50 protein-coding genes (1 of these 50 only partly in view) are annotated in these 56,101 nt (G+C 73.6%); 23 read left to right on the top strand and 27 right to left on the bottom strand.

The window, feature by feature from the left end:
• Positions 1-417: 417 nt before the first annotated feature.
• Positions 418-2,235 carry an NHL domain-containing thioredoxin family protein gene (locus ABZ457_RS00520; RefSeq protein ID WP_359152282.1) on the top strand — a complete coding sequence of 606 codons (1,818 nt, stop codon included), beginning with the start codon at positions 418-420 and terminating at the stop codon, positions 2,233-2,235.
• Positions 2,236-2,315: 80 nt separating this feature from the next.
• On the opposite strand, the gene ABZ457_RS00515 is transcribed toward ABZ457_RS00520, so the two are convergent.
• The 3 genes from ABZ457_RS00515 to ABZ457_RS00505 all read right to left on the bottom strand — a co-directional run bounded on the left by ABZ457_RS00515 (position 2,316) and on the right by ABZ457_RS00505 (position 6,248).
• On the bottom strand, positions 2,316-3,635 hold the full coding sequence (locus tag ABZ457_RS00515; protein WP_359152280.1) for a M18 family aminopeptidase: 1,320 nt from the start codon (positions 3,633-3,635) through the stop codon (positions 2,316-2,318).
• Between the two features lie 178 nt (positions 3,636-3,813).
• Positions 3,814-5,640 (bottom strand): acyl-CoA dehydrogenase, encoded by a 1,827-nt coding sequence (locus ABZ457_RS00510; RefSeq protein WP_359152278.1) that lies wholly within the window; start codon positions 5,638-5,640, stop codon positions 3,814-3,816.
• 104 nt (positions 5,641-5,744) lie between these two features.
• Positions 5,745-6,248, bottom strand: a complete 504-nt coding sequence (locus ABZ457_RS00505; RefSeq protein ID WP_359152277.1) for a hypothetical protein — start codon at positions 6,246-6,248, stop codon at positions 5,745-5,747.
• 87 nt (positions 6,249-6,335) lie between these two features.
• Between ABZ457_RS00505 and ABZ457_RS00500 the strand changes: the two genes are divergently transcribed.
• From ABZ457_RS00500 to ABZ457_RS00485, 4 genes are all read left to right on the top strand, one after another.
• Positions 6,336-6,785: an SseB family protein gene (locus ABZ457_RS00500; RefSeq protein WP_018846016.1), complete on the top strand. Its 450-nt coding sequence runs from the start codon at positions 6,336-6,338 to the stop codon at positions 6,783-6,785.
• A gap of 146 nt (positions 6,786-6,931) precedes the next feature.
• Positions 6,932-7,915 carry a pirin family protein gene (locus ABZ457_RS00495; protein ID WP_359152276.1) on the top strand — a complete coding sequence of 328 codons (984 nt, stop codon included), beginning with the start codon at positions 6,932-6,934 and terminating at the stop codon, positions 7,913-7,915.
• 209 nt (positions 7,916-8,124) lie between these two features.
• The gene (locus ABZ457_RS00490; RefSeq protein ID WP_359152274.1) at positions 8,125-8,775 is read left to right on the top strand and encodes an ABC transporter permease; all 651 of its coding nucleotides are present in this window, start codon (positions 8,125-8,127) and stop codon (positions 8,773-8,775) included.
• A gap of 109 nt (positions 8,776-8,884) precedes the next feature.
• Entirely contained in the window at positions 8,885-9,985 is a 1,101-nt protein-coding gene (locus ABZ457_RS00485) for an AI-2E family transporter (RefSeq protein WP_359152273.1), read from the top strand.
• Here ABZ457_RS00485 and ABZ457_RS00480 read toward each other — a convergent pair.
• Positions 9,919-12,078 carry a SpoIIE family protein phosphatase gene (locus ABZ457_RS00480; RefSeq protein ID WP_359152272.1) on the bottom strand — a complete coding sequence of 720 codons (2,160 nt, stop codon included), beginning with the start codon at positions 12,076-12,078 and terminating at the stop codon, positions 9,919-9,921. The genes ABZ457_RS00485 and ABZ457_RS00480 overlap by 67 nt on opposite strands.
• Before the next feature lie 128 nt (positions 12,079-12,206).
• On the opposite strand from ABZ457_RS00480, the gene aspS reads away from it, so the two are divergent.
• Together aspS and ABZ457_RS00470 are read left to right on the top strand one after the other, a co-directional pair.
• Complete coding sequence (gene aspS, locus ABZ457_RS00475) at positions 12,207-13,979, top strand: aspartate--tRNA ligase (RefSeq protein WP_359152269.1); 1,773 nt, start codon at positions 12,207-12,209, stop codon at positions 13,977-13,979.
• Between the two features lie 294 nt (positions 13,980-14,273).
• Entirely contained in the window at positions 14,274-15,053 is a 780-nt protein-coding gene (locus ABZ457_RS00470; RefSeq protein ID WP_359152267.1) for a L,D-transpeptidase family protein, read from the top strand.
• A gap of 174 nt (positions 15,054-15,227) precedes the next feature.
• Here ABZ457_RS00470 and metG read toward each other — a convergent pair whose 3' ends face one another.
• On the bottom strand, positions 15,228-16,835 hold the full coding sequence (metG, locus tag ABZ457_RS00465) for a methionine--tRNA ligase (protein WP_359152265.1): 1,608 nt from the start codon (positions 16,833-16,835) through the stop codon (positions 15,228-15,230).
• A 186-nt stretch (positions 16,836-17,021) separates the two neighbouring features.
• Positions 17,022-18,926 carry a VWA domain-containing protein gene (locus ABZ457_RS00460; RefSeq protein WP_359152263.1) on the bottom strand — a complete coding sequence of 635 codons (1,905 nt, stop codon included), beginning with the start codon at positions 18,924-18,926 and terminating at the stop codon, positions 17,022-17,024.
• A 317-nt stretch (positions 18,927-19,243) separates the two neighbouring features.
• Between ABZ457_RS00460 and ABZ457_RS00455 the strand changes: the two genes are divergently transcribed.
• The gene (locus ABZ457_RS00455) at positions 19,244-21,328 is read left to right on the top strand and encodes a PhoX family protein (RefSeq protein ID WP_359152261.1); all 2,085 of its coding nucleotides are present in this window, start codon (positions 19,244-19,246) and stop codon (positions 21,326-21,328) included.
• Between the two features lie 152 nt (positions 21,329-21,480).
• On the opposite strand, the gene ABZ457_RS00450 is transcribed toward ABZ457_RS00455, so the two are convergent.
• Both ABZ457_RS00450 and ABZ457_RS00445 read right to left on the bottom strand, forming a co-directional pair.
• A complete protein-coding gene (locus ABZ457_RS00450; protein ID WP_359152259.1) occupies positions 21,481-22,461 on the bottom strand; it encodes a hypothetical protein in 981 nt (326 codons plus the stop codon).
• Between the two features lie 153 nt (positions 22,462-22,614).
• Positions 22,615-24,108, bottom strand: a complete 1,494-nt coding sequence (locus ABZ457_RS00445) for an APC family permease (protein WP_359152257.1) — start codon at positions 24,106-24,108, stop codon at positions 22,615-22,617.
• Between the two features lie 207 nt (positions 24,109-24,315).
• On the opposite strand from ABZ457_RS00445, the gene ABZ457_RS00440 reads away from it, so the two are divergent.
• A complete protein-coding gene (locus tag ABZ457_RS00440; RefSeq protein WP_359152255.1) occupies positions 24,316-24,711 on the top strand; it encodes an RNA-binding S4 domain-containing protein in 396 nt (131 codons plus the stop codon).
• An 88-nt stretch (positions 24,712-24,799) separates the two neighbouring features.
• Here ABZ457_RS00440 and ABZ457_RS00435 read toward each other — a convergent pair whose 3' ends face one another.
• The 4 genes from ABZ457_RS00435 to ABZ457_RS00420 all read right to left on the bottom strand — a co-directional run bounded on the left by ABZ457_RS00435 (position 24,800) and on the right by ABZ457_RS00420 (position 29,443).
• Positions 24,800-26,890, bottom strand: coding sequence for an FUSC family protein (locus ABZ457_RS00435; protein ID WP_359152253.1), 2,091 nt, complete (start codon positions 26,888-26,890; stop codon positions 24,800-24,802).
• A 133-nt stretch (positions 26,891-27,023) separates the two neighbouring features.
• Positions 27,024-27,269, bottom strand: a complete 246-nt coding sequence (locus ABZ457_RS00430; RefSeq protein ID WP_359152251.1) for a DUF2630 family protein — start codon at positions 27,267-27,269, stop codon at positions 27,024-27,026.
• A gap of 74 nt (positions 27,270-27,343) precedes the next feature.
• Positions 27,344-28,348, bottom strand: coding sequence for an NADP-dependent oxidoreductase (locus ABZ457_RS00425; RefSeq protein ID WP_359152249.1), 1,005 nt, complete (start codon positions 28,346-28,348; stop codon positions 27,344-27,346).
• A gap of 84 nt (positions 28,349-28,432) precedes the next feature.
• Positions 28,433-29,443: an endonuclease/exonuclease/phosphatase family protein gene (locus ABZ457_RS00420; protein WP_359152672.1), complete on the bottom strand. Its 1,011-nt coding sequence runs from the start codon at positions 29,441-29,443 to the stop codon at positions 28,433-28,435.
• Positions 29,444-29,690: 247 nt separating this feature from the next.
• On the opposite strand from ABZ457_RS00420, the gene ABZ457_RS00415 reads away from it, so the two are divergent.
• From ABZ457_RS00415 to ABZ457_RS00400, 4 genes are all read left to right on the top strand, one after another.
• Positions 29,691-30,098, top strand: coding sequence for a hypothetical protein (locus ABZ457_RS00415; RefSeq protein ID WP_359152247.1), 408 nt, complete (start codon positions 29,691-29,693; stop codon positions 30,096-30,098).
• A gap of 300 nt (positions 30,099-30,398) precedes the next feature.
• The gene (locus tag ABZ457_RS00410) at positions 30,399-30,929 is read left to right on the top strand and encodes an NAD(P)H-dependent oxidoreductase (protein WP_359152670.1); all 531 of its coding nucleotides are present in this window, start codon (positions 30,399-30,401) and stop codon (positions 30,927-30,929) included.
• Positions 30,930-31,027: 98 nt separating this feature from the next.
• Positions 31,028-31,996, top strand: coding sequence for an ATP-binding cassette domain-containing protein (locus ABZ457_RS00405; RefSeq protein WP_359152245.1), 969 nt, complete (start codon positions 31,028-31,030; stop codon positions 31,994-31,996).
• The gene (locus ABZ457_RS00400; RefSeq protein ID WP_359152243.1) at positions 31,993-32,850 is read left to right on the top strand and encodes an ABC transporter permease; all 858 of its coding nucleotides are present in this window, start codon (positions 31,993-31,995) and stop codon (positions 32,848-32,850) included. Before ABZ457_RS00405 ends, ABZ457_RS00400 begins: the two co-directional genes overlap by 4 nt.
• A gap of 87 nt (positions 32,851-32,937) precedes the next feature.
• Here the strand turns inward: ABZ457_RS00400 and ABZ457_RS00395 are convergent, their stop codons facing one another.
• The 8 genes from ABZ457_RS00395 to ABZ457_RS00360 form a co-directional block, all read right to left on the bottom strand.
• The gene (locus tag ABZ457_RS00395) at positions 32,938-33,906 is read right to left on the bottom strand and encodes a hypothetical protein (protein WP_359152241.1); all 969 of its coding nucleotides are present in this window, start codon (positions 33,904-33,906) and stop codon (positions 32,938-32,940) included.
• A gap of 72 nt (positions 33,907-33,978) precedes the next feature.
• Entirely contained in the window at positions 33,979-34,389 is a 411-nt protein-coding gene (locus ABZ457_RS00390) for a hypothetical protein (RefSeq protein ID WP_359152239.1), read from the bottom strand.
• Positions 34,390-34,607: 218 nt separating this feature from the next.
• Positions 34,608-37,877 (bottom strand): AAA family ATPase, encoded by a 3,270-nt coding sequence (locus ABZ457_RS00385; RefSeq protein WP_359152237.1) that lies wholly within the window; start codon positions 37,875-37,877, stop codon positions 34,608-34,610.
• Positions 37,878-38,130: 253 nt separating this feature from the next.
• Positions 38,131-38,577, bottom strand: a complete 447-nt coding sequence (locus ABZ457_RS00380) for a universal stress protein (protein WP_359152235.1) — start codon at positions 38,575-38,577, stop codon at positions 38,131-38,133.
• A 280-nt stretch (positions 38,578-38,857) separates the two neighbouring features.
• Positions 38,858-39,502: an FMN reductase gene (locus ABZ457_RS00375; RefSeq protein WP_359152233.1), complete on the bottom strand. Its 645-nt coding sequence runs from the start codon at positions 39,500-39,502 to the stop codon at positions 38,858-38,860.
• Between the two features lie 5 nt (positions 39,503-39,507).
• Positions 39,508-40,701 (bottom strand): LLM class flavin-dependent oxidoreductase, encoded by a 1,194-nt coding sequence (locus ABZ457_RS00370; protein WP_359152231.1) that lies wholly within the window; start codon positions 40,699-40,701, stop codon positions 39,508-39,510.
• Positions 40,702-40,861: 160 nt separating this feature from the next.
• Entirely contained in the window at positions 40,862-41,650 is a 789-nt protein-coding gene (locus ABZ457_RS00365) for a hypothetical protein (RefSeq protein WP_359152229.1), read from the bottom strand.
• Positions 41,651-41,696: 46 nt separating this feature from the next.
• Positions 41,697-41,852, bottom strand: coding sequence for a hypothetical protein (locus ABZ457_RS00360; RefSeq protein ID WP_199789989.1), 156 nt, complete (start codon positions 41,850-41,852; stop codon positions 41,697-41,699).
• 759 nt (positions 41,853-42,611) lie between these two features.
• Here ABZ457_RS00360 and ABZ457_RS00355 point away from each other — a divergent pair.
• The 3 genes from ABZ457_RS00355 to ABZ457_RS00345 are packed head-to-tail and all read left to right on the top strand — an operon-like array spanning position 42,612 to position 45,505.
• Positions 42,612-44,660: an NADPH-dependent 2,4-dienoyl-CoA reductase gene (locus ABZ457_RS00355; protein WP_359152226.1), complete on the top strand. Its 2,049-nt coding sequence runs from the start codon at positions 42,612-42,614 to the stop codon at positions 44,658-44,660.
• Positions 44,661-44,704: 44 nt separating this feature from the next.
• Positions 44,705-45,307: a PadR family transcriptional regulator gene (locus ABZ457_RS00350; RefSeq protein ID WP_359152224.1), complete on the top strand. Its 603-nt coding sequence runs from the start codon at positions 44,705-44,707 to the stop codon at positions 45,305-45,307.
• 12 nt (positions 45,308-45,319) lie between these two features.
• Complete coding sequence (locus ABZ457_RS00345) at positions 45,320-45,505, top strand: hypothetical protein (protein ID WP_359152222.1); 186 nt, start codon at positions 45,320-45,322, stop codon at positions 45,503-45,505.
• Positions 45,506-45,562: 57 nt separating this feature from the next.
• Here the strand turns inward: ABZ457_RS00345 and ABZ457_RS00340 are convergent, their stop codons facing one another.
• The gene (locus ABZ457_RS00340; RefSeq protein WP_359152219.1) at positions 45,563-46,138 is read right to left on the bottom strand and encodes a PadR family transcriptional regulator; all 576 of its coding nucleotides are present in this window, start codon (positions 46,136-46,138) and stop codon (positions 45,563-45,565) included.
• A 115-nt stretch (positions 46,139-46,253) separates the two neighbouring features.
• On the opposite strand from ABZ457_RS00340, the gene ABZ457_RS00335 reads away from it, so the two are divergent.
• Entirely contained in the window at positions 46,254-46,649 is a 396-nt protein-coding gene (locus ABZ457_RS00335; RefSeq protein ID WP_359152217.1) for a nuclear transport factor 2 family protein, read from the top strand.
• A gap of 668 nt (positions 46,650-47,317) precedes the next feature.
• Here ABZ457_RS00335 and ABZ457_RS00330 read toward each other — a convergent pair.
• Positions 47,318-47,893: a rhodanese-like domain-containing protein gene (locus ABZ457_RS00330; protein ID WP_359152215.1), complete on the bottom strand. Its 576-nt coding sequence runs from the start codon at positions 47,891-47,893 to the stop codon at positions 47,318-47,320.
• A gap of 292 nt (positions 47,894-48,185) precedes the next feature.
• On the opposite strand from ABZ457_RS00330, the gene ABZ457_RS00325 reads away from it, so the two are divergent.
• Complete coding sequence (locus ABZ457_RS00325) at positions 48,186-48,440, top strand: hypothetical protein (RefSeq protein WP_359152213.1); 255 nt, start codon at positions 48,186-48,188, stop codon at positions 48,438-48,440.
• Positions 48,441-48,458: 18 nt separating this feature from the next.
• Here the strand turns inward: ABZ457_RS00325 and ABZ457_RS00320 are convergent, their stop codons facing one another.
• Both ABZ457_RS00320 and ABZ457_RS00315 read right to left on the bottom strand, forming a co-directional pair.
• Positions 48,459-48,761 carry a twin-arginine translocase TatA/TatE family subunit gene (locus ABZ457_RS00320; RefSeq protein ID WP_359152211.1) on the bottom strand — a complete coding sequence of 101 codons (303 nt, stop codon included), beginning with the start codon at positions 48,759-48,761 and terminating at the stop codon, positions 48,459-48,461.
• 49 nt (positions 48,762-48,810) lie between these two features.
• Complete coding sequence (locus ABZ457_RS00315) at positions 48,811-49,386, bottom strand: TerD family protein (RefSeq protein ID WP_359152209.1); 576 nt, start codon at positions 49,384-49,386, stop codon at positions 48,811-48,813.
• Positions 49,387-49,599: 213 nt separating this feature from the next.
• Between ABZ457_RS00315 and ABZ457_RS00310 the strand changes: the two genes are divergently transcribed.
• Both ABZ457_RS00310 and ABZ457_RS00305 read left to right on the top strand, forming a co-directional pair.
• Positions 49,600-50,004, top strand: a complete 405-nt coding sequence (locus ABZ457_RS00310; RefSeq protein WP_359152207.1) for a BlaI/MecI/CopY family transcriptional regulator — start codon at positions 49,600-49,602, stop codon at positions 50,002-50,004.
• A 4-nt stretch (positions 50,005-50,008) separates the two neighbouring features.
• Positions 50,009-50,953, top strand: coding sequence for a M56 family metallopeptidase (locus ABZ457_RS00305; RefSeq protein ID WP_359152205.1), 945 nt, complete (start codon positions 50,009-50,011; stop codon positions 50,951-50,953).
• A gap of 151 nt (positions 50,954-51,104) precedes the next feature.
• Here ABZ457_RS00305 and ABZ457_RS00300 read toward each other — a convergent pair whose 3' ends face one another.
• The 3 genes from ABZ457_RS00300 to ABZ457_RS00290 form a co-directional block, all read right to left on the bottom strand.
• Positions 51,105-51,560 (bottom strand): TerB family tellurite resistance protein, encoded by a 456-nt coding sequence (locus tag ABZ457_RS00300; protein WP_359152203.1) that lies wholly within the window; start codon positions 51,558-51,560, stop codon positions 51,105-51,107.
• A 136-nt stretch (positions 51,561-51,696) separates the two neighbouring features.
• Positions 51,697-52,743 carry a sporulation protein gene (locus ABZ457_RS00295; protein WP_359152201.1) on the bottom strand — a complete coding sequence of 349 codons (1,047 nt, stop codon included), beginning with the start codon at positions 52,741-52,743 and terminating at the stop codon, positions 51,697-51,699.
• A 70-nt stretch (positions 52,744-52,813) separates the two neighbouring features.
• On the bottom strand, positions 52,814-53,032 hold the full coding sequence (locus tag ABZ457_RS00290) for a hypothetical protein (protein ID WP_359152199.1): 219 nt from the start codon (positions 53,030-53,032) through the stop codon (positions 52,814-52,816).
• Between the two features lie 375 nt (positions 53,033-53,407).
• On the opposite strand from ABZ457_RS00290, the gene ABZ457_RS00285 reads away from it, so the two are divergent.
• The 3 genes from ABZ457_RS00285 to ABZ457_RS00275 form a co-directional block, all read left to right on the top strand.
• Positions 53,408-54,742 carry a hemolysin family protein gene (locus ABZ457_RS00285; protein WP_359152197.1) on the top strand — a complete coding sequence of 445 codons (1,335 nt, stop codon included), beginning with the start codon at positions 53,408-53,410 and terminating at the stop codon, positions 54,740-54,742.
• Complete coding sequence (locus tag ABZ457_RS00280; RefSeq protein ID WP_359152195.1) at positions 54,739-55,761, top strand: hemolysin family protein; 1,023 nt, start codon at positions 54,739-54,741, stop codon at positions 55,759-55,761. The genes ABZ457_RS00285 and ABZ457_RS00280 overlap by 4 nt, the downstream gene beginning before the upstream one ends.
• A 209-nt stretch (positions 55,762-55,970) precedes the next feature.
• Positions 55,971-56,101 carry the beginning of a hemolysin family protein gene (locus tag ABZ457_RS00275; RefSeq protein ID WP_359152193.1) on the top strand. 1,198 nt of this gene lie beyond the right edge of the window, so 131 of the gene's 1,329 nt are visible here — the first part of the coding sequence; its start codon is at positions 55,971-55,973; its stop codon lies off the right edge, out of view.

Here is a 56,101-nt window from a genome sequence, read left to right as displayed (position 1 = left end):
CTGCGGAGTCTGCGCCGCTCTGGCCGCGCAGCGTCGGGAGGCCCGCCTCGCAGGCGACGGCTCCGTGGTCAGTGACTGCAACGTGGAGCTCCGGAACCACTCGCACACCGGGGAGCCGACGTGAGCGTGAAAGCCGTGCTGCGGTACGTGAGCTATGTCATGCGTCGCCACCCATCGGCCGAGACCACGGCAACCGCGCGGTGCCTTAACCCGGAATGCCAGTGGACCTCCGAGCCGACTGGGAACGCGGACGTGTGCACCGACATGTGCCTACAGCACGCGGGCCGGACCGGGCATATGACCTACCTCCGAGAATTCTCGGAGGTCGCTGTGGTGGAGCGGATCCCATAGCTGCGCGGGACAACGGCGTCGTACGGCCGTGATCCGGTGTTCATGGGCCAATGGCAAGCTTGAAACATGAACGATGCTGCCTCGGCGCCCACCCCTGCGCCCGCGCCCCGCAAGCGTGCCCGTGTCCGTGCCCCCGAGCTGATCGGCAAGGGCGGCTGGATCAACACCGGCGGGAAGGACCTGAAGCTCGCCGACTTCCGAGGTCGCACATTGATCCTTGATTTCTGGACCTTCTGCTGCATCAACTGCCTGCATGTCCTCGACGAGCTGCGCGAGCTGGAGGAGAAGCACCGCGACACCGTGGTGATCATCGGTGTGCACTCGCCCAAGTTCGTGCACGAGGCCGAGCACCAGGCCGTCGTGGACGCCGTCGAGCGCTACCAGGTCCACCACCCGGTCCTGGACGACCCCGAGCTGGCGACCTGGAAGCAGTACGCGGTCCGGGCCTGGCCCACGCTCGTGGTGATCGACCCCGAGGGGTATGTCGTCGCCCAGCACGCGGGCGAGGGGCATGCGCACGCCATCGCGCGGCTGGTCGGGGAGCTGGAGGCCGAGCACGAGGCCAAGGGGACGCTGCGGCGCGGCGACGGCCCGTATGTGCCGCCGGAGCCGGTCGCCACCGATCTGCGCTTCCCCGGCAAGGTGCTGCGGCTGCCCTCCGGGAACCTCCTGGTCTCGGACTCGACGCGGCACCAGCTCGTCGAACTGGCCCCGGACGGCGAGAGCGTGGTGCGCCGGATCGGGGACGGCGAGTTCAACGAGCCGCAGGGCCTCGCCCTGCTGCCGGACGGCCGGGTGGCCGTCGCGGACACCGTCAACCACGCGATCCGCGCGTACGACCCCGCGACCGGCGCGATCGAGCTGCTGGCCGGGACCGGGAAGCAGTGGTGGCAGGGCGAGCCGGTCTCCGGTCCGGCCCGTGAGGTGTCGCTCTCCTCGCCGTGGGACGTGGCCTGGTGGAACGACCGGCTCTGGATCGCGATGGCGGGCGTCCACCAGCTGTGGACGTACGACCCCGGGGCGGGGACGGTACAGGTGGCGGCCGGGACGACCAACGAGGGGCTGGTCGACGGGCCCGCCGCCGAGGCGTGGTTCGCCCAGCCCTCGGGCCTCGCGGCCGCCGGCGACCGGCTGTGGATCGCCGACTCCGAGACCTCGGCCGTGCGCTGGATCGACCGGGACCTCACCGTGCACACCGCCGTCGGCACCGGCCTTTTCGACTTCGGGCACCGGGACGGTGAGGCCGCGCAGGCGCTTCTCCAGCACCCGCTGGGCGTGACCGCGCTGCCCGACGGCTCGGTGGCCGTCAGCGACACCTACAACCACGCGCTGCGCCGCTACGACCCGGCGACCGGGCAGGTCACCACCCTCGCCACCGATCTGCGCGAGCCCAGCGGGGCGGTGCTGGACGGTGAGGAGATCGTGGTCGTGGAGTCGGCGCGGCACCGCCTGACCCGGCTGCGGCTGCCGGAGGAGGCGGTGCGGGTGGAGGCCGTCGCACACCGCACCCGGCGCGCGGCGACCGAGGTCGCGCCGGGGGCCCTCACCCTGGACGTGGTCTTCCAGGCCCCGGCCGGGCAGAAGCTGGACACCCGCTACGGGCCGTCCACCCGGCTGCTGGTCTCCGCCACCCCGCCGGAACTGCTGCGCGCGGGTGAGGGCACGGGCACGGAGCTGCGGCGCGAGCTGGAGATCGACCCGGAGGCCGGGGAGGGCGTCCTGCACGTCTCGGCGATGGCCGCCTCCTGCGACGACGACCCGGCGATGGAGTACCCGGCGTGTCATGTGCACCAGCAGGACTGGGGCGTCCCGGTGCGGGTCGTCCCGGGTGGCGCGGCCCGGCTGCCGCTGGTGCTCGCCGGGATGGACCCCGAGGCCGGGTGACGCAACCCGAGGCCGGATGACGGCGGGCCGGGGCGCGAGGTCGAACCCGCGCGCCCGGCCCGCCTCGCGCCCCGGCCGGCTCAGCCCTCCAGGAACGCCACCAGCGCGTTCGCCAGCAGATACGGGTCGTCCGCCCCGCACAGCTCGCGGGCGCTGTGCATGGACAGGATCGCCACACCGATGTCCACCGTGTGGATGCCGTGGCGGGCCGCCGTGATGGGCCCGATGGTCGTGCCGCAGGGCATCGCGTTGTTGGAGACGAAGGTCTGCCACGGCACGCCCGCCCGCTCGCAGGCGGCGGCGAACACGGCCCGGCCGGTGCCGTCGGTGGCGTAGCGCTGGTTGACGTTGACCTTGAGGATCGGGCCGCCGTTGGCGCGCGGGTGGTGCGTGGGGTCGTGGCGCTCGCCGTAGTTGGGGTGGACGGCGTGGCCGGTGTCGGAGGAGAGGCAGACGGTGCCGGCGAAGGCGCGGGCCCGGTCCTCCAGGCTGCCGCCGCGGGAGTACACGGAGCGCTCCAGCACCGAGCCGAGCAGCGGGCCGTCGGCGCCGGTGTCGGACTGGGAGCCGTTCTCCTCGTGGTCGAAGGCGGCGAGGACGGGGATGTACGGCAGCTCGCCCCGCGCGGCGACGGCGGCCAGCGCGGCGGTACCCGCGTGCACGGAGAGCAGATTGTCCATACGCGGCCCGGCGACCAGCTCCCGGTCACGGCCCAGGTAGGCGGGCGGCTCCACGGAGTGGGGCATCAGGTCCCAGCCGGTGACCTCGCCGGCGGGGATGCCGGACTCCTCCTCCAGGAAGGCGATCAGATCGCCCTCCTCGACCTCGCCGAGGCCCCAGATCGGCTGCATATGGCGCTGCCGGTCCAGCTTGAGGCCGTCGGTGTTGACCGAGCGGTCGAGGTGGACGGCGAGCTGGGGCACGCGCAGCAACGGGCGGTCGATGTTCACCAGCCGGTGGGAGCCGTCGCGCAGGGTGAGCCGGCCGGCGAGGCCGAGGTCCCGGTCGAGCCAGGTGTTGAGCAGGGTCCCGCCGTACACCTCGACGGCGACCTGGCGCCAGCCGTGCGAGCCGGTGTCGGGGAGCGGCTTGACGCGCAGGTTGGGGGAGTCGGTGTGGGCGCCGACGATGCGGAACGGCGTGTGCGCGGTGGCGTTCTCGGGGACGTACCAGGCGATCAGCGCGCCGCCGCGCTGCACATAGCGGCCGCCTGCGGTGCCGTCCCAGGCGTCGGTCTCGCGGACCTGCTGGAAGCCGGCCTTCTCCAGGCGGGCGGCGGCGGTCGCCACGGCGTGGTACGGCGTGGGGGCCGCGGCGAGGAACGCCATCATGTCGTCCGTGTGGCCGCGGTCGAACGGCGCGGGCGCGTGCGCTGTGGGGGCGGGTTCGCTGCTGCTCATGTGGTTCACCTTAACGAGGCATGAGCGCGCACCGGTTGCCCCGGCGCGATGCCCCGTTTCGTGCGGCTTCGCGGGCGCTCGGGCTCCCTGTGGGGGCTTGTGGGGGTGGCCCGGACACGACGGAGCCGCCGCCCGAGAGGTCGGGCGGCGGCTCCGGTGCCGGGGGTTGCGGGGGAGGCTAGAACGCGGCCTCGTCCAGGTCCATCAGCGAGCTGTCCACGCTCTCGGCGAGCGAGCGCTCGACCGAGACCCCGGGCAGGACGTTGGCGGCGAAGAACTTCGCGGCCGCGATCTTGCCCTGGTAGAACGCCTTGTCCTTGGCGGAGGCGGTCTCCAGCTTCTCGGCGGCGACCGAGGCGCCGCGCAGCAGCAGGTAGCCGACGACCACGTCACCGGAGGCCATCAGCAGGCGGGTGGTGTTGAGGCCGACCTTGTAGATGCTCCTGACGTCCTCGCCGGTGGCGATGAGGTCGTTGGTCATCGTGCCGACGATGGCCTCCAGGTCCACGGCGGCCTTGGCGAGCGCGTCGCGGGCGGGGGCCAGCTCCTCGCCGCCGGTGCCGAGGGCGAGGAACTTCTTGATCTCCTCGGAGAGGGTGTTCAGCGCCTGGCCCTGGTCGCGGACGATCTTCCGGAAGAAGTAGTCCTGGCCCTGGATGGCGGTGGTGCCCTCGTAGAGGGTGTCGATCTTGGCGTCCCGGATGTACTGCTCGACCGGGTACTCCTGGAGGTAGCCGGAGCCGCCGAAGGTCTGGAGGGACTGGGCGAGCTGCTCGTAGGACTTCTCGGAGCCGTAGCCCTTCACGATCGGCAGCAGCAGGTCGTTGAGGGCGACGAGGGCCTTGGCGTCCTCGCCGGCGGCCTCCTTGACGGCGATGTCGTCCTGGATCGCGGCGGTGTAGAGGACCAGGGCGCGCATGCCCTCGGCGTACGCCTTCTGCGTCATCAGCGAGCGGCGGACGTCGGGGTGGTGCGTGATGGTGACCTTGGGCGCGGTCTTGTCCATGAAGTTCACCAGGTCCTGGCCCTGGACGCGCTCCTTGGCGTACTCCAGCGCGTTCAGGTAGCCGGTGGACAGGGTGGCGATGGCCTTGGTGCCGACCATCATCCGGGCGAACTCGATGATCATGAACATCTGGCGGATGCCGTCGTGCTTGTCGCCGATCAGCCAGCCCTTGGCGGGGTGCTGGTCGCCGAAGGTCATCTCGCAGGTGTTGGACGCCTTGAGGCCCATCTTGTGCTCGACGTTGGTGGCGTAGACGCCGTTGCGCTCGCCCAGCTCGCCGGTCTCCCAGTCGAAGTGGTACTTCGGCACCAGGAAGAGGGAGAGGCCCTTGGTGCCGGGGCCGGCGCCCTCGGGGCGGGCGAGGACGTAGTGGAGGATGTTCTCCTCCATGTCGTGCTCACCGGAGGTGATGAAGCGCTTCACGCCCTCGATGTGCCAGGAGCCGTCCTCCTGCTGGATCGCCTTGGTGCGGCCGGCGCCGACGTCCGAGCCGGCGTCCGGCTCGGTGAGGACCATGGTGGAGCCCCAGCGCTTCTCGACCGCGATCTCCGCGATCTTCTTCTGGGCCTCGTTGCCCTCCTCGAACAGCACACCGGCGAAGGCCGGGCCGGAGGAGTACATCCAGATGGCCGGGTTCGAGCCGAGCAGCAGCTCCGCGTAGGACCACACCAGGGAGCGCGGCGAGGTGGTGCCGCCGATCTCCTCGGGGAGGCCGAGACGCCAGTACTCGGAGTCCATGAAGGCCTTGTAGCCCTTCTTGAAGGACTCGGGCACCGGGGCGGTGTTGGTCGCCGGGTCGAAGACCGGCGGGTTGCGGTCGGCGTCGGCGAAGGACTCGGCCAGCTCGTTCTCCGCGAGACGGGCCAGCTCCTCCAGGATGGACTTGGCGGTGTCGACGTCCATCTCCGCGAACGGGCCGGTGCCGTACAGCTTGTCGCGCCCGAGGACCTCGAAGAGGTTGAACTCGATGTCGCGGAGATTCGACTTGTAGTGCCCCATGGCGACGGCTCCGTTGAAGATCGGAAATTGGACCGGACATCCACGTACCAGTTAGTAGCTACGATGATGCTACCCGTCGGTAATAAAGTGCAACCCCTGACCCGTCATCTGTGACGCGGCTCGCGCGCGGCCCGCAGCCGGTGCGTTCCCCACCCCGCCGCGGCGGCCCCGGCGAGCAGCAGCGCGACCCCCGTGCCGACCACTCCGGGGGCGTGCGCGATCCACCGGCCGCCGGCCGGGGAGAGGGTCGCCGTGACCTCGTCCGGGTCCTCGCGGCCGTCGTGGTCGACGAAGAGCAGGTCGGTGCGGCCGCCGCCGGGGACGGGGCGCGGCGGGCGCGTGCCGTCGACATGGGCCCGGACGGCGTCCCGGAGGGCGTCCTGCCGGGTCTTGTCGTTGATGCGCACCTGGTCGGGGCTCTCGCCGGCGCAGTGCCAGACCGTGCCGCCCTTCATCGTGCGCGCCTCCCGGCAGTCGATGCGCGTGAAGGTCTGCGTGGTCAGGCCGGGCGCGCCCGTGCCGGTCGCCGTCACCAGCCCGCCCGCCGTCAGCAGTGGTGCGGCCGCCAGCAGCCACCCCGCCCCGGCGCCCGCCGCTCGTGCGTCCATGGTTCCCCCCTGTGTTCCCCCGTCGAACCTCTGGCCAGAGTACGGGCGCGGCCCCGCCGGGGCGCCGCGTTCAGTACCCTTGCGCTCATGTACGGCTACGACCAGTCCGCGGGTGCACAGCAGCAGTACGTGCCGCAGCAGCCTTCCTACGGGGAGCAGCCGCTCTACCCCGAACCGTCGCCGCCGTCGCTCGCGGACGCGGTACGGGCCTTCACCACCGGCTCGCTGTCCGCCGAGGACTTCCAGCAGATCTTCGCGACCTCCAAGGTCTACTGCCCGCGCGGCGACAATCCGGGCTTCCTGGCGCTGCACAACACCCAGCAGCCGGTGATCCCGATGTTCACCTCCCTCAAGGAGCTGCGCCGGTACGCGGGCAAGGAGTCCAAGTACTTCGTGATCACCGGTGCCGAGGTGATCGACCTGCTCCCCACGGGCTACGGCTTCGTGCTGGACATGGAGGGGGAGCACCGGATGGTGTTCGACGCCAAGGCGGTCGAGCAGATGGTCGACTTCGCGATGCGCCGGATGTACGGCTGAGCCGCTGTCCGCCCGCGCTGCCGGCCGCCGCGGGACCGTACCGGGACGCCCGGGAGGAATTCCTCCCGGGCGTTCGTCGTTCCCGATGGCAATAAGTTCATTCTTCAACTAAAGTGGCCGCACAAGCGCACAAGGAGGCTCCCGCCATGCCCGCAGTGACTGTCGAGAACACGCTCACCCTGCCGCGCGTCGCCGCACCCGCCGAGGCCGTGTCCCGGCCGGTCCGCGCGGTGACCACGGCGCCCGCCGGCTTCGAGGGGGAGGGCTTCCCGGTGCGCCGCGCCTTCGCCGGGATCAACTACCAGTACCTCGACCCGTTCATCATGATGGACCAGATGGGCGAGGTGGACTACGCGCCGGGCGAGCCCAAGGGCACCCCCTGGCACCCCCACCGCGGCTTCGAGACCGTCACGTACCTGATCGACGGCACCTTCGTCCACCAGGACAGCAACGGCGGCGGCGGGACCATCCGCAACGGCGACACCCAGTGGATGACGGCCGGCTCCGGCCTGCTGCACATCGAGGCGCCGCCCGAGCAGCTGGTGATGTCCGGGGGGCTGTTCCACGGCCTCCAGCTCTGGGTCAACCTGCCCGCCAAGGACAAGATGATGGACCCCCGCTACCAGGACATCCGCGGCGGCCAGGTCCAGCTCCTCACCTCCCCCGACGGCGGCGCGCTGCTCCGCGTCATCGCGGGCGAGCTGGACGGGCACCAGGGCCCCGGCATCACCCACACCCCGATCACGATGATCCACGCCACCCTCCGCCCCGGCGCACAGGTCCGGCTGCCGTGGCGCGAGGACTTCAACGGGCTCGCCTACGTCCTGTCCGGCAGCGGCGCGGTCGGCGACGAGCGGCGGCCGGTCCACGCGGGCCGGACCGCGGTCTTCGGCGACGGCGGCGCGCTCACCGTGTGGGCCGACGACACGCAGACCGGCCCGGGCGGCGGCGACCTGGAGATCGTCCTCCTCGGCGGCGCCCCCATCCGCGAACCGATGGCGCACTACGGGCCGTTCGTGATGAACACCCGGGCCGAGCTCCAGCAGGCCTTCGAGGACTTCCAGAAGGGCCGCCTGGGCACCGTCCCGGCGGTGCACGGCATGAAGCCCTCGGGCCCGGCCGGGGACTGACCACCACCGGAACGAACCGGTCCGGCCGGGGACCGACGCCACCGGAACGAACCGGTCCGGCCGGGGACCGACGCCACCGGAGCGACGAGGCCCGGCGCACCGCCGACTCCGGTGCGCACACTGGTCGCGGCGTACCCCGGGTAAAGCGCGGACCGGAGGGGCCGTGCGGACACGACGTCCGCACGGCCCTTTATTCTCTCCGGTGATCGATGTTCCTCCCGCCGCCGAGAGGGCCCCATCCGCTGGTGGGGAGACCACCCGCTCGACTGGGCGCGGGGGGTGGGCGGGGGGAGACAGATGCTGGAGTTCGACCGGCTCATCAAGCACTTCGAAAGGTGCTGGGCATCGGCGTCGTCGCCCTCACCCAGATCACCGCCATCACCGTCTGTCTGATCGGCTTCGCCTCCGTCGCCGGGCTGCTGGACGCACCGGCGGTCGCGGTCGGGGCGCTGGTGATCGCCTGGTTCGTCCCCGGCTACTTCCTGATCGCCACGCTCTGGGCCCTGGCCGGCGCGCTGGTCTCCCGCTCCGAGGACATCCAGCACGCGGCCGGCCCGGTGAGCTTCCTCCAGACGATCGGCATCTTCGCCGCGCTGCTGCCGTTCACCGGCGCCAACGACACCCTCACCCGGGTCTTCTCGATCCTCCCGGGCACCTCCTGGCCGGTCATGCCGCTGCGGATGGCGGCCGGCCCGGTGCCGTGGTGGGACCTGGTCGCGGCCGCCCTGCTGATGGCCGTGGCGATCGCGCTGCTGCTGCGGGTCGGGGCCCGGATCTATCTGGCCGCGGTGCTCCAGCACGGCGGGATCATCAAGGCCCGTGCGGCGCTGCGCCGGGCCCGGGAGGGCGGGGCGACCTGACCCGGCCCACCGGCCGCAGGGCGCCCCGCACCGCACCCGGCTGACGGTCCGTCACTCCTGCGGACCGCCCCGGCGGGCCCCCGGCGCGGGGGCGTGGTCGGGTGGGCGGGTGACCGTCCCCCATCCGCGTCCCGTTCTGCCCGAGCCCGTGCGGCGGATTGCCGCCTGGTGTGTGGTCGCCCTGCTGGTGGCCGGTGTCGCGGGTGTCGGCGTCTGGCTGGTCGTCACGCTCAAGACGGCCGTGACCCCGGTCCTGCTCGCTCTGCTGGGCACCGCCCTGCTCGGGCCGCTGTACCGGCGGCTGCTGCGGATGAAGGTGCAGCGCTCGCTCGCCGCCGGGCTGACCTGTGTGGCGGTGCTCGCCGTGGTCGGCGGGGCGGTCTGGATCGTGGTCAACGCCCTGGTGGAGACGGGCGATCAGATCGTGGCCTCGCTGCGGCAGGCCGCCACCGACCTCACCCGCCACTTCGGCGCCGCCGGCACCTCCCTGGACGACATCGCGGGCAACGCCCGGGAGCTGCTGGGCAAGTTCGGCGGCACCGCCGCCTCCGGGGTGATCACCGGGCTCAGCGTCGTCGGCGAGATGATCGCGATCGCCGTCCTCGCCCTCCTTCTCGTCTTCTTCTTCCTGCGCGACTCCGACCGCGCCGTCGGCGCCCTGCGCTCCCTCGCGCCCCACTCCACCGGCGATCTGCTGGAGGCCATGGCGCGCCGGGCCTTCGAGGCGGTCGAGGGCTTCATGCGCGGCACCACCTTCATCGCCCTGATCGACGCCCTCTGCATCACCGTGGGCCTGCTGATCCTGCGCGTCCCCGGGGCGGTCGGACTCGGCGCGCTCGTCTTCGTCGGCGCGTACATCCCTTATCTGGGGGCCTTCATCTCCGGCGCGGTCGCCGTCCTGGTGGCCCTCGCCGACCGGGGGTTCGTGATCGCGCTCTGGGCGCTCGGGGTGGTGCTGGCGGTGCAGGTGCTGGAGGGGCACGTCCTCCAGCCCATGATCCAGAGCCGTACGGTCCAGATGCACCCCGCGATCGTGATGCTGGCCATCACGGCGGGGGCCAGTCTCGCCGGGATCCTCGGGATGCTGCTGGCGGTGCCCGTGACGGCGGCCGCCTTCGGGGTGATCGGGGAGCTGCGCGCCCGCTACGGGCCGCCCGCCGACCCGCCGGGCGACGGGACCGGCGCGGAGTCCGGGGCCGGGGGCTCGTAGAGCTCGAACCAGATCGACTTGCCCTCGCCGCGCGGGTCCACGCCCCAGGCGTCGGCCAGCATCTCCATCAGCACCAGCCCGCGCCCCGAGGAGGCCATCTCACCGGGTCTGCGGCGGTGGGGGAGGTCGTCGCTGCCGTCCGTGACCTCCACCCGCAGGCGCCGGGCGGAGTCCGCGTGGTCCACCTCGGCCGCCAGCAGGGCCGTGCCGTCCGTGTGCACCAGCACATTGGTGACCATCTCGGAGACCATCAGGACCGCCGAGTCCACCTGCTCGGCGTCCGCCCAGTCGTGCAGCAGCTCGCGCACCTGCCGGCGGGCCGCCGCGATCCGCTCCGGCTCCGCCTGCGCCACGCTCATCGCCGTCCGCCGGGTCGGGGTCCCGGAGGGCACCCCCTCCCGGGTGAGCAGCAGCACCGCGATGTCGTCCTCGCGGCGGTCGGCGAGCGGTCCGGTGGTGTGGTGCGAGGTCGGTCCGTGCACCGCCTGGACCAGGGCGTCGGCCAGCTCCTCCAGGGAGGAGTCCTTCCCGTGCCGCTCCAGGACGGTGCGCAGCCGGGCCCAGCCGGTGTCCAGGTCGTGGCCGCCGGTCTCCAGCAGCCCGTCCGTGCACACCAGCAGGGTGTCACCGGGCTCCAGCACGAAGCGGGTGGTCGGGTAGTCCGAGTCCGGGTCGATCCCCAGCGGCAGACCGCCCTCGGTGGACCGCTGGAACACCGTGCCGTCCGAGGTCAGCACCGCCGGCTCCGGGTGGCCCGCGCGGGCGATCTCCACCGTGCCCGTGGACGGCTCGAACTCCAGGTAGAGGCAGGTCGCGAAGCGCGGTCCGCCGAGGTCGGGTCCGGCACCCGGCTCCTCGTCCTCGGTGATGCCGTGCAGAAAGCGCGAGGCCCGGGAGAGCACCGCGTCCGGCCGGTGGCCCTCGGAGGCGTAGGCCCGCAGGGCGATCCGGAGCTGGCCCATCAGACCGGCGGCCCGGACGTCATGGCCCTGGACGTCCCCGATGACGAGCGCGATCCGGCCGTCGAAGCCCTCGCCCCGGAAAGCCCCGCCCGAGGGCAGAGGGATGGTGTCGTACCAGTCGCCGCCCACCTGGAGACCCCCGCCCGTGGGCACATACCGGCCGGCCAGGGTCACCCCCCGCACCCCGGGGACGAGGGTGGGCATCATCGAGCGCTGGAGCCCCAGCGACAGCTCCCGCTCCGACTCGGCGGCCCCGGCCCGGGTCAGGGCCTGGGCCAGCATCCGGGCGACCGTGGTGAGCACCGAGCGCTCGTCGGGCGTGAACGCCACCGGATGCCGGAACGCCGCCATCCACGTCCCCATCGTGCTCCCGGACACCACCAGCGGCAGGAAGGCCCAGGACTGGCGGCCGAACCGCTGGGCCAGCGGCCAGGTGACCGGGAAGCGTTCCTTGTAGTCGTCGGGGGTGGGCAGATAGACCGCGCGGCCCGTGCGGACGACCTCGGCGGCCGGGTAGTCCGTGTCCAGCGGCATATCGGTGAACGGCTCGTCGTCGCCCGCGCTGTGGCCGTGGTGGCCGACGATCGTCAGCCGGTCCCCCGCGATCCCGAAGACGGCGAGCCCGTCCGGTGAGAAGCCGGGCATGGACAGGGAGGCGGCCACCCGCAGCACCTCGGCGGTGGACCGCGCCTCGGCCAGCGCCCGCCCCGCGTCCAGCAGGAACGCCTCCCGGGAGCGGCGCCAGTCACCGGTGACCGGGGCCTGGGCGACCGCGTCCTCGGGCTGGTCGCTGACCTCCTGGACGGTGCCCACCAGACAGGGGCTCCCGGAGACGGTGAACGGCTTGCCCCGGGACCGCAGCACCCGCTGCACCCGGCCGGAGGCGTCGACCACCCGCAGTCGCGCCTCGGCGAGGGTCCCCTCCATCGCCGCCAGGCTGGTGACGCCGTTCAGCTCGCCCCAGTCGACCGGGTGGAAGCAGGAGCGCACGGCCGCCTCGGAGAACCGGCCCGAGCCCTGCGGCAGGCCCAGCAGCCGGGTGGCCTCGGCGTCGAGGGTGACGATCCCCGACGCGTGCTCCCAGCGCCAGATACCGGTCGCCACGGAGACCAGGACGTCCTCGGTGCGCATTCGCTCACTGTAGGCAGATGTGCTCGGGGATGACCTGCCGGGCCCCGGGGCACGACCGGGCGGCCGGTACCCTGGGACCTGTTTCACGTGAAACAGGTCCCCGATCCGCGAAGACTGGATGAACGACGATGCATCGGTACAGGTCCCACACCTGCGGCGAGCTCCGCGCCTCTGACGTCGGTGCCGACGTCCGGCTGAGCGGCTGGCTGCACAATCGCCGAGACCTGGGCGGCATCCTCTTCATCGATCTGCGCGACCACTACGGCATCACGCAGCTCGTCGCACGTCCCGGCACCCCCGCCTACGAGGCCCTGGACAAGCTGAACAAGGAGTCGGTCGTCCGCGTCGACGGCTCGGTCGTCTCCCGTGGCGCCGAGAACGTCAACACCGAGCTGCCCACCGGTGAGGTGGAGGTCGAGGTCGGCTCGGTCGAACTGCTCGGGGCGTCCCAGCAGCTCCCGTTCCAGATCAACACCGACGACGGTGTCGGCGAGGAGCGCCGCCTGGAGTACCGCTTCCTCGACCTGCGCCGTGAGCGGATGCACCGCAACATCATGCTGCGCTCGGCGGTCATCGCCGCGATCCGCGCCAAGATGGTGGCCCTCGGCTTCAACGAGATGGCGACCCCGATCCTCACCGCGACCTCCCCCGAGGGCGCGCGCGACTTCGTGGTCCCCTCCCGTCTGAACCCGGGCAAGTTCTACGCGCTGCCGCAGGCCCCGCAGCAGTTCAAGCAGCTCTTCATGATCTCGGGCTTCGACCGCTACTTCCAGATCGCGCCCTGCTTCCGCGACGAGGACGCCCGCGCCGACCGCTCCCCCGGCGAGTTCTACCAGCTCGACGTGGAGATGAGCTTCGTCGAGCAGGAGGACGTCTTCCAGCCGATCGAGAAGCTCATGACCGAGCTCTTCGAGGAGTTCGGCGGCGGCCGCCATGTCACCTCGCCGTTCCCGCGCATCCCGTTCCGCGAGTCGATGCTGAAGTACGGCAACGACAAGCCCGACCTGCGTGCCCAGCTGGAGCTCGTCGACATCACCGATGTCTTCGAGGGCTCCGAGTTCAAGGCCTTCGCCGGCAAGCACGTCCGCGCCCTGCCGGTGCCGGCCGTGCAGGACCAGCCGCGGAAGTTCTTCGACAGCCTCGGCGACTACGCGGTGGAGCAGGGCGCCAAGGGCCTGGCGTGGGTCCGCGTGGGTGAGGACGGCTCGCTGACCGGCCCGATCGCCAAGTTCCTCACCGAGGAGAACGTCAAGGTCCTCACCGAGCGCCTGGGCCTGGCCCCGGGCCACGCCGTCTTCTTCGGCGCGGGCGAGTTCGACGAGGTCTCCAAGATCATGGGCGCGGTGCGCGTCGAGGCCGCCAAGCGGGCCGGGCACTTCGAGGAGGGCGTCTTCCGCTTCTGCTGGATCGTCGACTTCCCGATGTACGAGAAGGACGAGGACACCGGGAAGATCGACTTCTCGCACAACCCGTTCTCCATGCCGCAGGGCGGGCTGGAGGCCCTGGAGACCCAGGACCCGCTGGACGTCCTCGGCTGGCAGTACGACATCGTCTGCAACGGTGTGGAGCTGTCCTCCGGCGCGATCCGGAACCACGAGCCCGAGATCATGTTCAAGGCTTTCGAGATCGCGGGCTACGACAAGGAGACCGTCGAGCGCGAGTTCGCCGGCATGCTCCGCGCCTTCCAGTTCGGCGCCCCGCCCCACGGCGGCATCGCCCCGGGCGTGGACCGGATCGTGATGCTCCTCGCCGACGAGCCGAACATCCGCGAGACCATCGCCTTCCCGCTCAACGGCAACGCCCAGGACCTGATGATGGGCGCCCCGACGGAGCTGGAGGAGGCCCGGCTGCGGGAGCTGAACATCGCGCTCCGCAAGCCGGTCGCCAAGTCCGGCGAGTAGCCACCGCTCCTGCCGCGAGGCGCGGCGGGGCGGGCGAGGGCCCCCGGGACCACCTGGTCCCGGGGGCCCTCGCCCGTGCCGGGCCGGTGCCCGCGTCAAATGCCGTCCGATGACCGTTCAGGACCGCCGTCCCTCTGTCCGACCTGCTTCGATGCGGCCGAAAGCGGCCCTTTCCCGCATTGCGCGAGCTGCGGATCGGCGTCGGCCTGCCACTCTGGAAAGAGTGCCCGACGACGTCCCGGCCGCCGGCCGGTGGCGTCGCCACGAGACCTCCGGACGGAAAGGCCGCCCCTGATGTCCCTGCGCCACCGAACGCTCCCGGCCGCCGCCCTGCTCTGCACGGCGGCGCTGATCACCGGCTGCGGGACGACCGTGGCGGGCGGTGCGCGGCAGACGGAAGGCAAGGCGGCGGCCCCGGCGGGCGAGGGTCGGGACACGGACCGGACGGCTCCCCTCTTCGCCCGGGACCGGACAGCCCGCGCGGACACGATCCCCGGCCTCGGCCCCCGGACCCGGGCGCAGATCCCGGACGGCACCCGGCAGGCCCTGGTCGTCACCGGCGAGGGCCGCGACGAGGACGCCTCCTCGGTGGCCCTCCACGTCCGCGACCCCGAACGCGGCTGGCAGCGCACGGCCGGTCCCTGGCACGCCCACAACGCCCTGCGCGGCTGGACCGAGGACCACCGGCAGGGCGATCTGCGCTCACCGATCGGGGTCTACGGCCTCACCGACGCGGGGGGCCTGCTGCCCGACCCGGGCACCCGCCTCCCGTACGACCGGGGCCCGCTGTTCAGCATCAGCGGACGGGGCTTCGAGGGGGAGCCGCTGGAGGGCTCCTTCGACCACGTGGTGGCGATCAACTACAACCGCGAGCCGGGCACCAGCCCGCTGGACGGGGCCCGGCCGCTGGGCGAGGAGAAGGGCGGCGGCATCTGGATCCACGTCGACCACGGCGGGCCCACCCAGGGCTGCGTCTCGCTCTCCCTCGACCATATGAAGCAGCTCCTGCGGGCGCTCAACCCGGAGCTGCGGCCGGTGGTCGTCATGGGGGACACGGGGTCGCTGGCGCGCTGAGCGGCCGCGGGGACGCCGAGGGCCCGGCCCCATGGACGCGGAGCGGGGCCCGCTCCCGGCGCGCGCTGCCGGAGAACGCGGAGGGCCCGGCCCCATGGACGCGAGGGGCCCGGGACGGACCGCCTGCGCGGTCGCGTCCCGGGCCCCTCGTCGTCGCACGAGGTAGGTGCGCGGTCAGTCCTTCTTCGGCTCCTCCAGGCGCGGGAAGAGCACCGCGCCCTTGGTCACCGTGGCCCCGGCGGGGAGGAGACCCCAGGTGCCGGCGTCCTGGACGCGCTGGTCGGCCAGGGCGCCCAGGGACTCCTCGGCGCCGAGGGACTCCCACAGCTTCGCGGAGGTCTCCGGCATGATCGCGTTCAGCAGCACCGCGACCGCGCGCAGCGACTCGGCGGCCGTGTAGAGGATCGTCGCGAGACGGGCGCGGCCCTCGGCCGACTCGTCCTTGGCGACCTTCCACGGCTCCTGCTCCGTGATGTAGCCGTTGACCTGCTTGACGAAGTCGAAGACCGCCAGGATGCCGCCCTGGAAGTCCAGCTCCTCGCCGATCTTCCGGTCGGCCTCGGCCACGGCCTTCGCCAGGCCCTCCTGGACCGCCTTCTCCGCGTCACCGTCGGCCGTCGCGGCCGGCAGCGCGCCGCCGAAGTATTTGCCGACCATGGCCGCGACGCGGGAGGCGAGGTTGCCGTAGTCGTTGGCCAGCTCGGAGGTGTAGCGGGCGGTGAAGTCCTCCCAGGAGAACGAGCCGTCGCTGCCGAAGGCGATGGCGCGCAGGAAGTACCAGCGGTAGGCGTCCACGCCGAAGTGCGAGGTCAGGTCCTGCGGCTTGATGCCGGTCAGGTTGGACTTCGACATCTTCTCGCCGCCGACCATCAGCCAGCCGTTGGCCGCGACCCGGCCGGGTACCGGCAGGCCCTGGGCCATCAGCATCGCGGGCCAGATGACCGCGTGGAAGCGGAGGATGTCCTTGCCGACCAGGTGCACGTTCGCCGGGAAGGTCTCCTCGAACTTCGCCGGGTTCTCGTTGTAGCCGACGGCGGTCGCGTAGTTGAGGAGCGCGTCCACCCACACATAGATGACGTGCTTCTCGTCCCACGGGACCGGGACGCCCCAGTCGAAGGTCGAGCGGGAGATCGACAGGTCCTGGAGGCCCTGCTTGACGAAGTTCACGACCTCGTTGCGCGCGGACTCGGGCTGGATGAAGTCCGGGTTGGCGGCGTAGAGGTCGAGCAGCTTCGGGCCGTACTCGGAGAGCTTGAAGAAGTAGTTCTCCTCCTTGAGGATCTCCACCGGCTTCTTGTGGATCGGGCACAGCTTGGTGCCGTCCTCGGCCTCGATCAGCTCGCCGGGGAGCTTGTACTCCTCGCAGCCGACGCAGTAAGGGCCCTCGTAGCCGCCCTTGTAGATCTCGCCCTTGTCGTACAGGTCCTGCACGAACTCCTGCACACGGTCGGTGTGCCGCTTCTCCGTGGTGCGGATGAAGTCGTCGTTCGCGATGTTCAGGTGCTCCCAGAGGGGCTTCCAGGCCTCGGTGACCAGCTTGTCGCACCACTCCTGGGGTGTGACGCCGTTCGCCTCGGCCGTGCGCATGATCTTCTGACCGTGCTCGTCCGTGCCGGTGAGGTACCACACCTTCTCGCCGCGCTGACGGTGCCAGCGGGTGAGCACGTCGCCTGCGACGGTCGTGTAGGCGTGGCCCAGGTGAGGAGCGTCGTTGACGTAGTAGATGGGGGTCGAGACGTAGTACGCCGCCGCCCCCTGCTTCTCGGATCCAGTGGCCGCCATGGTCGAAATCCTATCGGCCCCGCGGAGCCCGCTTCACCGCGTGCTTCGCTGTGCGCATGGCTGTGCGCATGGCTGTGCGCATGGCTGTGCGCTTGGCTCCGCACTTGGCTCTGCGGGCGACGACCGCGCCCCCGTCCCCGGGGGCTCCGGGGACGGGGGCGCGGGTCTGCCGGGTGGCGCGGCCGGTCAGGCGGTGCGGGCCGCGAGCCAGGGGCCGAAGCCCTCCAGCAGACCGGCGTACAGCTCCGCGTCCGTCAGCTCGCGGGGCGTGGGACCGGCGGGGAAGTAGCCGGTGTTGGCGGCGGTGAGCCGGCGCAGGTAGTCGAAGCCCTTCGCGTCGTGCTCGCCCCAGGCCACGAACTGCCAGAAGACGGGCCGGTCCGCGGCGGCGGCGAGCGCGGCGGTGGCGGCGGTCCTCGACTCGGGGGCGCCGTCCGTCTGGAAGATCACCAGGGCGGGGGCGTCCGGGTCGGCGGCCTTGGCGTGCAGCGCGAGGACCTCCTCGACGGCGAGGTGGTAGTTGGTCCGGCCCATCCGGCCGAGGCCCGCGTGGAGCTCGTCGATCCGGCCGTCGTGGGCGTCGAGGGTGAGCTGCCCGGTGCCGTCGACCTCGGTGGAGAAGAAGACGACGTCGACGGCGGCCCGCTCGTCGAGGTGGGCGGCGAGGGCGAGCGCCTGCTCGCCGAGGCCCTGGGCACTGCCGTCCTTGAAGTACGGCCGCATCGACCCGGACCGGTCCAGCACGAGGTAGACCCGCGCACGGGCCCCGGCGAGCCGCGCCTTCTTGAGCGCGGCCCCGGCGGTCCGGTACGCGTCCACGACGAGCGGCGCGCGCGACTTGACCCGCGCGAGCGGGATCGCGGGCTTGCCCGCGGGGGCGGCGGTGGCCTCGGCTTCGGGTGCGCCGGCCTCGGGTGCGCTCGCCTCGGCGGCGGGCTGCGCCTTGGCTTCGGGGGCGCTCGCCTCGGCCGCGCCGGCCTCGGCGGCCGGGCTCGCCTCGGGGGCGTCCGACTGGGTGGGGGCGTCCGCCTTGGCTTCGGGTGCGCCGGCTTCGGGGGCCGGGCTGGCCTCGGTCGGGCTGGCCTCGGTCGGGCTGGCCTCGGGTTCGGGGGTGGCCGCCTGGGGCTCGGGGGCGTCCGCCTCGGCGGTGGTGGTGGCCGGCTGCGCAACGGGGGCGCTCGCCTCGGCGGCCAGCTGGTGCTCGGCCGCGCCGGCCTCGGGCTTCGCCACGGCTTCGGGTGCGCCGGCTTCGGCGGCCGGGCTCGCCTCGGCCGGGCTGGCCTCGGGGGTGGCCGGTTGGGGGGCCTCTGCCTCGGAGGCGGTTGCATCCGCAGGCTCGGGCTCCGGGTGGGCCGGGTCATCGTCCGCGGCGGGGGCTTCCGCCTTGGCCGGGGCGTCCGCCTGGGCCGCACCTTCTTCCGCGGCGGGGGCGTCGGCCTGGGGCGCGTCACCTCGCGGATCGAGGGCGTCCGCCTCGGGGGCGCCCGCCGCAGCCGCACTGGTCTCGGGCTCGGGGGCGTCCGCCTGGGGCTCGGCCTGCGGGGCGGGGGCCTCTGCTGCTTCGGGCTTCGCCACGGGCACGGCTGCCTCGGCTTCGGGCTCCGTCTTGGCTTCGGGGACGCTCGGCTCGGCGAGGCTGGTCTCGGGCTCGGGGGCGTCCGCCTCGGTGCCGGCTGCGCCCGGCTCGGGCTGCGCGGCGGGCGCCTCCGCCTGGGCCGCACCTTCTTCCGCGGCGGGGGCGTCGGCCTGGGGCGCGTCACCCCGTGCATGGAGCGCGTCCGCCTCGGGCTGCGCCGCGACCGGCGCGGCACCCGCGTCCGCCGGGGCCGGAGACGGCGTCGCCGTCGGCTGGGCTGGGACCGTCGGGCGCGGGGACGGGTTGTCGAACGCGGCCGAGACCAGGTCCGCCGCGTGGTCCGCCGGCGCCTGCGACGGGACCACCGGCTTGGCCACGTCCACGTCCGCCGGCGCCGCCGGCGACTCCGTGGCCGGTTCCGTACGCTCGGCCTGGGCCGGAACGGAGGTCGCCGCCGACTCCTCGCGGCCGTTCTCGCGGCCGAACACCTTGCGCAGCAAGCTCCGAATACCCATGTGCGGGGCCTTTCGCATGAGTTGGGTGCGGTGACTGTCCGCTCCTGCAGACATGGCGCCCGACCCGTGGGCCAGGGCTGACACGTAAGGTTAGCGGCCGCCCGGAGCGGCCCCCGGGAGGGCACCCGTAGCCACCCACGAGCCCCACCGCCTCCACCCTTCGCGCACCACGCGCGCACGGCGCGCGCACCGCCCCGGCCGGCCGCATTCATGCGGCGTTCACTTCGTGTCCGCCGCCGGGCCCGTGCGCACCCCTAACGTCTCGGCCGGAATCATTCCGACACCATGTCGGCGCAGGTGCGCCGAAGGAGGACGAAGTGCGCAAACTGCTGCCGCTGTTGAACACCCCGTCGCACGCGGGCGGACGTTCCGCGCTCACCTGCCGCTACCGCTGCGGCGACGCCTGCTTCCAAGAGGTCCCCAACACCAGCGACAACGAGTACGTCGGCGATGTCATAGCGAGCGCCCTGTCCCGCCGTTCGATGCTGCGCACCGCCGCCGTCGTGACGGTCGCCGCCGCGGCCGGCGGCGCCGCCCTCGTGCCCGGCGCACCCCCGGCCGCCGCCCTCGGCACCGCCCCCGCCGGCACCGGCGGCCACGGCGGCGGTAAGAACGGCGCCAAGGGCAGGGCCGACGGCGCCCGCGGCCTCCGCTTCGCCCCCGTCGCCCCCAACAAGGACGACAAGGTCACCGTCCCCGAGGGCTATGCCCAGAACGTCGTGATCCGCTGGGGCGAACCGATCCTGCGCGGCGCCCCCGCCTTCGACCCGGACCGCCAGACCCCCAAGGCGCAGGCGGGCCAGTTCGGTTACAACAACGACTTCCTCAGCCTGCTGCCGCTCCCCGGCGAGCCCGGCCGCCAGCTGCTCGTGGCCAACCACGAGTACACGGACGAGGTCCTGATGTTCAAGGGCTACGACCCCGAGAACCCCAGCCGCAAGCAGGTGGAGATCGCCTGGGCCGCGCACGGCCTCTCCGTGGTCGTCGTCCAGGAGGAGAGCCGGACCGGGAAGCTGACGCCCGTCCCCCGGCACCCGCTGAACCGCCGGCTCACCACCACCAGCCGCTTCGAGCTGACCGGCCCCGCCGCCGGCAGCCCGCTGCTGCGCACCTCCGCCGACCGCACCGGCAGCCGGGTGCTCGGCACCCTCAACAACTGCGCGGGCGGCACCACCCCCTGGGGCACGACCCTGCACGGCGAGGAGAACTTCAACCAGTACTTCGCCAACGGTTCCAGCGCCACCGACAAGCGCTACGGCATCGGCTCCGGCGCCACCGAGCGCAAGTGGGAGCGCTTCGACAAGCGGTTCGACGTGGCGCAGGAGCCCAACGAGTCGCACCGCCAGGGCTGGGTCGTCGAACTGGACCCGTACGACCCCGACTCCGTCCCCGCCAAGCGGACCGCGCTCGGCCGCTTCAAGCACGAGGCCGCCCAGCCCCGGCTGACCGCGGACGGCCGCCCGGTCGTCTACATGGGCGACGACGAGCGCTTCGACTACCTCTACAAGTTCGTCTCCTCTAAGCGGATGAAGAAGGGCAGGGGCCGCGCCGCCCGCGCGCACAACCTCACCCTCCTCGACCACGGCACCCTCTACGTCGCCAAGCTGACCGGCGACAGCCCGGCCGCCGAGATCGACGGCACCGGAAAGCTGCCGAACGACGGCGAGTTCGACGGCTCCGGTGTGTGGATCCCGCTCGCCACCGGCGAGGTCTCGCACGTCCCCGGCATGACCGCCGACGAGGTGTACGTCTTCACCCGGCTCGCGGGCGACAAGGTCGGCGCCACCAAGATGGACCGCCCCGAGGACGTCGAGCCGAGCCCCCGCTCCGGCCGGGTGTACGTCGCGCTCACCAACAACTCGGACCGCGGCAAGGAGGGCAAGGCGGGCGCGGACGAGGCCAACCCGCGCAACGCCAACAAGCACGGTCACATCCTGGAGCTGGCCGAGAACTGGGACGACCCCGCCTCCGACGGCTTCGCCTGGCGGCTGTTCCTGGTCGCGGGCGACCCGAAGGACCCGGGCACCTACTTCGCCGGGTTCCCGAAGGACCGGGTCAGCCCGATCTCCTGCCCGGACAACGTCGCCTTCGACCCGCACGGCAACCTGTGGATCTCCACCGACGGCAACGCCCTCGGCTCGCACGACGGACTCTTCGGCGTCGCGACCCACGGCGAACGGCGCGGTGAGCTGAAGCAGTTCCTGACCGTGCCGGCCGGCGCCGAGACCTGCGGGCCGGTGATCCAGGACCGCCGGGTCCTGGTGGCCGTGCAGCACCCGGGCGAGGTCGACGGCGCGTCCGTCGAGAAGCCGGCGAGCGTCTGGCCGGACGGGCCGGGCCGGATCGTGCGCCCGTCGGTCGTCGCCGTCTACCGCAAGGACGGGCGCGACATCGGCGTCTGAGGCGACCCGACTCCCGGGACCGGGCCGTCCGTTCCGGTCCGGTCCGGTTCCGGGGTCGTCCGGTCCGGTCCGGGGGTCGTCCGGTCGTTTGTTCCCGTCCCGGGGGTCGTCCGGTCGTCCGTTCCGGTCCCGGGGCCGACCGGTCCCGGGGTTCAGCCCGTGACGCCCAGCCGCGCCCGCCAGGCCGTGAACTGCGTCGCCGGATCGCCCGTCCACGCCCACGGCAGATGCGCGGCCCGGTCCCCGAGGAGCACGAAGAGCCCGCCCGCCTCCAGATGCAGACCCGCGTGGCAGGCCGCGTGGGCCAGGTAGTTCAGCTCGGCGACCTCCTGCGGCGGGACCGGCCCGTCGGCCCGCAGCAGGATCCACCGCTCCCAGGTGCGGCGGATCTCCGTGACGGCCAGCTCGTGCTTCCAGTGCTGGTCGAAGCCGCGGACCGCCCGGCCCTGCGCGGTGTCGCACACGTACCGGTACTCCTCCGCGCGCGCGACCTGCACCAGCACCGGCAGCGGGGAGCCGGGCGGCGCCGTCCCCGCCGCGTCCCGCGCGAAGTCGTACATCCGGCCGTGCGAGCCGTGCCAGCGGGCCGAGTGGTAGCGCATCAACTGCACATGGCCCTCGACGTTGTACGGGTCGCGCCGCCGCATCTCGTCCCACCAGCGGCGCAGTTCGCGGCGCGGTACCCCGCCCTCGTAGAGCCGGGCCACGGTCAGCAGCGACACCCATGGCATGGGGTCGGCCGGGTGCCGGGAGGCGGCGTCCAGGCAGACGCGGACGGCGGCGTCGAGGTGCTCGCGGCCCACCCCGGTGCCCTGCCGGGGTGGCGCGTGACCCGCGGCGATCGCCCGGTGGAAGACGCCGACGACCTCCGTGGCGGCGCGGAGCACGGCGGCGTCGGCGCTGGCCGGTTCGGCGTCCTGCCACATCCGCGTCGCCGACCAGCCGGCCGCGGCGTGGGCGAGGACCCGGATGCGGTGGGTGCGCCGCGCCCAGTCGTCACCGCCGTCGCGCAGCAGGTCGCGCACGCCCTGCCAGCGTCCGATGACGATGTCGTCCAGGGTCTCGGAGAGGGCCCGGTCGCCGTGCGAGGGGTCGAAGTCGGGGACGAAGCGGCGGCGCTGGGGGCGCGGCACACGGGATGGGCGGGGCGCACGCGGCGTCCTGCGGACACGCGGTATCCGGGGCACTGCGTACCTCCCTTCTGCGGGTGCGTGGGGGTCGGAACCCCCGGTACCGGTTGCGGTACCGGAGCCGGAGCGACGCGGTGGCCCCGGGGGACCGCCGGGTCAGAAGTCCGTGGCGAGGGCGCGGTCGCGGTACTCGGGATGGTCCGGGTGCTCCGGATGGGGCGAGTGCCCCGGGGAACCGGGGCTCCCGCCCGGCGGGGGCACCGAGGCGTCCAGCCGGGCGGGCCGGTAGTAGGAGCTGCCGCGTCGCCGGTACACCAGCATCGGCACCAGCCCGGCCGCCAGACCGCCGAGCCCGATCACGATCGACGCCCGGCTCAGCGCCGCCAGCGACTCGACGAAGATCCACAGCATGAACAGCGCCCCGAACAGGGGCCACAGCCCGCCGAGGACCGCGTCCCGCACCGACCGCAGCAGCGTCCTGCGGTACGCGACCACGGCGGCGATGCCCGCCAGCCCGTAGTAGAACGCGATCTGGAGCCCTATGGCCGCCACCGCGGCCGAGAGGACGTCGCCGACGGAGCCGAGCGCGGTGGAGGCCAGGAACATCACCAGCGCCACCCCGCCGACCGCGCAGATCGCGACCCAGGGCGTGTGCCGCCGCCGGTGCACCAGGCCCAGCGCCGGTGGCATCGTCCGGTCCCGGCCCATGGCGAACAGTGAACGCGTCACCTGGATCAGGGTCGTCTCCAGGGTCGCGACGGTGGACAGCAGCACGGCCACGATCAGCAGTTTCCCGCCGATGCCCGGCCAGACCGCCTCCCCGAGGACGGTGAGCACCTGGGAGCCGGCCGCGTGGATCTGCTCGGCGGAGAGCACGGTGTTGACCGCGATGGTGAACGCCTCGAAGAGGAGGAAGACGACGCCGACGCCGATGAGCGCGGCGAGCCCGGCGGTCCGCCGGCTGTCCCTGGTCTCCTCGCTGAGGTTGCTGGTGACGTCCCAGCCCCAGTAGTAGAACGCGGCGATCAGGGCGCCCGAGGCGAAGCCGGCCGGCCCGTCGAAGTGCGCGAAGCCCAGCCAGGACCAGTCGAAGGCGACCCCGGCCCCGCCGTGCACCAACGCGGCGACTACGAAGACGACCAGGATCACCAGCTCCACGCCGGACAGCAGGAGTTGGGCCCGTACGGTCAGCCGGATGCCGCCGAGCACCACCAGCAGCATCGCCAGGAACCATCCGGCGCCAGCGAGGGTGGCGAGCAGCCGGTCCCCGGCGAGCGCCGGGTCGAAGAGCGCCAGGGTCATCTGCCCGGCGGGCAGCGAACCGGCCACCATGAAGATCGTGGTGGACACCACCAGCGCCCAGCCCGACAGGAATCCGAGGGACGGGTGGAGGGTCCGGCCCACCCAGGAGTAGCCCGCGCCCGCGTTGACGTCGAGCCGCCCCAGGCGTCCGTAGGCGAGGACGATGCCCAGCATCGGGATCGCGCAGTAGAGCAGGGCGGCCGGGCCGGCGAGCCCCACGGTGGCGACGAGCACGGCGGTGGTCGCCGCGATCGAGTACGCCGGGGCGCTGCCCGCGACGGCCATGACGACGATGTCGAACGTCCCGAGGACACCCGGCCGAAGCCCTCGGGAGGAGCTGCTGCGCATGAAATCTCCGAATGCCCTGGTGCCGCGCGGGAGTTGCGGGGCGGGTCGGAAACGGACGGACGCCCGTGTGCGGAGGGGACCCCTCCGTCGACGGGAGATCGTGCGCATCGTAGTCGGATGTGTGCGCTGAGGTGAGGGGGCGGGGGTGGTGGTAGGGGGCGGCGGTTTCCGGGAGCCGTCCGGTGGCGAGGTCGTAGAGTCGGAGGCATGGCAGCAGAGGCAGCGGACTCCGGAACCGTGCGGATCGACGTATGGGTTTGGTCGGCACGGCTGACCAAGACGCGCTCGCAGGCGTCGGCGGCCTGCCGCGCGGGGCATGTCCGCCTCGGCGGCGAGCGGGTCAAGCCCTCGCAGCCGGTACGGGTCGGGGACCAGGTCCGGGTGTTCCACTCGGGCCGTGAACGCGTGGTCGTCGTCAAGCAGATCCTCCGCAAGCGGGTCGGCCCGCCGGTCGCGGCCCTGGCGTACGAGGACCACAGCCCGCCGCCCCCGCCCCGGGAGTTCACCGCCCCGGCCGTGGTCCGCGACCGGGGAGCGGGGCGGCCGACCAAGCGGGACCGGCGGGAGCTGGAGCGGCTCTTCGGCAACCGTCCGAAGGACTGAGCCGGGGGGCTGGTCCGCTGAACTCGGGGGCGCGTCCGGTCCATCGGGGCGCGCGTCCGGCCTGCGAGGCGTCGTCTCAGCCGTCGTCTCATGCGCCGTCGTCCCTGGCCGGGGACGTGATCGCGCGGGCCGCCCGGACCTCCTGGCGCAGCGGCTCCAGCACCCCGTCCGCGTCCCCGGGCAGGTCGGCCCGTACCTCGACCAGCTCCTCGTTGGTCCGCACCCCCTCCGCCAGTTCGCGCAACTGCCCTTCCACGGCGGTGACCTCGTCGTCCCCGGGCGGCTCCGCGCCGTGGTCGACGCGCACCCGGGCCGCCGTCGTCGCGTCGACGATCCGCTCCACCGCGACGACCAGCGGCCACCACGCGGCCGCCCGTCTGCCGGTCGGCGGCGGCTCGGTCAGCGCGCGCTGGAACTCCGAGCGGACGGACGACAGGTCCCGGTACAGCTTCCTCCGCCGCCGCACCCGCTCCGCGTGGGCGAAGCCGCCGAACGCCCCGGCCACATACGCCGCCGTCTCGTCCACCGCGTCCGCCAGCCGGTCCCCGATCCGGGTGTGCCAGCTCTCCGGCCACAGCAGATACCCGGCCACGATCGCGATCGAGCAGCCGATCAGGCTGTCCACGAGGCGCGGCAGCACCAGATGGAAGCCCTCGTGGTTGAGCAGGTCCGACAGCAGCAGGATCACCGGTGTGACCGCCATCGTCTGGAAGACGAAGCCCTTCGCCGCGAACGCCGGGATCAGCGCGGCGAGCAGGACCATCACCGGTACGTCCGCCCAGCCGCGCGGCACCGCCGCCAGCACGGCCGCCGCGACCAGCAGCCCGGCGGCCGTCCCGAGCGCGCGCAGCAGCGCCCGCGAGAACACCGAGCCGAAGTCCGGCTTCATCACGAAGGTGACGGTCAGCGCGACCCAGTACGACCGGGCCACCGGCACCAGCGACACGAAGGACTGGGCGATGCCGATGCACAGCGCCAGCCGCAGCCCGTAGCGCCACGACTCCTCGGAGAGCAGCACGTCCCGCGCCGCGCGCCGGACGCGGATCCGCAGGGCCGCGGGGCGTCCGAGCCGGTCGTCGTCGGTGGGCGCGGACTCCAGGTCCGGGTGGTGCACCACCTCGGAGGCGTAGCGCAGCGCGCTGTCGACCGCCCGGTCCGCCGGGCCCTCGGGCGGCGGCAGATCGAGCGGGGGTGCGGAGCGGCGGCCCGAGCCGATGGACTGAGCCAGCTCCCGGACGGCCGCCGCGATCTCCGGACGGCGGGAGGCCCGGCCGTACCGGTGCGCCGCGGCGGCCGACTCGACGAGCGGGATCACCGCGTTGAGCTGCGCGAGCAGCCGCACCATCGGACCGCGCCGCCCGTGGTCGCGGGCCCGGCGGCCCAGGACGGCGTCATAGGAGGCGTCGAGCGCCCGGGTCACCTCGTGGCGCCGGGCGTCGTAGAGGGCGGTGTCGTCCGTGCCCGCGATCTCGAACAGCGCGGCGACGGCGCGGTACGCCCCGACGACCGCGGACTGCTCCGGGGCGCGGCGGCGCAGGGGCCAGCCCAGCAGGGTGAGCAGCAGCACGAAGAGGCCGCCCGCGGAGAGCAGCAGCGGGGCCGTCCACCACGGGTCCGGCATCGGCAGGCCCGCGCCGACCACGGAGTTCAGCAGGAGGAGCAGCCCGGACACCGAGGCCACCGCGCCGATGGTCGAGATCATCCCGGAGAGCAGGGCGACAAAGGTGATCACGGCGACGGCGGTCCAGCCGTGCCCGTACACCAGGGTCCCGATGGTCACCCCGACCGCGCCGAAGAACTGCGGGACGGCGATGTTCAGCAGGCGCATCCGGTAGGCGTCGGCGGTGTCGCCGAGGACGCCGGAGAGCGCGCCCATGGAGGCGAGCGCGCCGTACTCGGGCCGGCCGACGGCGGTGCCGACGGCGATCGGCGCGGCGAGCGCGATCCCGGCGCGGACGACGGCGGCCCAGGGGATGGGCGCGTCCTGCGGGCGCAGCCCGCGCAGCAGCCAGCCGGGCGGACTCCCGGGCCGCCGCACCACGGGTCCCCCGCCTGCCGCGCGGCGGCGCGCGGGACCGCCGGCGGTGGCACCGGCCTCGGGGCCGTCGTCAGCGGTGGCGGCCTCGGGCCCGTCGTCCCCGGAGCCGTCGCCCGACGTGTCCTCCTCGCGCTCCCTCATGGTTGCCACCACACCCCCGCGAGCCCGGCCGGCGCAACTCCGCCCGCTGCGGCTCGTCCGCTTGCCCGGCTCGTTCCGACCGCCTCGCTCGTTCCGCTCGGCCTGTACGCCGGGTGCGGGCGGTACGCGGCTGTCAGCCCTGGTAGTTCTCGACCTCGTCGGCAGGCTGGAGCTGCGCCGTGTCCGGGTCCTCGCCGTACTCGGACTTGGCGCGGCGCCTGCGGAGCAGGTCCCAGCACTGATCGAGGCGGATCTCCAGCTCCTTCAGCCGCGCCTGCCGGTCGGCGTCTAGGCCGCCCTGGCTCAATGCGTGGTCGCGCAGCGCGCGTTCCTCCTCGACCAGTTCGCCGATGCTGTCGATGATCTGCTCGTCGTCCATGACGGCGGCCCTTCCGTACCCGATGTGCGGCTCGATGTGCGGTGCTGCCTTTCCCGCCGGTCCCGGCCGGTGGGTCAGAGTGCGAAGACGGTCTTGCCGCGTGCGCCGCCGGCGCGGTTCTGCGCGAGGGCGTCCGGGGCCTTCTCCAGGGGGAGTTCGGCGTCGAGCGGCGTCCGCAGGGAACCCTCGGCGGCGGCCGCGGCCAGTGCCTCCAGCAGGGTCGAGGAAGCGTGCAGGGTGAACGCCACGCCCTCCACCTCGCCCCTCAGCGCGGTCGGTTCGGCCCCGGCGCAGGTGGCCACGGCCAGTCCGCCGGGCCGTGCGAGCGCCGCGTTCCGGGCGAAGGCGCCGGGGGTGTCCGAGACCAGGTCGGCGACGGCGTCGACCCCGTCCGGGCAGGCCGCCCGGACCGCCTCGCCGAGGTCCCCGGCGGTGGCGTCCACCGTGACCGCGGCGCCCAGCTCGCCCATCCGCCGGCGTTCGTCGCCCCGGACCACGGCCACCACCCGGACACCGCGGGCCGCCGCGAGCTGGGTCAGACAGCTGCCCACCCCGCCGGCGGCGCCCGTCACCAGCAGGGTCCGGCCGCCGACGAGGCCCGTGACGGTGAGGAGCTGGGCGGCGGTCATCCCCGCGGTGGGCAGCATCGCGGCCGTGCGCAGGTCGAGCCCGGCGGGCACCAGGGCGACGGGTCCGTCCTGGTGGACGGCGAGGTACTCGGCGTAGGCGCCCGCCCCGGCCGCCGCATGCCGGGGCCATGCCCGGCCGAAGACGGGGTCGCCGACACGGAAGCGGTTGTCCCCCGGGCCGACCACGTCCACCTTCCCGGCGAAGTCCGCGCCGAGGACCAGCGGGAACGCGGCCGCGTCCCCGTCGGCGGCCGCACCTCGGCTCCCCGGGGCGTCCCGCTCCGGACCGCCGCCGGCCCGGCTGCCGGTGCCGTCCGCGGTCTGCCAGTCGACCGGGTTGAGTGCCGCGTACTCGACCTTGACCACGATCTCGCCCTCACCGGGCTCCGGCTTGGGCACCTGCACCACCTCGGGCTCGGCCCCGAATCCGCCCACCGTGACAGCGCGCATCCGCCATGCCTCCCTCAAGGGGTGCCCGGGCCCCGGCAGGGGTGCCCCGGCTTCTCGCCTCCTCACTCTGACCCGGTGGGCCGGTCAGCGCACGTCGTGCAGGTCGAGGCCGACGAGCACGGCACGGTGGTCGGTGCCGGGGAGGTCCAGGAAGCGCGCCGAGCGCACCGAGAAGTCCCTCCCCACCAGCACATGGTCGATCTGCGCGCCGAACGGCCGGGGCGCCGCGGCGGGCCAGCTCGGGGTGCGCCCGGCGCCCGCCAGGACCGCGCTGTCCCGCAGTCCGCCCGCGGCCAGCACCCGGCGGAACGCGGCGTGGTCGCCGGTGGCGTTGAAGTCCCCCGCGAGCACCGTCGGTCCGTCCCGGTGCCCGGCGGCCCAGGCGCGCAGCTTGCCGAGCTCGCGGCGCCACTCGGCGAGGGCCCCCGGCACGGGCGGCATGGGGTGCGCGAGCTGGAGGTTCACGCGGTGGCCCGCGATGTCCGCCACCGCGCCGGGCATGGCGAGGGTGGCGGGCACCCCGGCGGTGGGGGCCAGGGGGTGGCTGCTGAGGATCGCCGACCCCGCGGCGCCGCCCTCGTCCACGACATGCCGGTACGGGTACAGGTCGCGGGGGAGGCCGGCCGCGAGGGTCCTGGAGCAGGCCGGGTCGCACTCCTGGACGAAGACGAGGTCGGGCCGCTCCTCGCGCAGGGTGTCGACCAGGGCGCCGGCCGCCGCGCCGTATTCGACGTTCGCCGTGAGGACCTCGACGCGGGCGACCGCCCGCCCCGGCGGCGGGTCGTCCAGCCCGGTGTCGTGCGGTCTGACGAACCAGCCCACGACCGCGAGCACCACCACCGCCCAGACGGCGAGGAGACGGAGGCGGGCGAGCAGGGCCAGCACCAGGGCGAGGCCCGCGGGGGCGAGCAGCCACGGCAGGAAGGCGAGCAGCTGTACGACCGGGGTGGGGCCGTCGCTGTCCGCGGCCCGGCAGACGGCCGCCGCCGTCGGCGCGATCAGCAGCAGGCCCACCGCCCAGGCGGCCGCACGGCCCTTCCGGCCGGGCGCGGGCGCGCTGCCGTACGCCGTGCCACCGGGCGAGCCGTCCGTCACATCGATCACTTCCTGTGCCTCCCGCCAACAAGGACGCCGGTCCCCGCGAGATCGTTCCTGGCGGCACCGTGCCGCCGCCGGGTGCGGTGCCGGGCGGCGCCTCCCGGGCCGGGCGGGGCCGCGGGGCGCACGCGGTTCCCGTCCCGGCGTCAGCCTCGCCCGCCTCCGCCCGGACTTGCCCGGCGGCGCGAGCGGGTGTGCCCTGAGAGGAGGACGCGCGGGAGTGAGAGGGAAGGAGCTCTGCGCCATGGCCACACAGACTGTGACGCCCGGTGGGCGGCAACACCGCAGGTCCGACCGGGAGCACCGCAGCCCGATGGGCTTCGTGCTGCCGGCCCTGCTGGCGGTGACGGCGGGCGTGTGGGCGGCCTCCGTCCTGCGCTTCCAGGACGACGGCATCGCCACCGGCGGGCAGTGGCTCGTCGGCATCATCCTGGCGATCGTGCTCGGGGCGCTGGCCTTCGCGCTCGGTCGCTATGGCAAGGCCCTGCCCAGGGAGGCACGCGCCGCGGCCTGGGGCGCCCTGGGCGGAGCGGCGATCGGCTTCATGACGAGCCTGGCCGGGGGCAGCGTGCTGCGCGCCGCCGCCATCGGCCTGGCCTGCGGGGCCGGCGTCGCGGTGGCCACCTTCTACGCCTTCTACGTACGGGAGTGACATACCTTCTGTGCGCGAGTCCCGGTCCAGCACCTCGCGCGGCCGGGACTCGCGTACGTCCAGGGGGTGGAGTGCGGGCCCGCCGGATCGGATCTGGCGGGTGCGCGGTCGCGTCTCGCGCCTTCTCCGTGAGAGCCGGGAACAGCCGGCCACGGGAGCCGGACGGACACCGGCGGAGGGAGGCGCACCGTGCGGGAGGAGGACCGGGGCCAGAGCCGGGCGGGCCATGACGACAGCCGCGAAGTCGTTGCCGCCCCCCGGCGGCGGCCGGAGCGGGAAGCGGACGGGGACACCGAGCCCCTGCGGGTCGCCGTGATCATCGGCAGCACGCGGGAGGGCCGCGTCGGCGAGAAGGTCGGCGAGTGGTTCCTCCGCCTCGCCGGCGACCGCGACGACGTGGAGCCCCGGGCCGTCGACCTGGTCGACTTCGACTTCCCCGCCCGCTACCCGGACCACACCACCGCGCACATCCGCGATTTCGTCCACGAGGTCGACCGTGCGGACGCCTTCGTCGTCGTGACCCCGGAGTACAACCGCTCCTTCCCCGCCTCCCTCAAGCAGGCCATCGACTACGCGTACGACGAGTGGCACACCAAGCCGGTGGCCTTCGTCAGCTACGGCCACGGCTCCCGCGGTCTGTACGCGGTGGAGCACCTCCGCTCCGTCTTCACCGAACTCCACACCGTGACCCTGCGCAACGGGGTCGCGGTCAACCTCCTCGACGACGTGCTCGACGAGCGCGCCGGCGCAGCCTCCCTGATGCTCGACCAGCTCCACTGGTGGGGCACCGCCCTGCGGGACGCCCGCGCCCGGCGTCCCTACGCCTCATGACCCGCCGTCCGCCCGCGGCCCACGTCGCGCCGACCGATGACTTCCCGCACCCGCCGGGGTCTCCCCTTCCACGGAGCAAAGGAACCGAAGGACTGACGATGAGTACAGATCTTGCGATCGAGACCACCGGGCTGGTCAAAGTGTTCGGCGACAAGCGCGCCGTCGACGGAGTCGACCTCCGGGTGCCGGCCGGCACGGTCTACGGCGTCCTCGGTCCCAACGGGGCGGGCAAGACGACCACCGTGCGGATGCTCGCGACCCTGCTCCGCCCCGACGGCGGCGAGGCACGCGTCTTCGGCAAGGACGTGCAGAAGGACGCCGACGCGGTCCGCAGCCGGGTCAGCCTCACCGGGCAGTACGCCTCGGTCGACGAGGACCTGACGGGCACGGAGAACCTCGTGCTCCTCGCCCGGCTCCTCGGCCACTCCAAGCCGGCCGCCCGCGACCGGGCCGCGCAGCTGCTGGAGGCGTTCGGCCTCAGCGAGGCGTCCGACAAGCAGGTGAAGAACTACTCGGGCGGTATGCGGCGCCGTATCGACATCGCCGCCTCGATCCTCAACACCCCGGATCTGCTCTTCCTCGACGAGCCCACCACCGGTCTGGACCCGCGCAGCCGCAACCAGGTCTGGGACATCGTCCGGGCGGTCGTCGCCCACGGCACCACCGTGCTGCTGACCACGCAGTACCTGGACGAGGCCGATCAGCTCGCCTCGCGGATCGCCGTGATCGACCACGGCAGGGTGATCGCCGAGGGCACCAAGGGAGAGCTGAAGTCGTCCGTCGGCTCCGGTTCGGTGCATCTGCGGCTGCGCGAGGCGGACCAGCGGCCCGAGGCGGAGCGGGTCCTGGTCTCGGTGCTCGGCGCCGAGGTCCAGCTCGACTCCGACCCGGTCGCCCTCACCGCCCGGGTGCGCAACGGCAGCGAGCGCGGTGCCGCCGAACAGGCGGCCCACGCCCTGGCCGAACTGGCCCGGGGCGGCATCGTCGTGGACAACTTCGCGCTGGGCCAGCCCAGCCTGGACGAGGTCTTCCTCGCCCTCACCGACAAGAAGGGGACGGCGGCATGAGCACCGCGACCACCACCAAGGACACCGTCGACGTCGAGCTGGAGGCCCCCCGGGCCGAGGACCTGGCGCGCCTCCTGGTCGCCACGGACCGCCCGCCGCGGCCGAGCGCGCTCTCCACCTCGCTGACCTTCGGCTGGCGGGCGATGCTCAAGATCAAGCATGTGCCGGAGCAGCTCTTCGATGTGACGGCGTTCCCGATCATGATGGTCGTGATGTACACGTACCTCTTCGGAGGTGCGTTGGGCGGCTCGCCGACCGACTATCTGCAGCGGTTGCTGCCCGGCATGCTCGTCATGAACATCGTGATGATCACGATGTACACAGGAGTGTCCGTCAACACCGACATCGACAAGGGAGTCTTCGACCGCTTCCGCACCCTGCCGATCTGGCGGCCCTCGACGATGGTCGGCTACCTGCTCGGCGACATGGTGCGCTACCTGATCGCGGCCGCGGTCATGCTCGCTCTGGGCATGGTGCTGGGGTTCAGGCCCGAAGGCGGGGTCGTCGGGGTGCTGCTGGGTGTCGCTCTGCTGGTCGTCTTCGCCTTCTCCTTCTCCTGGGTGTGGACGATGTTCGGGCTGCTGCTGCGGTCCGAGAAGTCGGTCATGGGCGTCAGCATGATGGTGATCTTCCCGCTGACCTTCCTCAGCGACATTTTCGTCGAGACCAGCACGATGCCGGGCTGGCTGCAGGCGTTCGTGAACAACAACCCGGTCACGCATGTGGCTTCGGCGGTCCGCGAGCTGATGCACGGTGGCTGGCCGGCGTCGGACCTCGCGTGGTCGCTCGGGTGGGCCGCCGTGATCGTGACCGTCTTCGGCTCCGTGACGATGCGTCTCTACAACCGCAAGTAACCAGTTCCGGCGCGCGGTTCGCCTGCCGACCGGACTCGATACCCTGGTGGTCCCGACTCCGTGGAGTCGGGACCACCAGGGTATCGCCTAGCCGTTGCGTACGATCTCCCGTGCGTTCTTCATGCGCGCCTCGATGTTCCCGTTCACAAGGTCGAGCAGTGGCCGATGACGCTCGATCATGCGGCGTTGCGTGCTCTGCTCCAGCGCCGAGACGATCGCGACATACGACACCTCGTCCTTGCAGCGGGTGTCCTGTACGGCGAGGTCCCGTTCCCGGTCCGTGGGCGCGGGGCGGTCGAACCACCCGTCGTCCCGTGCCGCTTCCGGAGTCGCGTAGCGGTGACCGGCTTCCGCCATGCACCGGCTCCACTCCTTCACCATGGACCGGTATCCGGAGTCGTTCCGGGCCATTCGATCGGCACGGTCGATCAGTTCGAGGGTGATGTTGAGGACGTCGACGCTGTTGTCAGCCGGCTTCCCGTCGAACCCGACCGGCCGGGGGCCACCGCGCATCAGTGCGGCGTCCGCCTCGCCGAGACAACCGAAGCGTGGCACGGATTCACCCCGATAGGTCCTCGGGCTTCCGGGCCTCGCGGCCCAGCCGTTCATCAGCGTCTCGTACACGGCACGTTGCTCGGTGCTCAGGGCCGACTGCGGCCCGCCCCTGCCGCCGTCGGCCGGGGCACCGGAGCCGACGCCGTCCGCCTCCCCGGGGGACGGCTCGTGGTAGCCCGAGGTCCTTGCCTGCGCCTCCGGCACGTACAGGGGTACCGGGCGGGCGGCCGTCTCCAGGATCCAGGCGTCGCTGACGACGGACGCGGTGGTGATGCCATAGCGCTGCATACAGCTGCGCGCCACGACGGAAAGGGCTTCTGTCAGCTCGGTGTTCTGCCGCTGGGTGGGCAGATACGCGGCGAGCGGGGGCGCCGCCACGGCCACCACAGCGGCGCGCCGGTCTCCGGACTGCTCGTCGGGACGTCCCGCGCCGATCAGGATGCCCCAGACCAGGGCGACGGCGGCAGTGGTGGCGACGCCGACGAGTACGGCTTTGCGCACAGCAACTCCTTGGGCACATAAGGACGTCGCGGTCGCGGACAGAGCGCGCGACCGCGACGTCCGGCGGAATCGTCAGGTCACCGCGCCCCGGTAGGCGGAGCAGGTCTTGACCTTCGACGCGGAGCGGTCGACGACACAGGCCCGATAGGTGATCGGCACGTCCTCTGTCCAGTTGATGGAGACGCCGTGGCCCGTGCCGGAGCCCTTCGAGTTGTAGAGGTGCCGGTCAGGACAGGTGCGCCCCATCGGGCCGCACGGCAGGTTGACCCGCCACAGGGCCGCGCCGCTCGCGCTGTCGGCACACCAGTCACCGATCCAGAACTTGTCGCCGTTGGCCTGGAACCAGGCCGAGGCGCATCCGTTGGGTGTCTCGACGTACGGGCCGTCGAGACTGGCGGAAGCAGTCGCCATGCCCATGATCGACATGGCCGTCGCGGCGGCACCGACCACAGCGGAGCGCCATATCCGGCCTCTGAGTCGCATGTGTATCCCCTTTCCTCCCGCCGGGAGCGGCACCGCTGCGGGACAGGGGGGCACGCCGACCGGAGGGATCAGCCCCCGTGTGGGGCAACAGATGGCCAGCGTGGGCGCAGGGACTGGAAGGAACGTCGCAGTCGGCTCGACCGCCGGACGGGGACCGGTGGGACGGACGACGGGCCCCCCGCCGGGCGCGCCGGTGGTGGTCCGTACCGCCGCCGAGGTCAGAGCCGCCAGTCGACGGGCTGGGGCGGGCGGTAGGCGCAGGAGGAGCCGGTGCCGACGGACTCCCGGAGGTGGGCGGCGAGTTCGGGGTGGAGGGAGTCCAGGCGGCGCAGGGTGTCGCGGATGCGGGCGGTGACGGTCTTCCGGGCCCGTTCCGCCTCGTCGCCGAGGCGGCGGGTCCGGCCGCCGAGCCCGGCGGCCTTGCGCAACTCCTCCAGCAGCGCCTTCCGTTCGGCTTCGTACGCGGTGACACGGGCCGTGTCGCCGAGGGCCGCGGCCCGGTCGATCTCCTCGTCCAGCCGGTCGAGGTGCTGCCGGTAGCGGTGCTTGGCCTCCTCGTCGAGGATCGCGTCACCGCCGAGACCGCGGGCGGCGACGACCTCGGCCCCGCCCTCCGGGGCGAGAAGGGACACGGCCGAGAGGTCGCTCCCGGTGTGCCGCAGCAGGGTGTGCAGGTCCCGCAGCCCCTTGGCGTCCGGTACGTGCACACTCCGCCCGGCGAAGGTGAGCGCCCACACCGCCCCGTCCCGCCGGAACTCGGGCCGCTCCGGCTCCGCCGCCGGGCGAGGTGCCGCCGGGCGAGGCGCCGTCGGGTCCGCCGCCACGGGCGCCGGAGCCGGCCCGTGGCCGACAGCGGCAGGAGTGAGGGTGCCCGGCCCGGCCTCCGGGCCGGTATCCGGCTCCGCCGCGGGCAGCAGCGGGGTCAGTCCCAGCTCCCGGGCCTCCTCCGCCACCCGGCCTCGCAGCCGCCGTGCCGCGGCCGGCCCCTCCGCCTCCGCCAGGACCCCGGCGAGGGCGGCCCGCGCCCGGACCGCCCAGGGCCTGGCCTGGAGCCGGTCGGCGGACTCGGCGGCCGCCGTCAGCGCGGCGACCGCGTCCCCGGTGCGGTGCTCGGCGGCGTCCAGCAGGCCCCGCCACAGGTCGACCGGCCCGCCGATGTCGCAGCCGTAGAGGGAGACCACCCACTGGCCGCCGTACGGTTCCAGCTCGGCCCGGGAGCGGGCGATCGCCCGGGTGTCACCCGTGGCCGCCGCCGTCTGCGCCCGCACCCGCATCATCAGCGGCGCGAACGCCCGGGGCATCGGCTCCGGCAGGGCGTCCAGCTCCTCCACCAGCCGCCGCGCGAGCTCCGCCTCCCCCCGCTCCACGGCCGTCAGGGCCTCCAGCAGACGCGGATAGGGGTGCCCGGTCTCGTCGACCCCGGCGAGCACCGCCTGCGCCTCGTCGAGCCGGCCCATGAGCAGCTTCATGGCCCAGTCCATGTGCAGGGCCATGAACAGGAAGGCCGCGTGCTGGTGCTGCTCCTCCATGGCGTTGTCCAGCAGCTCCCTCGCCTCGTCGAACCGGCCGGTCAGCCCGGCGACCAGGGACCGGTCCACCGACACGGCCATCTCGAACCGGCGCACCCCCGCCCGCTCGGCCAGGGCCACGAAGCGGTGCACCTGCGCGTGGAAGCCCGGGTCCCCCAGCTCCAGCAGCGAGACCCAGCGCATCGAGGTGGCGTGCAGTTCCATCTCGGGATTCCCCGTGCGGCGGGCGACATCGGCCATCTCGTCCGTCAGGTCGAGCCGTTCCGCGGCGGTGCCCAGCCCCCAGATCGCGTCGTGCCGGGCCCACAGGGAGAAGGACAGCGCGTCGTCGTCCCCCTCGTCGCGGGCGAGGGCCGTGCAGCGCACTGCGAGATCCTGGGCGATCTGCTCGTTCGACAGCCCGGCGAGCTCCTCCTGGTCGCGGTCGACGAGCCGCCGGTAGGAGTCGCGGAGCAGTCGCTGGGTGCGCCGGCGCTCCTGCTCCCCGTGCATCTCGGCCTGGCTGTGCAGGGTGATCGCCACCCGGGCCAGCAGCTCGGGGGCGTCCAGCTCCTCCGCGAGGTCCGCCGCGCGTCCGAAGCACTCCCACGCCTCGGTCTCCTCGCCCGCGTGGCGCAGCTCGCCGCCCAGGTCGAGCAGGACCAGCGCGCTCCGGCGGGCGTCCCCCTCGGCCGCCTCGGCGGCGCGGCGGAAGTGCCCGATGGCCTCCTCCGCGGCGAGCCGGCCCGAGGCGTCCCGCGCGGCGGCGACCAGCAGATCGACCCGGGTGTCCCGGTCCACCTCGCCACCGGCCAGATAGGCGTGCCGCGCCAGGTCCGCCGGGAGGGCGGGCACCCCGGAGCCGGGCGGCCCGGGCCGGTCGCGGAGCGCCCGGACGGCGGCCGCGTGCCGGGACCGGGCCTCCGCCTCGCCCAGCGCCTCGTACAGGGTCTCCCGGACCAGGTCGTGGGCGAAGGCGAACCGCCCGCCCGTGCGCGGGGCGACCAGCCGGGCGGCGACGGCCCGCTCCAGCAGCCGGTCCACATGGGGGACGGGCGCCGAGGAGGCGGCCGCGAGCACCTGCCGGTGGAACTCGCGCCCCAGCACCGCGGCCGTGACCAGCAGCTCGCCGACCGGCTCCGGGAGCAGGGCGAGCCGCCGTCTCACCGCCTCCCGGACCCCCGGGGCGATCGCGGTGACCGGGTGTCCGCTGTGCCAGATGCGGGCGGTCTGCTCGACGAAGAACGGATTCCCCCCGGTGCGCCGGTGCACCTCGTCGACGAGCGCGGGCTCGGCCTCGCTCCCGGCGATGACGGCGATCAGCGCGCCGACCTCGTCCCGCTCCAGGCCGGTCAGGGTGACGGTGGCGCCCGCGCGGGCGGCGAGGGGCAGGATCAGGGGCTGGAGCGGGTGGTCGGGGGCCTCCACCTCCACATCCCGGTAGGTGCCGATCAGCAGCAGCCGTTCGAACCAGGCGTGCTGCGCCGCGAACTCCAGCAGCCGCAGGGACGCCGGATCGGCCCAGTGCAGGTCGTCCAGGACGACCACGACCGGCCGGTGCTGGGAGACGGTGACCAGGGCCGTCGTCACCGCGTCGAACAGGGGGAAGCTCTCTCCGCCCGGCTCGGGCCCGGCCGGCTCCGCTTCGCCCTGGGCCTCCCCGAGCAGCACGGCCAGCAGCCCGCCGGCCGCCTTCTCGGCCTCCTCCCAGACCTCGGGCCCGGCCCCCCGGCGCAGCCCCCGGACCACCTGCACCCAGGGCCAGTAGCCCGGGGCGCTGTCCGAGTCCCAGCAGGAGCCGCCGAGGACGAGCGCACCGCGCCGACGTGCCTCGTCGGCCGCCTCGGTGACCAGGGTCGTCTTGCCGATGCCGGCCTCGCCGGTGACCAGCACCAGGCCCCCGTGGCTGTCCGTCGCCCGGCCGATCTCGGTCCGGAGGACGCCCGCGGGGTGGTCGCGCCCGATGAGTCCAGAGGTCATGCGCCACACGATAGGCCGATGCGCGGACATCCCACCGGCCCTGTGGAGAACCCCGCGTTCCGCTCTCCAGGGGCCTGGGGAAATCCCTGATTCCGCCTGCGGGCAGCGATTGTTCCGCCTGCGGGCCGGGATTCCGCCCACCGGGCGGTGCGGGTGCGGCCCGGTACGGAGGAGTCGCCACAGAGGGTGCCCGGTGCGGGAGGGCCGGTGGGGGCCGGTGGGTGCCGGGCGGCAGGAGCCGGGCTCCGGCGCCCTAAGCCGCCGCCGTCGTCCCCCGCACCACCACCACCGGACACGGCGCGTGCTGCGAAAGGTGCAGCCCGACCGAGCCCAGCAGCGCGGCCTTGAACCCGCTGTAGCCCCGGTCCCCGACGACCACCAGGGACGCCCCCTGGGCCCGGTCCATGAGTGCCTGCGCGGGGTTGCCGACCAGGACCGTGCGCTCCACGGAGGCCGCGGCCTCCGCGCCGAGGGTCTGCTCCAGGGTGTCGTCGAGGATCTTGGCGGCCATCGCCTCCGGGTCGAAGTCCGGCGGCAGTGCCGGGACCATCGACGCCCAGCCGGCCGCCGGGTACTCCCAGCTGATGACGGCCTCCAGCGTCTCCCCGCTCAGGCCGGCCTGCCGCACCGCCCACCGGAGCGCCTCGACGGACGGTTCGGACCCGTCCACGCCCACGACGATCCGTCCGTTCCCTGCCATGTCGCCACCTCCGCGGCCGCCGAGCTGCTGTGCGACGCGTCGTCGCGCCGTTGCCGCGTCGCGCCGTCGCATCGTGCCTGGTGGGGGTGCGCGCTCTCGCGGCACCCCCACGCAAGCCTATGCAAAACTACGCAAACAGGTCGGCAGGGCCAGGGCCTTTCTTTTGGATCAGGCCGGGCTCGCGTGCCCTGGCACCGCGCCTCGCCGCGTTGTCGTCACTCGCCATGGCTCCGCCATTGTCTCCATCCTCCGCCTTGCGATCCACGGCACCAGACCCCGCTCACCGTCCGACCCGATCCAAAAGAAAGGCCCTGGGTCGCTCCGCACGTCCCGCCGCATGGGCGGGCATCAGCGCGGCCAGTTCGCGGCCCGCCCGGGCGATGCGGTCCGGCAGCCTCTCGGTGAGCGCGTCGCCCGTCCCGCCCCAGTCCTCCGAGGCCGCGTACACGGCCGTCGGCACGACCAGGGCCCGCAGATACGCGAAGAGCGGACGCAGCGCGTGCTCCAGGACGAGGGAGTGCCGCGCGGTGCCGCCGGTCGCGGCGACGAGCACCGGGGTGCCGGTCAGCGCCTCGGGCTCGACCAGGTCGAAGAAGGACTTGAACAGCCCGCTGTAGGAGGCGGTGAACACCGGGGTGACGGCGATCAGACCGTCCGCCTCGGTCACCGCCTCGATCGCCTCCTCCAGCGCCGGCGCGGGGAAGCCGGTCACGAAGTTGTTGGCGATCCCCACGGCGAGGTCGCGCAGTTCGACGACGCGGACGTCCACGGCCCGGTCCTCCGCCGCCAGTTCGCGGCGGACGGACTCGGTGATCCGGTCGGCGAGCAGCCGGGTGGACGAGGGGACGCCGAGCCCGGCGGACACGACGACGAGCTTCAGGGCGCCGGCGGCGCCGGTTCCGTTCGTCTGCTGAGCGGTGGTCATGGCCGTCATGCCTCCTTCGGGGCGTCGGCGGACAGGGAAACGGAACCGGCAGCGGAAGCCGGTGCGGAGGCCGCGGCGGCCACAGCGGCCGAGTCCCCGGCCCCGCCCGCCCCGGTCGCCTCGCCCGCGCCCGCTCCGAGCACCGCCGGGTGAAGCGGCGCGGACTCCGGCACACCCGCCGGCCGCAGGCTCGCGAACTCCTTGCGCAGCACCGGCACGACCTCCTCGCCGAGGAGGTCGAGCTGCTCCAGCACGGTCTTCAGCGGGAGTCCCGCGTGATCCATCAGGAACAGCTGGCGCTGGTAGTCGCCGACCGCGTCACGGAAGCCCAGCGTCCGCTCGATGACCTGCTGCGGGGAGCCCACGGTCAGCGGCGTCTGCTCGGTGAAGTCCTCCAGCGAGGGGCCGTGCCCGTACACCGGCGCGTTGTCGAAGTAGGGGCGGAACTCGCGCACCGCGTCCTGCGAGTTCTTCCGCATGAACACCTGACCGCCGAGGCCGACGATCGCCTGCTCCGGGGTGCCGTGCCCGTAGAAGGCGTACCGCTTCCGGTAGAGGTCGACCATCTTCCGGGTGTGGGACATGGGCCAGAAGATGTTGTTGTGGAAGAAGCCGTCGCCGTAGTACGCGGCCTGCTCGGCGATCTCCGGGGAGCGGATCGAGCCGTGCCAGACGAACGGCGGGACCCCGTCCAGTGGCCGGGGCGTGGACGTGAAGCCCTGGAGCGGGCTGCGGAAGGTGCCCTCCCAGTCGACCACGTCCTCCCTCCACAGCCTGTGGAGGAGCGCGTAGTTCTCGATGGCGAGCGGGATGCCCTGGCGGATGTCCTGGCCGAACCACGGGTAGACCGGGCCGGTGTTGCCGCGACCCGTCATCAGGTCGACGCGACCGTCCGCGAGGTGCTGGAGGTACGCGTAGTCCTCGGCGATCTTCACCGGGTCGTTGGTGGTGATCAGGGTGGTCGAGGTGGAGAGGATCAGCCGGTCGGTGCGCGCCGCCAGGTAGCCGAGCAGGGTGGTCGGCGAGGAGGGGACGAAGGGCGGGTTGTGGTGCTCGCCGGTCGCGAAGACGTCGAGCCCGACCTCCTCCGCCTTCCGCGCGATGGCGAGGGTGGCCTTGATCCGCTCGTGCTCGCTCGGCGTGCGGCCCGTGGTCGGGTCGGTCGTGACGTCGCCGACGGTGAAGATGCCGAACTGCATGACGGTCACCTCTCCCTGGGGTCCATGGTCCGTGGTCCACGTCCACGACCCCATATTGGTTGAATCTTGAACTATGCCATTCAACCACGACCCCCCTCCCGCTATTCCGACGGCCCCGGGCGAGCGCCGCGGGGCCGTCGAAAGCGGGGAAATCCGCAGGTCACTCCAGCCCGGACGCCCCCGGGAAGAGCTGGCGGAAGGCGTCGGCGGACTCGGTGCCCGAGCGGCCGAAGGGCGCGTCGAAGTCCCAGACCAGGAACAGCAGGAACGCGATCAGCGCACTGAACAGCCCGGCGAGCAGCAGCTCCCGGAACGACCGCCCGATCTGCATGGTGAAGATCAGCCCCACGGTGATGACCGCCCCGCTGATCAGCCCGAACCACACGATCCCGGGGAGAGTCGCTCCCGCCCCCTCGGCCCGTGCGTTGCGCGCGTCCTCGGCCAGGGCCACCTTGTCCAGCATCGGCTGGTACGCCTGCGCCTCCAGCTCGTTCGACGGGGCGCGCTCCGCCACGACCGTGCGCACCGAGGCCAGCAGCTCGGTCCCGCGCGGCGACAGCTCCTCCCGCTCGATCATCCGGGGCCACTCGTCCACCACGACCTCGGTGACATAGGCGTCGATGTCCGTACGCAGCCGCTCCCGGAAGTCCGCCGGGTAGACCTGGGCGCGCTGGGTGACCTCGTGCAGGGCCTGCGCCTCGGCGCGCACCGCGTCCTGGGCCGCGCCGCGCGCCTCCCAGACGCCCGCGATGGCCAGGCCGAGGACGATCGCGTAGACCACCCCGACCATCATCACCATGTACTCGAGGACGTCCGGTGTCTGCGGGGGCTCGGCCGCCGGGGCCGCCGCCTCCGCCGTCGCGCGCCTGCGCTGGCTGAGGACGGTGACGACGAGGACGACGGCGCAGGCGGCCGCCATCACGGTGCCCAGGACGAGCCATTCGGACATGGGTGAACTCCGTGGGGGTGCGGAACGGTTGGGGCGGGGGTGTGGATCAGGCGCGTCCGCGCCGGGCGGCGGACTGCGAGCGCGGTCGCAGCAGGGCCGCCGCCAGCACGGCCGGTGTGGTGGTCACGAGCATCAGCACGGTGAGCGGGGTCCCGGGCCTCTCGGGCGCGCCGGCGGCGGGTCGGTAGGTCCGGATGGTCACCGCCTCCACCTGCTGGGGCGGGCCCGGCGCGGGGGCGGGCGGCACCGCACGGGGCGGGGCCGGGGCGGGAGCCTCGGGCTCGGGTTCCGGCTCCGGAACCGGCGGGGGCGCCTGGACCGGCGCGGGTTCGGGGGGCTCCGGGGCCGGCGGCTCGGGCGCAGGCGTGGGCGTCGGTGCGGGCGGAGGCGTGGGCGGAGGGCTGGGAGTGGGTGTCGGCGGCTCGGGTGACGGCGTCGGCGTGGGCGCAGGACTGGGCGTGGGAGTCGGTGTCGGCTCCGGTGGTTCCGGGCAGGGCGGCGGCGGGGGGCAGTGGCCGACGGACACGGAGGCATGCGCCCCCGACGGCAGCTCGACGTCCACGCACACCCCGGGATGCGATCCGCCCGTCACCGAGACCGTCCCGCGGCCGACGCCGGGCACCGAGCCGCCCGTGACCGAGACGGTGCCCCGGCCGACGTTGACCGCGGCCCCCTCCGCACCCCCGTCGTCGGACGCCGATGTCCCGATGCCCGCCCCCTGTGCGCCGAGAACCACCGCGATCCCCAGCGCGCTCACCTGCTGCCATCCCGCCACGAGCGCCACGGTAGAGGTCGGGAATGGGGTCGAATGACCAATATCACCCGTACGGATGACCGGTGTGTTCGTCGCGCACATTCCGGCCGTTCCTCGGCTACGGTGACGGACATCATTTTGCACCTTGTTGCAAAATCCCTCGGGGGCGCATAGAACTGGGCTCGACACCCGAGCGAGGAGGCTCCGATGAGTACGCGCACCGCACCGCCGACCCCGACCCCGTACCCCCACCTGCTGCGCCCGCTCGACCTCGGATTCACCACCCTCCCCAACCGGGTGCTCATGGGGTCGATGCACGTCGGTCTGGAGGAGGCCGAGCGCGGCTTCGAGCGGATGGCCGCCTTCTACGCGGAGCGCGCCCGCGGCGGCGTCGGCCTCATCGTCACGGGCGGTATCGCCCCCAACGACCGGGGCCGCCCCTACGAGGGCGGGGCCACCCTCACCACCGAAGCGGAGGCGGACCGGCACCGCGTGGTCACGGACGCGGTGCACGCCGAGGGCGGCCGGATCGCCATGCAGATCCTGCACTTCGGGCGGTACGCGTACCACCAGGACCTGGTCGCCCCCAGCGCGATCCAGGCCCCCATCAGCCCCTTCGTCCCGCACGCGCTCACCGGCGACGAGATCGAGGAGACCATCGGGGACTTCGTCCGCGCCGCCGTCCTCGCGAAGTCGGCGGGCTACGACGGCGTCGAGATCATGGGCTCCGAGGGATACTTCGTCAACGAGTTCATCGCGGCGTGCACCAACCACCGCACCGACCGCTGGGGCGGCTCCTACGAGAACCGCATACGGCTGCCGCTGGAGATCGTCCGGCGCACCCGTGAGGCGGTCGGCGAGGACTTCATCCTGATCTACCGGCTCTCCATGCTGGACCTGGTCCCCGGCGGCTCCTCTCTGGAGGAGGTGGTCACCCTCGCCAAGGCGGTCGAGGCGGCCGGGGCGACCATCATCAACACCGGCATCGGCTGGCACGAGGCCCGCATCCCCACCATCGCCACCTCCGTGCCGCGCGGCGCGTACACCTGGGTGACCAAGAAGCTGATGGGCGCGGTCTCCGTGCCGCTCGTCACCAGCAACCGCATCAACACCCCCGAGGTCGCCGAGCAGCTGCTCGCCGAGGGGCGGGCGGACATGGTGTCCATGGCGCGGCCGTTCCTCGCCGACCCCGCGTTCGTCGCCAAGGCGGCGGCCGGGCGGCCGGAGGCGATCAACACCTGCATCGGCTGCAACCAGGCCTGCCTGGACCACACCTTCAGCCTGAAGATCACCTCCTGCCTGGTCAATCCGCGCGCCTGCCACGAGACCGAGCTGGTCCTCGCCCCCACCCGGCTCGCCAAGCGCGTCGCCGTCGTGGGCGCCGGCCCTGCCGGGCTCGCCTGCGCGGTCTCCGCCGCCGAACGCGGCCACACCGTCACCCTGTTCGACGCGGCCGGGGAGATCGGCGGCCAGCTCAACATCGCCAAGCGCGTTCCGGGCAAGCAGGAGTTCGACGAGACCCTGCGCTACTTCCGCCACCGGCTCGACGAGGAGGGCGTCGACGTCCGGCTCGGCGTCCGCGTCACCGCCGCCGACCTGCCGGCCGAGGAGTACGACGAGGTCGTGGTCGCGACCGGTGTCACCCCCCGGGTCCCCGGGATCGAGGGCATCGGGCACCCCAGCGTCGTCAGCTATCTGGACGTGCTGCGCGACGGCGCCCCGGTGGGCGAGCGGGTCGCCGTGGTCGGCGCGGGCGGGATCGGCTTCGACGTCGCCGAGTACCTGACCGACGGCGGGGAGGACGCGAGCCGGGACCCGGAGACCTGGTTCCGGCAGTGGGGCGTCGACACCTCCTACGCCGCCCCGGGCGGCCTCACCGCCCCCGAGCGCCCGGCCCCGCCGCGGACCGTGCACCTCCTTCAGCGCAAGACGAGCAAGGTCGGCGCGGGCCTCGGCAAGACCACGGGCTGGATCCACCGCACCGAGCTGAAGCACCGCGGGGTCACCATGACGGCGGGCGTGAGCTACGACCGGATCGACGACGAGGGCCTGCACATCACGGTGGACGGCACGCCGTCCGTGCTGGCGGTCGACACCGTCGTGCTCTGCACGGGCCAGGAGCCGCAGCGCGCCCTCCACGAGGAACTGCGCGCCGCCGGCCGCTCGGTGCACCTCATCGGCGGCGCGGACGTGGCCGCCGAGCTGGACGCCAAGCGCGCCATCGACCAGGGCACCCGCCTCGCGGCCGAGCTGTGACCCGGCGCACGCCCCGGCCCCGCCGCCGTCCCTAGGATGCGGCCATGTCCCTGCCCCATGCCATCCTCACGGCCCTGCTGGAGAAGCCCTCGTCCGGACTGGAGCTGACCCGGCGGTTCGACCGGTCGATCGGCTACTTCTGGCCCTCCACCCACCAGCAGATCTACCGGGAGCTGGGAAAACTGGAGCAGGCCGGCCACATCCGCGTGCTGCCGTCCGCCCAGCCGACCCGCGGGCAGAAGAAGGAGTACGAGGTGCTGCCCGCGGGCCGGGAGGAGCTGGCCGCCTGGGTGGACCGCAGCGAGGACCCGCGGGCGGTGCGCGAGCCGCTGCTGCTGCGGCTGCGCGCCGCCGCGGTCGTCGGCGGGACGGATCTGACGGACGAGCTGGTACGCCATCTGGAGCTGCACCGGGCCCAGTTGGCGGACTACGAGGAGATCGAACGCCGTGACTTCCCGCCCGAGCGCCGGATCAGCCGGGAGGACCGGCTGCGCCATGTGGTGCTGCGCGGCGGCATCGAGCTGGAGACCTTCTGGACGACCTGGCTGACGCGGACGCTGGCCGAGCTGGCGGACGGACCCGCCCTGGGCGGGCCGGCGGACGGACCCGGCGGGACGGCTCCGGATGCGGCCCCTGACGGGCCGTGAGATCGTCGCCGCGTGACCGACTCACTGATCGCCGCCTGCTGCGCGGCCGCGCTCGTTCTGATGGCCCGGTCCGTCGTCGGCCTCCGCAGGGCCGGGGGCGGCGGCGACCCCTCGGCGGAGGCCCGCTCGGTGACGCTGGCCCTGTACGGGGCGGTGCTCGCGCTGGTGACCCTGGGCCTCTTCATCGGCCTCGCCTGACGGCCCGCCGGTGCGGCGGGTGCGACGGGTCCGCCCGTGTGGCGGGTGCGCCCCGGGTCAGCGCCGTTCCGCGCCGGCCGCTGCCGCCCGCTCGTCCAGGACCGCCAGCACCCGCGCGCACCAGCGCAGGTTCTCCTCCTCGAAGGCCCGGCCCCGCATGAGGGTCAGATAGGGGCCGACCCGCTCGGCCTCGCGCAGGTACCGCTCCTCGTCCCGGCCGTCCAGCAGCCGCTCGCGCAGCCGCTCGTACCGGGCCAGCTTCTGACGTGATGCCTCGGCGCGCGCCGCCACCAGGGCCCGGGCGGCGGCCGGGTCGCCCGCGTCCACCGCCTGGATCTTCACCAGGAGGTCGTCCCGGACGGCGGTGGGCCGGGGCGGCTCGGCCGTGAACGCGGCGAGTTCCGCGAGGCCGGCCTCGGTGAGCGTGAACATCCGCTTGTCGGGCCGTCGTTCCTGCACCACCACCCGGGCGCTGATCAGCTCCTCGCCGGCGAGGCGTTCCAGCTCCCGGTAGAGCTGCTGCGGGGTCGCGGACCAGAAGTTCGCCACGGCGGCGTCGAAGAGCTTGGCCAGGTCGTAGCCGGATGCCTCGCCCTCCAGGAGGGCCGCCAGGACCGCGTGCTTCAAGGACATCTGGACACGCTAGCACCGGGGTGATTATTCTCCCCCGCACCTATTCAATTTGTTGAATAGGTGCGTCGGGCCGGGGGAGCCGGGCCGGCGCCGGGGCAGAGCGAGGGAGTGGACCGTGCAAGCATTCCGCAGGGCCGTGGAGGCCGGGGACCATGACGCGGTCGCCGCGCTGCTGGCCGACGACGTGGTCTTCACCAGCCCGGTCGCCTTCCGCCCGTACCCGGGCAAGGCGATCACCGCGGCGATCCTGCGCGGGGTCTCACGGGTCTTCGAGGACTTCCGCTACGTCCGGCAGATCGGCGACCCGGACGGCCGCGACCACGCGCTGGTGTTCACCGCGCGGGTGGGCGAACTCACCATCGAGGGCTGCGACTTCCTCCACCTGGACGAGGAGGGCCTGATCGACGACTTCACCGTGATGGTCCGCCCGCTCTCGGCGGCGCAGGCCCTCTCCGAGGCGATGGGGGCGCAGTTCGAGCGGATTCGCGCGGAGGCGTCGGGCACGGCCTGACCGGGCCGGTCCACCCCGACCCGGCCCCGCGGGGCGCGGGCCTGCCTGGGCCGGGCCCACCCCGCTGCTTGGCCGGCCCCCGGGGCGCGCGGGCCCGCCCGGGGGCGCCGCCCCGGGCGTGGGCCCGGGGTGGGCCCGGGCCTCGGCCCACCCCCGGGGCGCCGCCCCGACCCGGCCTCGCCCGGGGCACCCGGCCCTGACCGGCCCGGGGCGTGGAGGGGCTCCGGGCGCCCGGCGTGGACCGGCCCGCTGCCCGGCGGCCCGGGGCCTGACCGGCCCGGTGCGTGGGCCGCGCCCCTGACCGGCCCCCGGCACGCAGGCCCGCCCGGGCCCACCCCGGGCGCCTCGCCCCGGCGGCCACGCCCGGACCGGGCGCGGCGGCCCGCCCCGGGTGCCTGACCGCCTCGGGTGTGAACGGGGCCCGCGGGCCGCAAGCCGTGCTGGGCGTGGGCGGGCCACGCAAGCCGGCCCGGCCCGCCCGGGTCCGGCGCACCCCGGGCGCGCCCGGGGTGGACCGGGTCCGCCGCACGCCGGCCCGGTCGGCCCCGGGCCCGCAAGCCGCACCGGGCGTGGGCCGGGTCCGCACGTTGGCCGGGGCGCCCGCCCCACTCCGCAGACCGCGCCGGGCGGGGCCGGGCTCTGGGTTGGCCCGGGCCCGGGCCAACGGGTCAGCGCGGCTCGTCGGCGTTCAGCGCGTCGAGGGTGGCGTCGAGGTCCTCCCGGCGGGGGCGGTTGTGCGGGAGCTTCGCGAGGACCGCGGCCATCCCGCAGGTGTCGGTGACCGCCGAGAACACCAGCCCGGACCCGATGGCTGCGGACAGCAGCCGCGCCCGCGGCGCGCGCCGCCCGAGTGCCAGCCCGAGCAGGACCAGCGACCCGGCGGCGAACCGGACCTGCCGCTCCATCGCCCAGCCCGCCGCCCGCCCCCGCGGGCGGTCCAGCGGGTGGCCCTCCTCGGCCCACGCCGTCGTACCGCCGGCCAGCGAGGTGGCCGGGATGTCGGCCGCCGCCAACTCCGCGCACGCGCTGGCCGAACGCTGCCCCGACGCGCACACCACGAGCAGGTCCCCACGGGCCGCGGCGGCCTTCAGCGCGGGCAGGGCGGTGTGCAGATGGTCGAGCGGAATGTTGTGCGCGCCGGGAACATGCCCCGCGGCGTACTCGCCCGGGGTGCGGACGTCCACCACCGTGTAACGGGGGAGACGCGCGGCGACCTGCACGGGGTCGGTGACGGGGGTGGTCATACGGGGTTCCTCCTGCGGGGCGGCACGGGCGGACGACCGCGTCCGGTCCGCGTGCGGCCTCTCGGGCCGGCGTTCCGGACCCGCGGTCCCACCCCGAGGCTAGAACACCGCCGGGGGTGACCGGAGCGGAGTGCGCCGGAGGCCCGGTTGCCGGGTTCCGGCAGGTCGGGTGGGTGGGTCGCTGCCGGTCCGGGGGCTGATGCCTGCCCGTTCTCCGCCGCTACCGTGGAAGCCGGGCGGCCGGTACTGCCGGGACCTGGCAGGGGCCGTCGGGAGCGAGAGGGAGGATCGCGTGGGGAACCGTCATGAGCCCGTCATCAGGCGAAGCCGGTGGGGGACGAGCAACTACGAGTTCAACCCGAACAATCCGGTCGGGCTGGCGCTCACCGTGGTGGTGGTCGTGGTGGTCGGCATCGCGATGATCCTGATGGCGACCCGGTCCGGGCCGTTCGCCCACCCCGAGGCGGAGCCCACGCGCGGCCCGTCCCAGTCGGTGTACGAGGATCCGTGGACCGGGACGGGACCGGAGGACGACCCGACGCCCTGAGGCGCCGGTCGTCGGGTGTCAGGTGCCCGGCGGGGGCGGGACCGGGCCGGTGACCGTCTCGCCCCGGATGACGCGCGGGCCGGCCGCCGGCGCACCGGGGTCGTGGGCGGCCGGGCCCGGGGCCGGGGTCGCGGTGCCGTGGGCCGCCGGCGGACCGGCGGCCGGGGCTCCGGCGGCGTCCTGCCCCTTCATCGCCCGCGCCTCGCTCTTGAGGATGCGCGCCGCCTTGCCCGCGTTGCGGGCGAGCTCGGGGAGCTTCTTCGCGCCGAACACGATGAGGAGCACGATCAGGAGTATCGCGAGCTCGCTGAGTCCGAACACCGGCTTCCGCTCTCGTCAGGGGGTGGGTCGTGCGGGGCGGGGCGGGCGGTCAGACGTTGACGCCGAAGTCCTGCGCGATACCGCGCAGACCCGAGGCGTAACCCTGGCCCACCGCGCGGAACTTCCACTCCGCGCCGTGGCGGTACAGCTCGCCGAAGACCATCGCGGTCTCGGTGGAGGCGTCCTCGGAGAGGTCGTAACGGGCCAGCTCCGCACCGCCGGTCTGGTTGACGACCCGGATGAACGCGTTCCGCACCTGGCCGAAGGACTGGCCGCGCGCGTCCGCGTCATGGATCGAGACCGGGAAGACGATCCGGGTGATCTCGGCGGGCACCGCGGCGAGGTTGACCTTGACCGACTCGTCGTCGCCGTCGCCCTCACCGGTGAGGTTGTCGCCGGTGTGCTCCACCGAACCGTCCGGGCTCTTCAGGTTGTTGTAGAAGACGAAGTGGCTGTCGGAGACGACCTTGCCGCTCGCGTTCAGCAGCAGGGCGCTGGCGTCGAGGTCGAAGTCCGCGCCGGAGGTGGTCCGTACGTCCCAGCCGAGGCCGACCTCGACCGCGGTGAGGCCCGGGGCCTCCTTGCTCAGCGAAACGTTGCCGCCCTTGCCGAGGCTGACACCCATGGTGATTCCCCTTCCCCGTTGCTTCCCGTGCTGCTTCCCCGTGTGCGCTCGTGCGCGAAAAAAATCTACATCACTGTAGAAGGCCGGTGGGGTCATCGGGAAGACCGCTCCGGTACCGGCCCCTGCGTACGATGGACCGTTCCGGCGTACGGGCGCGAGGGCGCAGGGGCGGCGGTCACCGGCACGGCGGGCGCACGGACGGAGGGATACGGCATGACGGGCCAGAACCAGGGTGGAGTCTCCCCGCAGCCCCGGCGCCGGGGTCAGGGGGAGCTGGAGGGGCAGGTGCTCGCCGCCCTGCGCCGCGCCCCGGGTCCGGTCAACGCCGCCTGGGTGCAGGAACGCCTCGGGGGCGGCCTCGCCTACACCACCGTCATCACGATCCTGACCCGGCTGCACGCCAAGGGGGCGGTCTCCCGCGAGCGGGCCGGGCGCTCCTTCCAGTGGACGCCGACCGCCGACGAGGCCGGGCTCGCCGCCCTGCGGATGCGCCGGATGCTCGACGCGGAGGCGGACCGGGAAGCGGTGCTCGCCAGCTTCGTGACCGCCCTGCCGCCCGGCGACGAGCAGTTGCTCCGGGAACTGCTGGCCCACGCGGCGGACGACGGGGAAGACTGACCGCATGGGGGTCTTCGTCTTCCTGCCGCTCGTACTGCCGCTCACCGCCTGGCCGGTCGCCCGCCTCGCCGAACAGCATCTGCATCCGCGGACGGCGACCCGGCTGCTGGCCGCCGTGGCCGGTGTCCTCGCACTGTGCAGCACCCTCTGCCTGGCCCTGCTGGTCGTCGTCGGCACCGCCCAACTCCCCGGCAACCCGCTCCCCGACGGCTGGTCGGACCCCGAGGTGCGCGCGGCGGTCCCGTACGACGAGGTCGCGGGCAAGGCCGCCATCCCCGCCCTGGCGGGCGTGCTGCTGTGCTGCGCCCATGTGGCCCGGCGGCATGGGCGGGTGCGCCGCCGTGCCGCGCGGGCGCTGGCCGGGCTGCCGCCGAGGCCGGTGGCGGTGCTGCCGGACCGGACCCCGTACGCGTACGCGCTGCCCGGCGGGCCGCGCGGCGGGCGGGTGGTGGTCACCAGCGGGATGCTGGCCGCGCTGGACGGGCCGGAGCGGCGGGCGCTGTTCGCGCACGAGCGGGCGCATCTGGCGGGGCGTCACCACCGCTTCCTGCTGACCGTGCAGCTCGCCGCCCGCGCCAACCCCTTTCTGCGGCCGCTGCGCACCGCGGTCGCCTACACCGCGGAGCGGTGGGCCGACGAGGAGGCCGCGGCGGCCGTCGGCAGCCGCCGGGCGGTGGCCCGGGCGATCGGCAAGGCGGGGCTGGTCTCCCGGGGCGCGCCCGTCGCGACGCTCGCCGGCTTCGCCGGTTTCGCGGCGGCGGGCCCGGTGCCCCGCCGGGTGGCCGCCCTGCTCGGGCCGCCGCCGGCGGTACGGGTGTGGCCGCCGCTCTCCACCACGGTGGGGCTCGCGGTGTGGGGTGCGGCGGCCGGGGCGACGATCTCGGCGGCCTCGTCGGCCAACTCCGCCGTCACGCTGTACTTCATCCTCAAGGCGGCCACACCGCTCTGAGGGGGCTGGCGGGGCCGGGCTGCGCCGGGCCGGGCTCGCTTCGGGACCGGCCGCCGGGACCGGGGCGGCCCCGCGCCGGGCCGGGCTCGCCCCGGGGCGCGAACCGGGACCCGCCGGCCCGGGGGCGGCCCGGCGGACCGCCCCGGGGCCTTCAGAGGTCGAACTCGTGCGGCGGCAGGTCGAGGGTGTAGCAGGCCTCGCGCACCACCGCCTGCTCGGTCTTGTCGAAGTCGCCGTCCGCGCCGCCGATGACGATGCCGATCTGGATCACGGCCCGCGCCTCGGCGGGCTTCTTCTTCGCCTTGGCGATCTCCTGCATCACGCTGACCTTGCCGAAGTCGAAGTCGGCCACCAGCTTGTCCAGGTTGGCGTCGAAGCGCCGCTGGAGGTCGTCGGCGGGGAAGTTCTGCAGGACCTCGTTGGTGGCGATCAACTGGGCCACCCGGCGCCGCTCCGAGGGGTCGACCGTGCCGTCGGCGGCGGCCACCAGAGCGCACATCGCCATCGACGCGTCGCGGAAGGCGCCGCTCTTCAGGTCGTTCTTCTTCGCCACGAGCTGGGTCTGCATCGTCGATGCGGATTCCTTGATGCGGTCCCACAGGGCCATGAGAAGTCTCCGTTGTGTCGGGGGTCCGTCCGTGCCGCCCGGGGGAGCGGCACGGACGGGGTTTCTTCTACAGTGCTGTAGAAGTTATCAGGAGGGGGCGGGGGAGATGCGGGCGCCTCGGCCCTCCCCGCTCTCGTCAGCCCTCCTCGTCCTCCTCGTCGCCCTCGAAGAAGTCGCCCACCTCGTCGACGACTTCGGCCGCGACCAGCCCGCCGGCGACGCCGACCGCGAGGCCCGCGGCCCCGGCGGCGACCGCGGTCCCCATCCCCGGCCCGGACCGGTGCCCGTGCGCGTCCTTCGACCCGTGGTGGTCGTGGTGCGCGTGGTCACCGTGGTGGCCGTCGCCGTGGTGGCCGTGGCCGTACGGGGCGTGGGCCCCGGCCCCGTACGGCGCGTGCGTCCCGTACGCGGCGCGGTGCTCGACCAGCCGGCGCACCCAGCCGTCCACCTCGGCGTCCCAGTCGGTGTGCTCGGTGCCGTACTGGCTCACCGTGAAGCGGGTCACCGTGTCATGGCCCTCCGTCAGCAGGCCGCCGCGCTTGTCGGCCTCCAGGACGACCTCGACGGCGCCCGGGGTGGCGAGGAAGGTCACCTCGATCTCGTTCACCGCGTGGGCGTACCGCGGTGAGGGCGTCAGCTCGATCTCCTGGTAGAAGGGCAGCTGCTGGCCGGTGCCGCCGATCCGGCCGTACTCCAGGTCCGCCGAGCGGAAGCCGAAGCCCGCGCGGCCGAACGCCTCCAGGACCGCTTCCTGGACCGGCAGCGGCCGCACGGCGAGGGCGTCCAGGTCGCCCTTGTCCCGGGCCCCGGCGATGCCGAGTTCGGTGCGGACGCCGAGGACGATGCCGAGCGGCTGGCCGTGCAGTTCGCTGACCGGCGTCTCCCACGGCAGCGCGACCGTGAACGGCACCGCCCGCTCCTCCTTGGCGCCGAGGCGGAACCCGCCCCCGACCGTGAAGCGCTCGAACGGGACCGCGCCGTCCTGCTCCCCGTGCTCGGTCTCCGCCTCCACGCGGGCGACCAGTTCGAGCGTGATGTGCTCGATCTCGACGTCGGCGCCGCCGCCTCTGAGGCGCACCTCGCCGGTGAGGTCCCCGCCGGGCGGCACCGCGCCGGGGGGCAGGACCGTGTCGACCTCGGGGCCGCCGACGCCGAACGCGCCGAGCAGGCGTGTGAACACCATCGTGGCGTTCTCTCCTTCGTGATCCTTGCGATTCCAGCGGCCGGACGCCCCGGTGCGGGGCGTCCGGGTCCTACTTGGCGGCTTCCAGGGCGGCGAGCGCCTGGGCCCAGCGGACGTACTTCAGCTCGGCCAGGTCGGCGACGGTCTTCACGCCGAACGCCTGGGCGAGCAGTTCGCCGTCGCGGTCGGACACGCCCTTCAGGGCGGCCACGGGAGCCGCCAGCACCTCGGCGAGCGGCTTGTCCGCCCATGCCTTGTCCAGCACCTTGCCCAGATCGATCGCCGTCACGGCGTCCTCCTGCGGGAGTCGGAATCCTGGTACGCGCACCCCTCCGGGCGGACGGGTGCGCGGCAGCTTCTACATGCATGTAGAAGAATAGGGTGAGGGGGTCGTCACCGAAGGTGATTACCGGCCATTTATAGAAGAGTCCGGAAATCGACCATCCCGGTCCGCCTCCGGGCACCGCGTGCCGCCGATCGTGGGCAAGCACACCCATCGGATCCGTTTGCCATTCCTTTACAGTGACTGTAGAAGCCCGCGCCCGCGGCGCTTCGCCATCTCCCTGAAGAGAAGGAGCGACGGACCCCCGATGGGTGAACCTCCCAGTACCGGCCGTGCCACCACCCGCAGACGCCACCGGCGTGAGGGAGCGGGGGTGGCACGGTGACAGAGATCCTGCTGCTCCTGCTGGCCCTGGCGCTCACGCTCGCCTGCGCGGTGTTCGTGGCCGCCGAGTTCTCGCTGACCACCGTCGAGCGCGGCGAGCTGGAACGCGCCGCCGCCTCCGGTGAACGCGGCGCCGAGAGCGCCCTCGCCGCCGTGCGCCGGCTGACCTTCCAGCTCTCCGGCGCCCAGCTCGGCATCACCGTGACCTCGCTGGTCATCGGCATGCTCGCGGAACCCTCCATCGCCGCCCTGCTGCGCGGGCCGCTGCGCGACCTCGGACTCGGCGGGGCCGCGTCCGGCGTGGCCACCGTCCTCGGTGTGGTCCTCTCCACCGTGGTCCTCATGGTGATCGGCGAGCTGGTCCCCAAGAACTGGGCCATCTCCCGTCCGCTCGCCGTCGCCAAGGTGGTCGCCACCCCCCAGCGGGCGTTCACCGGGGCCTTCGGCCCGTTCATCCGCCACCTCAACAGCACCGCGAACCGGTTCGTCCGCCGCTTCGGCCTGGAGCCCGCCGAGGAGCTGGCCTCGGCCCGCACCCCGGAGGAACTGGTCGCCCTCGCCGAGCACTCCGCCCGCGAGGGCGCCATCGAGCAGGACTCGGCCGAGCTGTTCGTGAAGAGCCTCCACCTGTCCGAGCTGACCGCCGAGAACGTGATGACCCCGCGCGTGGACGTCATCGCGCTGGAGGCGCACGCCACGGCCGCCGACGCGGCGAACCTCACCCTCGCCACCGGGCTCTCCCGCTTCCCCGTCTACCGCGACACCCTGGACGAGGTCGTCGGCACGGTCCACATCCGCGACGTGCTGGCCCTCGCCCCCGAGCGGCGGCCCGCCACCCCCGTGCTCTCCCTCGCCACCGCCCCCCTGGTGGTCCCGGACAGCCTCCCCGCCGACCGGCTGCTGGAGCGCATGCGCGCCGAGCACACCATGGCCGTGGTCATCGACGAGTACGGCGGCACCGCCGGCGTCGCCACCGTGGAGGACATCGTCGAGGAGGTCGTCGGCGAGGTCCGCGACGAGCACGACCCGCTGGAGATCCCCGACCTGCTGCCCGCGCCGGCCGCCGACGACGGCCGCACCGCGTGGGAGGCGGGCGGCGGCGTCCGCATCGACCAGCTCCTCGGCATAGGACTCGTCGCGCCGGACGGCCCCTACGAGACGGTGGCCGGTCTGATCGCCACCACCCTGGCCCGCATCCCCGTCGAAGGGGACTCCGTCGAGGTGGCCGGCTGGCGCCTCGACGTCCTCGACGTCGAGCACCACCGCGCCGACCGGGTGCTCATCAGCCGGCCCGCCCGGCTGATCCAGCAGGACCTGGAGGAAGCCCGGTGACCACGCTCCAACTGATCATCGGCGGCCTGACACTGCTGACCAACGCCTTCTTCGTCGGCGCCGAGTTCGCCCTGATCTCGGTCCGCCGCAGCCAGATCGAACCGGCCGCCCGGGCGGGGAACAAGCGCGCCCGCAGCACCCTGTGGGGGCTGGAGCACCTCTCCCAGCTGATGGCCACCGCCCAGCTCGGCATCACGGTGTCCTCCCTGGTCCTCGGCGCGGTCGCCGAACCGGCCATCGCGCACCTGCTGGAACCGGCCTTCGAGGCCGTCCACATGCCCGGCTTCCTGGTCCACCCGATCGCCTTCGCCATCGCGCTGACCGCGGCCACCTACGCGCACATGCTGATCGGCGAGATGGTGCCCAAGAACATCGCCCTCGCCGCGCCCGCGCAGACCGCGCTGGCGCTCGGCCCGGCCCTGGTCGCGGTGACCCGCGCGCTGCGGCCGGTGATCTTCTCCATCAACGCCTTCGCCAACCTGCTGCTCCGCCTGCTGAAGGTGGAGCCCAAGAACGAGGTGGAGTCGGTCTTCACCGACGACGAACTCGCCCGGATGGTCGACGACTCCAGCGAGGCCGGACTGCTCACCCCCGCCGACGGCGAGCGGCTGCGCGACGCGCTGGAGCTGGGCACCCGCCCGGTCGGCGAGATCCTGGTGCCCGCGGCCCGGATGCACACCGTGGACCACACGGTCACCCCCGCCGGCCTGGAGCGGGCCGCGGCCGCGGCCAAGTTCTCCCGCTTCCCGGTCATCGGCCCGAGCGGCACGGTCCTCGGCTATCTGCACATCAAGGACACCCTCGGGGTCACCGACCGCGACCGGCCGTTCCCGCGGACCGCGCTGCACCCGGTCACCCGCGTCCGGATAGACACGCCGCTCGACGACACCCTCACCGCGCTCCGCACGGACGGCAGCCACCTGGCCGCCGTCACCGGGGCGAGCGGCACGGTCATCGGCTACGTGACCATGGAGGACGTCCTCGGCGAACTCGTCGGCCCCGCGGCCGGCGCCCGGTGACGCCCGTCCGGCCGCGCCGCCCGGTGACGCGGCCGTCCCCCGGCGGCGCCGCCCGGTGACGCGGCCCCTCCCCTCCCTCCCCCTTCCGCACCACGCCTCCCGAAGGAGCACCCCTTGTCCGCCAGAGTGACGGACCCGCGCCCGCGGGCCCGCCGCGCGCCCCGCCCGCACCTGCCGCCCCGCCCGCAGCTCCCCGAGGGGCGCCGCCGGTGAACGCCGTTCTCGGCCTGCTGGCCGTCCTCGTGCTGACCGCCGGCACCGGCTACTTCGTCGCGCAGGAGTTCGCGTACGTGGCCGCCGACCGCCTCGCCCTCGCCCGCGAGGCCGAGGCCGGCGACAA

Source organism: Streptomyces sp. NPDC005805 (genome assembly GCF_040630445.1).
In the GTDB taxonomy this organism is placed as follows: domain Bacteria; phylum Actinomycetota; class Actinomycetes; order Streptomycetales; family Streptomycetaceae; genus Streptomyces.
This window is presented reverse-complemented; position numbering and strand designations above follow the sequence as displayed.

Coding starts and splice junctions, on each gene's coding strand:
- ABZ457_RS00310 (WP_359152207.1), top strand. CDS start 49,600: ATGACGGGCCAGAACCAGGGTGGAGTCTCCCCGCAGCCCCGGCGCCGG.
- ABZ457_RS00515 (WP_359152280.1), bottom strand. CDS start 3,635: ATGAGCAGCAGCGAACCCGCCCCCACAGCGCACGCGCCCGCGCCGTTC.
- ABZ457_RS00500 (WP_018846016.1), top strand. CDS start 6,336: ATGTACGGCTACGACCAGTCCGCGGGTGCACAGCAGCAGTACGTGCCG.
- ABZ457_RS00405 (WP_359152245.1), top strand. CDS start 31,028: ATGAGTACAGATCTTGCGATCGAGACCACCGGGCTGGTCAAAGTGTTC.
- ABZ457_RS00385 (WP_359152237.1), bottom strand. CDS start 37,877: ATGACCTCTGGACTCATCGGGCGCGACCACCCCGCGGGCGTCCTCCGG.
- ABZ457_RS00520 (WP_359152282.1), top strand. CDS start 418: ATGAACGATGCTGCCTCGGCGCCCACCCCTGCGCCCGCGCCCCGCAAG.
- ABZ457_RS00295 (WP_359152201.1), bottom strand. CDS start 52,743: ATGGTGTTCACACGCCTGCTCGGCGCGTTCGGCGTCGGCGGCCCCGAG.
- ABZ457_RS00425 (WP_359152249.1), bottom strand. CDS start 28,348: ATGCGCGCTGTCACGGTGGGCGGATTCGGGGCCGAGCCCGAGGTGGTG.
- ABZ457_RS00370 (WP_359152231.1), bottom strand. CDS start 40,701: ATGCAGTTCGGCATCTTCACCGTCGGCGACGTCACGACCGACCCGACC.
- ABZ457_RS00380 (WP_359152235.1), bottom strand. CDS start 38,577: ATGGCAGGGAACGGACGGATCGTCGTGGGCGTGGACGGGTCCGAACCG.
- ABZ457_RS00490 (WP_359152274.1), top strand. CDS start 8,125: ATGTTCCTCCCGCCGCCGAGAGGGCCCCATCCGCTGGTGGGGAGACCA.
- ABZ457_RS00400 (WP_359152243.1), top strand. CDS start 31,993: ATGAGCACCGCGACCACCACCAAGGACACCGTCGACGTCGAGCTGGAG.
- ABZ457_RS00365 (WP_359152229.1), bottom strand. CDS start 41,650: ATGTCCGAATGGCTCGTCCTGGGCACCGTGATGGCGGCCGCCTGCGCC.
- ABZ457_RS00415 (WP_359152247.1), top strand. CDS start 29,691: ATGGCCACACAGACTGTGACGCCCGGTGGGCGGCAACACCGCAGGTCC.
- ABZ457_RS00305 (WP_359152205.1), top strand. CDS start 50,009: ATGGGGGTCTTCGTCTTCCTGCCGCTCGTACTGCCGCTCACCGCCTGG.
- ABZ457_RS00330 (WP_359152215.1), bottom strand. CDS start 47,893: ATGACCACCCCCGTCACCGACCCCGTGCAGGTCGCCGCGCGTCTCCCC.
- ABZ457_RS00445 (WP_359152257.1), bottom strand. CDS start 24,108: ATGCGCAGCAGCTCCTCCCGAGGGCTTCGGCCGGGTGTCCTCGGGACG.
- ABZ457_RS00315 (WP_359152209.1), bottom strand. CDS start 49,386: ATGGGTGTCAGCCTCGGCAAGGGCGGCAACGTTTCGCTGAGCAAGGAG.
- aspS (WP_359152269.1), top strand. CDS start 12,207: ATGCATCGGTACAGGTCCCACACCTGCGGCGAGCTCCGCGCCTCTGAC.
- ABZ457_RS00510 (WP_359152278.1), bottom strand. CDS start 5,640: ATGGGGCACTACAAGTCGAATCTCCGCGACATCGAGTTCAACCTCTTC.
- ABZ457_RS00495 (WP_359152276.1), top strand. CDS start 6,932: ATGCCCGCAGTGACTGTCGAGAACACGCTCACCCTGCCGCGCGTCGCC.
- ABZ457_RS00340 (WP_359152219.1), bottom strand. CDS start 46,138: ATGTCCTTGAAGCACGCGGTCCTGGCGGCCCTCCTGGAGGGCGAGGCA.
- ABZ457_RS00435 (WP_359152253.1), bottom strand. CDS start 26,890: ATGAGGGAGCGCGAGGAGGACACGTCGGGCGACGGCTCCGGGGACGAC.
- ABZ457_RS00460 (WP_359152263.1), bottom strand. CDS start 18,926: ATGGGTATTCGGAGCTTGCTGCGCAAGGTGTTCGGCCGCGAGAACGGC.
- ABZ457_RS00480 (WP_359152272.1), bottom strand. CDS start 12,078: ATGCGCACCGAGGACGTCCTGGTCTCCGTGGCGACCGGTATCTGGCGC.
- ABZ457_RS00350 (WP_359152224.1), top strand. CDS start 44,705: ATGTCCCTGCCCCATGCCATCCTCACGGCCCTGCTGGAGAAGCCCTCG.
- ABZ457_RS00470 (WP_359152267.1), top strand. CDS start 14,274: ATGTCCCTGCGCCACCGAACGCTCCCGGCCGCCGCCCTGCTCTGCACG.
- metG (WP_359152265.1), bottom strand. CDS start 16,835: ATGGCGGCCACTGGATCCGAGAAGCAGGGGGCGGCGGCGTACTACGTC.
- ABZ457_RS00375 (WP_359152233.1), bottom strand. CDS start 39,502: ATGACCACCGCTCAGCAGACGAACGGAACCGGCGCCGCCGGCGCCCTG.
- ABZ457_RS00390 (WP_359152239.1), bottom strand. CDS start 34,389: ATGCGACTCAGAGGCCGGATATGGCGCTCCGCTGTGGTCGGTGCCGCC.
- ABZ457_RS00505 (WP_359152277.1), bottom strand. CDS start 6,248: ATGGACGCACGAGCGGCGGGCGCCGGGGCGGGGTGGCTGCTGGCGGCC.
- ABZ457_RS00440 (WP_359152255.1), top strand. CDS start 24,316: ATGGCAGCAGAGGCAGCGGACTCCGGAACCGTGCGGATCGACGTATGG.
- ABZ457_RS00355 (WP_359152226.1), top strand. CDS start 42,612: ATGAGTACGCGCACCGCACCGCCGACCCCGACCCCGTACCCCCACCTG.
- ABZ457_RS00300 (WP_359152203.1), bottom strand. CDS start 51,560: ATGGCCCTGTGGGACCGCATCAAGGAATCCGCATCGACGATGCAGACC.
- ABZ457_RS00430 (WP_359152251.1), bottom strand. CDS start 27,269: ATGGACGACGAGCAGATCATCGACAGCATCGGCGAACTGGTCGAGGAG.